This window comes from Nocardiopsis metallicus (assembly GCF_014201115.1).
Lineage (GTDB): Bacteria > Actinomycetota > Actinomycetes > Streptosporangiales > Streptosporangiaceae > Nocardiopsis > Nocardiopsis metallicus.
In genome coordinates this window covers 1381717-1438534 of record NZ_JACHDO010000001.1, presented here as the reverse complement: position 1 = coordinate 1438534, position 56818 = coordinate 1381717, and the positions used below count along the sequence as shown (strand labels likewise).

Annotated in this window: 50 protein-coding genes and 1 pseudogene (2 of these 51 running past the window's edge); 27 read left to right on the top strand and 24 right to left on the bottom strand. The window is 72.1% G+C overall.

Going from position 1 to position 56818, the window contains the following annotated elements:
- The 4 genes from HNR07_RS06010 to HNR07_RS05995 form a co-directional block, all read left to right on the top strand.
- Window positions 1–1396, top strand: partial view of an MFS transporter gene (locus HNR07_RS06010; protein WP_184362968.1) — the 3' portion only. Its footprint begins 2 nt before the window's first position; 1396 of the gene's 1398 nt are visible here — the last part of the coding sequence; the start codon is cut by the window's left edge — 1 of its three bases falls inside, at window position 1; it ends in the stop codon at window positions 1394–1396.
- A 120-nt stretch (window positions 1397–1516) separates the two neighbouring features.
- Window positions 1517–4549, top strand: coding sequence for an SNF2-related protein (locus tag HNR07_RS06005; RefSeq protein WP_184362965.1), 3033 nt, complete (start codon window positions 1517–1519; stop codon window positions 4547–4549).
- Window positions 4546–5295, top strand: coding sequence for a hypothetical protein (locus HNR07_RS06000; RefSeq protein ID WP_184362962.1), 750 nt, complete (start codon window positions 4546–4548; stop codon window positions 5293–5295). Before HNR07_RS06005 ends, HNR07_RS06000 begins: the two co-directional genes overlap by 4 nt.
- A 110-nt stretch (window positions 5296–5405) precedes the next feature.
- Window positions 5406–6242 (top strand): SAM-dependent methyltransferase, encoded by an 837-nt coding sequence (locus HNR07_RS05995; protein WP_184362959.1) that lies wholly within the window; start codon window positions 5406–5408, stop codon window positions 6240–6242.
- 105 nt (window positions 6243–6347) lie between these two features.
- Here HNR07_RS05995 and HNR07_RS05990 read toward each other — a convergent pair whose 3' ends face one another.
- From HNR07_RS05990 to HNR07_RS05955, 8 genes are all read right to left on the bottom strand, one after another.
- On the bottom strand, window positions 6348–7181 hold the full coding sequence (locus tag HNR07_RS05990) for an isocitrate lyase/PEP mutase family protein (protein WP_184362955.1): 834 nt from the start codon (window positions 7179–7181) through the stop codon (window positions 6348–6350).
- 157 nt (window positions 7182–7338) lie between these two features.
- Window positions 7339–8478, bottom strand: a complete 1140-nt coding sequence (pcaDC, locus tag HNR07_RS05985; RefSeq protein ID WP_184362951.1) for a bifunctional 3-oxoadipate enol-lactonase/4-carboxymuconolactone decarboxylase PcaDC — start codon at window positions 8476–8478, stop codon at window positions 7339–7341.
- Entirely contained in the window at window positions 8468–10033 is a 1566-nt protein-coding gene (gene pcaB / locus HNR07_RS05980) for a 3-carboxy-cis,cis-muconate cycloisomerase (RefSeq protein ID WP_184362948.1), read from the bottom strand. The genes pcaDC and pcaB overlap by 11 nt, the downstream gene beginning before the upstream one ends.
- Before the next feature lie 94 nt (window positions 10034–10127).
- Window positions 10128–10709: a protocatechuate 3,4-dioxygenase subunit alpha gene (pcaG, locus tag HNR07_RS05975; RefSeq protein WP_184362945.1), complete on the bottom strand. Its 582-nt coding sequence runs from the start codon at window positions 10707–10709 to the stop codon at window positions 10128–10130.
- Window positions 10706–11449 carry a protocatechuate 3,4-dioxygenase subunit beta gene (pcaH, locus tag HNR07_RS05970; protein ID WP_184362941.1) on the bottom strand — a complete coding sequence of 248 codons (744 nt, stop codon included), beginning with the start codon at window positions 11447–11449 and terminating at the stop codon, window positions 10706–10708. The genes pcaG and pcaH overlap by 4 nt, the downstream gene beginning before the upstream one ends.
- 120 nt (window positions 11450–11569) lie before the next feature.
- A complete protein-coding gene (locus HNR07_RS05965) occupies window positions 11570–12745 on the bottom strand; it encodes a thiolase family protein (protein WP_184362938.1) in 1176 nt (391 codons plus the stop codon).
- A gap of 184 nt (window positions 12746–12929) precedes the next feature.
- The gene (locus HNR07_RS05960) at window positions 12930–13685 is read right to left on the bottom strand and encodes a CoA-transferase subunit beta (protein WP_184362935.1); all 756 of its coding nucleotides are present in this window, start codon (window positions 13683–13685) and stop codon (window positions 12930–12932) included.
- Window positions 13682–14590 (bottom strand): CoA transferase subunit A, encoded by a 909-nt coding sequence (locus HNR07_RS05955; RefSeq protein ID WP_184362932.1) that lies wholly within the window; start codon window positions 14588–14590, stop codon window positions 13682–13684. The genes HNR07_RS05960 and HNR07_RS05955 overlap by 4 nt, the downstream gene beginning before the upstream one ends.
- Window positions 14591–14769: 179 nt before the next feature.
- Between HNR07_RS05955 and HNR07_RS05950 the strand changes: the two genes are divergently transcribed.
- Window positions 14770–15573: an IclR family transcriptional regulator domain-containing protein gene (locus tag HNR07_RS05950; protein ID WP_184362929.1), complete on the top strand. Its 804-nt coding sequence runs from the start codon at window positions 14770–14772 to the stop codon at window positions 15571–15573.
- 472 nt (window positions 15574–16045) lie between these two features.
- Here HNR07_RS05950 and HNR07_RS05945 read toward each other — a convergent pair whose 3' ends face one another.
- Together HNR07_RS05945 and HNR07_RS05940 are read right to left on the bottom strand one after the other, a co-directional pair.
- Complete coding sequence (locus tag HNR07_RS05945) at window positions 16046–16609, bottom strand: CGNR zinc finger domain-containing protein (protein WP_184362927.1); 564 nt, start codon at window positions 16607–16609, stop codon at window positions 16046–16048.
- A 23-nt stretch (window positions 16610–16632) separates the two neighbouring features.
- Window positions 16633–17211: a TetR/AcrR family transcriptional regulator gene (locus HNR07_RS05940; RefSeq protein WP_184362924.1), complete on the bottom strand. Its 579-nt coding sequence runs from the start codon at window positions 17209–17211 to the stop codon at window positions 16633–16635.
- Between the two features lie 113 nt (window positions 17212–17324).
- On the opposite strand from HNR07_RS05940, the gene HNR07_RS05935 reads away from it, so the two are divergent.
- Window positions 17325–18188: an NAD(P)H-binding protein gene (locus tag HNR07_RS05935; protein WP_184362921.1), complete on the top strand. Its 864-nt coding sequence runs from the start codon at window positions 17325–17327 to the stop codon at window positions 18186–18188.
- Window positions 18189–18530: 342 nt separating this feature from the next.
- Entirely contained in the window at window positions 18531–19409 is an 879-nt protein-coding gene (locus HNR07_RS05930; protein WP_184362918.1) for an aldo/keto reductase, read from the top strand.
- Between the two features lie 101 nt (window positions 19410–19510).
- Here the strand turns inward: HNR07_RS05930 and HNR07_RS05925 are convergent, their stop codons facing one another.
- Complete coding sequence (locus tag HNR07_RS05925; protein WP_184362916.1) at window positions 19511–20119, bottom strand: TetR-like C-terminal domain-containing protein; 609 nt, start codon at window positions 20117–20119, stop codon at window positions 19511–19513.
- 88 nt (window positions 20120–20207) lie between these two features.
- On the opposite strand from HNR07_RS05925, the gene HNR07_RS05920 reads away from it, so the two are divergent.
- The gene (locus HNR07_RS05920; RefSeq protein WP_246420138.1) at window positions 20208–20522 is read left to right on the top strand and encodes an aldo-keto reductase family protein; all 315 of its coding nucleotides are present in this window, start codon (window positions 20208–20210) and stop codon (window positions 20520–20522) included.
- A 306-nt stretch (window positions 20523–20828) separates the two neighbouring features.
- On the opposite strand, the gene HNR07_RS05915 is transcribed toward HNR07_RS05920, so the two are convergent.
- The gene (locus tag HNR07_RS05915) at window positions 20829–21350 is read right to left on the bottom strand and encodes a GNAT family N-acetyltransferase (RefSeq protein WP_184362913.1); all 522 of its coding nucleotides are present in this window, start codon (window positions 21348–21350) and stop codon (window positions 20829–20831) included.
- A 229-nt stretch (window positions 21351–21579) separates the two neighbouring features.
- On the opposite strand from HNR07_RS05915, the gene HNR07_RS05910 reads away from it, so the two are divergent.
- Window positions 21580–23403, top strand: coding sequence for a glycoside hydrolase family 13 protein (locus HNR07_RS05910; RefSeq protein ID WP_184362910.1), 1824 nt, complete (start codon window positions 21580–21582; stop codon window positions 23401–23403).
- A gap of 143 nt (window positions 23404–23546) precedes the next feature.
- On the opposite strand, the gene HNR07_RS05905 is transcribed toward HNR07_RS05910, so the two are convergent.
- Window positions 23547–26825: a bifunctional cytochrome P450/NADPH--P450 reductase gene (locus tag HNR07_RS05905; RefSeq protein ID WP_221318731.1), complete on the bottom strand. Its 3279-nt coding sequence runs from the start codon at window positions 26823–26825 to the stop codon at window positions 23547–23549.
- Between the two features lie 68 nt (window positions 26826–26893).
- Between HNR07_RS05905 and HNR07_RS05900 the strand changes: the two genes are divergently transcribed.
- Window positions 26894–27511 carry a TetR/AcrR family transcriptional regulator gene (locus HNR07_RS05900; RefSeq protein ID WP_184362907.1) on the top strand — a complete coding sequence of 206 codons (618 nt, stop codon included), beginning with the start codon at window positions 26894–26896 and terminating at the stop codon, window positions 27509–27511.
- Window positions 27512–27561: 50 nt separating this feature from the next.
- Here the strand turns inward: HNR07_RS05900 and HNR07_RS05895 are convergent, their stop codons facing one another.
- A complete protein-coding gene (locus tag HNR07_RS05895) occupies window positions 27562–28308 on the bottom strand; it encodes a thioesterase II family protein (protein WP_184371576.1) in 747 nt (248 codons plus the stop codon).
- Between the two features lie 233 nt (window positions 28309–28541).
- Here HNR07_RS05895 and HNR07_RS05890 point away from each other — a divergent pair, with 233 nt between their 5' ends.
- The gene (locus tag HNR07_RS05890; protein ID WP_184362904.1) at window positions 28542–29375 is read left to right on the top strand and encodes a WD40 repeat domain-containing protein; all 834 of its coding nucleotides are present in this window, start codon (window positions 28542–28544) and stop codon (window positions 29373–29375) included.
- On the opposite strand, the gene HNR07_RS05885 is transcribed toward HNR07_RS05890, so the two are convergent.
- A complete protein-coding gene (locus HNR07_RS05885) occupies window positions 29356–30351 on the bottom strand; it encodes a helix-turn-helix transcriptional regulator (RefSeq protein ID WP_184362901.1) in 996 nt (331 codons plus the stop codon). The genes HNR07_RS05890 and HNR07_RS05885 overlap by 20 nt on opposite strands.
- A 72-nt stretch (window positions 30352–30423) precedes the next feature.
- On the opposite strand from HNR07_RS05885, the gene HNR07_RS05880 reads away from it, so the two are divergent.
- Window positions 30424–32760 (top strand): ATP-binding cassette domain-containing protein, encoded by a 2337-nt coding sequence (locus HNR07_RS05880; protein WP_221318729.1) that lies wholly within the window; start codon window positions 30424–30426, stop codon window positions 32758–32760.
- A 55-nt stretch (window positions 32761–32815) separates the two neighbouring features.
- On the opposite strand, the gene HNR07_RS05875 is transcribed toward HNR07_RS05880, so the two are convergent.
- Window positions 32816–33661: an SDR family oxidoreductase gene (locus HNR07_RS05875; protein WP_184362898.1), complete on the bottom strand. Its 846-nt coding sequence runs from the start codon at window positions 33659–33661 to the stop codon at window positions 32816–32818.
- 1264 nt (window positions 33662–34925) lie between these two features.
- On the opposite strand from HNR07_RS05875, the gene HNR07_RS05870 reads away from it, so the two are divergent.
- The gene (locus HNR07_RS05870; protein ID WP_184362894.1) at window positions 34926–36119 is read left to right on the top strand and encodes an MFS transporter; all 1194 of its coding nucleotides are present in this window, start codon (window positions 34926–34928) and stop codon (window positions 36117–36119) included.
- Window positions 36120–36320: 201 nt separating this feature from the next.
- A complete protein-coding gene (locus HNR07_RS05865; RefSeq protein ID WP_184371570.1) occupies window positions 36321–37685 on the top strand; it encodes a PepSY-associated TM helix domain-containing protein in 1365 nt (454 codons plus the stop codon).
- Window positions 37686–37777: 92 nt separating this feature from the next.
- Here HNR07_RS05865 and HNR07_RS05860 read toward each other — a convergent pair whose 3' ends face one another.
- From HNR07_RS05860 to HNR07_RS05840, 5 genes are all read right to left on the bottom strand, one after another.
- Window positions 37778–38338, bottom strand: coding sequence for a copper chaperone PCu(A)C (locus tag HNR07_RS05860; protein WP_184371567.1), 561 nt, complete (start codon window positions 38336–38338; stop codon window positions 37778–37780).
- A gap of 26 nt (window positions 38339–38364) precedes the next feature.
- Entirely contained in the window at window positions 38365–39630 is a 1266-nt protein-coding gene (locus HNR07_RS05855) for a Dyp-type peroxidase (RefSeq protein WP_312893626.1), read from the bottom strand.
- Window positions 39627–40247 carry an SCO family protein gene (locus HNR07_RS05850; protein WP_184362892.1) on the bottom strand — a complete coding sequence of 207 codons (621 nt, stop codon included), beginning with the start codon at window positions 40245–40247 and terminating at the stop codon, window positions 39627–39629. Before HNR07_RS05850 ends, HNR07_RS05855 begins: the two co-directional genes overlap by 4 nt.
- Window positions 40248–40357: 110 nt before the next feature.
- Window positions 40358–40945 (bottom strand): RNA polymerase sigma factor, encoded by a 588-nt coding sequence (locus HNR07_RS05845; RefSeq protein ID WP_184362888.1) that lies wholly within the window; start codon window positions 40943–40945, stop codon window positions 40358–40360.
- A gap of 309 nt (window positions 40946–41254) precedes the next feature.
- The gene (locus HNR07_RS05840; protein ID WP_246420133.1) at window positions 41255–41851 is read right to left on the bottom strand and encodes a hypothetical protein; all 597 of its coding nucleotides are present in this window, start codon (window positions 41849–41851) and stop codon (window positions 41255–41257) included.
- Window positions 41852–41979: 128 nt separating this feature from the next.
- Between HNR07_RS05840 and HNR07_RS05835 the strand changes: the two genes are divergently transcribed.
- Window positions 41980–43377, top strand: a complete 1398-nt coding sequence (locus HNR07_RS05835) for a hypothetical protein (protein WP_184362884.1) — start codon at window positions 41980–41982, stop codon at window positions 43375–43377.
- A gap of 88 nt (window positions 43378–43465) precedes the next feature.
- Window positions 43466–44431 carry an SDR family oxidoreductase gene (locus HNR07_RS05830; protein ID WP_184362882.1) on the top strand — a complete coding sequence of 322 codons (966 nt, stop codon included), beginning with the start codon at window positions 43466–43468 and terminating at the stop codon, window positions 44429–44431.
- Between the two features lie 72 nt (window positions 44432–44503).
- On the opposite strand, the gene HNR07_RS05825 is transcribed toward HNR07_RS05830, so the two are convergent.
- Window positions 44504–46150: a DUF2207 domain-containing protein gene (locus HNR07_RS05825; RefSeq protein ID WP_184362880.1), complete on the bottom strand. Its 1647-nt coding sequence runs from the start codon at window positions 46148–46150 to the stop codon at window positions 44504–44506.
- A gap of 44 nt (window positions 46151–46194) precedes the next feature.
- Window positions 46195–46524, bottom strand: coding sequence for a hypothetical protein (locus HNR07_RS05820; protein WP_221318727.1), 330 nt, complete (start codon window positions 46522–46524; stop codon window positions 46195–46197).
- Between the two features lie 33 nt (window positions 46525–46557).
- Here HNR07_RS05820 and HNR07_RS05815 point away from each other — a divergent pair, with 33 nt between their 5' ends.
- From HNR07_RS05815 to HNR07_RS05770, 10 genes and pseudogenes are all read left to right on the top strand, one after another.
- A complete protein-coding gene (locus tag HNR07_RS05815; RefSeq protein ID WP_184371556.1) occupies window positions 46558–47175 on the top strand; it encodes a hypothetical protein in 618 nt (205 codons plus the stop codon).
- Window positions 47176–47415: 240 nt separating this feature from the next.
- On the top strand, window positions 47416–48147 hold the full coding sequence (locus HNR07_RS05810; protein WP_184371554.1) for a GTP cyclohydrolase II: 732 nt from the start codon (window positions 47416–47418) through the stop codon (window positions 48145–48147).
- Window positions 48144–48788, top strand: a complete 645-nt coding sequence (locus HNR07_RS05805; RefSeq protein WP_184362877.1) for a CDP-alcohol phosphatidyltransferase family protein — start codon at window positions 48144–48146, stop codon at window positions 48786–48788. Before HNR07_RS05810 ends, HNR07_RS05805 begins: the two co-directional genes overlap by 4 nt.
- 3 nt (window positions 48789–48791) lie before the next feature.
- Complete coding sequence (locus tag HNR07_RS05800; protein WP_184362874.1) at window positions 48792–49769, top strand: zinc-dependent alcohol dehydrogenase; 978 nt, start codon at window positions 48792–48794, stop codon at window positions 49767–49769.
- A 38-nt stretch (window positions 49770–49807) separates the two neighbouring features.
- Entirely contained in the window at window positions 49808–50218 is a 411-nt protein-coding gene (locus HNR07_RS05795; protein WP_184362870.1) for a 6-pyruvoyl trahydropterin synthase family protein, read from the top strand.
- Window positions 50215–51246, top strand: coding sequence for a glycosyltransferase family 4 protein (locus HNR07_RS05790; protein WP_184362868.1), 1032 nt, complete (start codon window positions 50215–50217; stop codon window positions 51244–51246). The genes HNR07_RS05795 and HNR07_RS05790 overlap by 4 nt, the downstream gene beginning before the upstream one ends.
- 221 nt (window positions 51247–51467) lie before the next feature.
- Window positions 51468–53003 (top strand): MFS transporter, encoded by a 1536-nt coding sequence (locus HNR07_RS05785; protein ID WP_184371551.1) that lies wholly within the window; start codon window positions 51468–51470, stop codon window positions 53001–53003.
- A 180-nt stretch (window positions 53004–53183) separates the two neighbouring features.
- Entirely contained in the window at window positions 53184–53984 is an 801-nt protein-coding gene (locus tag HNR07_RS05780; protein ID WP_184362865.1) for an SAM-dependent methyltransferase, read from the top strand.
- A 184-nt stretch (window positions 53985–54168) separates the two neighbouring features.
- Window positions 54169–55023: a class I SAM-dependent methyltransferase gene (locus HNR07_RS05775; RefSeq protein WP_184362862.1), complete on the top strand. Its 855-nt coding sequence runs from the start codon at window positions 54169–54171 to the stop codon at window positions 55021–55023.
- Window positions 55020–55898 (top strand): annotated as a pseudogene (locus tag HNR07_RS05770) (lysylphosphatidylglycerol synthase transmembrane domain-containing protein); the annotation flags it as partial. The gene HNR07_RS05775 and the pseudogene HNR07_RS05770, both read left to right, overlap by 4 nt.
- A 15-nt stretch (window positions 55899–55913) precedes the next feature.
- Here HNR07_RS05770 and HNR07_RS05765 read toward each other — a convergent pair.
- Complete coding sequence (locus HNR07_RS05765; protein ID WP_184362859.1) at window positions 55914–56693, bottom strand: creatininase family protein; 780 nt, start codon at window positions 56691–56693, stop codon at window positions 55914–55916.
- An 86-nt stretch (window positions 56694–56779) separates the two neighbouring features.
- Here HNR07_RS05765 and HNR07_RS05760 point away from each other — a divergent pair, with 86 nt between their 5' ends.
- On the top strand, window positions 56780–56818 hold the 5' end (the start) of the coding sequence (locus tag HNR07_RS05760; RefSeq protein ID WP_246420132.1) for a cupin. 282 nt of this gene lie beyond the right edge of the window; the window shows 39 of its 321 coding nt (coding positions 1–39); it begins with the start codon at window positions 56780–56782; its stop codon lies beyond the right edge, outside the window.

The following is a 56818-nucleotide window of genomic DNA, read 5'->3' as shown; positions in this document are numbered from 1 at the left end:
GGCCTCCACACCCTCTCCCCCGGTAGCGGACAACTCACCGTCGACCGATCCGCGGCAGCGCAGGCGCGAGCAGCGCGGCTGGTACACCTACGACTGGGCCAACCAGGTGTTCATCACCTCGGTGGTCACCGTGCTCATCGGCCCCTACCTGTCCGGGCTGGCCTGCGCCGAGGCCGGAGCGGGCGGTGACTGCACCCAGCCCGGCCTGGCGCTCTACCCGCTCGGGGTCGAGTGGTTCAGCGTGCACCCGAACTCGCTGCACCCCCTGGTGACCACGGTCGCCGGGCTCATCCTGCTGGTGATGCTGCCCGTCGTGGGGGCGCTGGCCGACCACACCCAGCACAAGAAGAGCTGGCTGCTCGCGCTCGCCACCCTGGGCTCGCTGTGCGTGAGCGCGATGTACTTCACCAGCGACTACCAGCTCGTGGTGCTGCTGTTCATCCTGGGCAACACCTTCTACGGCATGTCACTGGTGGTGTTCAACGCCTTCCTGCCGGAGATCGCCACCGCCGACGAACGCAACCGCGTGTCGGTGACCGGGTGGGCGATGGCCTACCTGGGGGGCGGACTCCTGCTGGCCGCGCACATGGGGCTGCTGGCCTCCACCGACGCCCTGGGCATCGACGAAGGCCACGCCGTACGCATCGCCTTCGCTTCGGTGGGCGTGTGGTGGCTGCTGTTCTCGATCGTCGGCATCCGCGTGCTGCGCAACCGCTACGGCAAACTCGCCGCCGAACCCGGACCGCCCAAGCTGGGCGCCTCGCTGAAGCAGTACTGGCGCACCCTGCGCGAGATGGGCAAGTACCGCAACACCCTGCTGTTCCTGATCGCGTTCGTGCTGTTCAACAACGGCATCCAGGCCGTCATCTACTTCGCGGGCAGCTTCGCCAGCCAGGACCTGGGCCTGTCCCTGGCGGTCCTGAGCGCCACCATCCTGCTCATCCAGTTCGTCGCCTTCGCGGGCGCGCTGCTGATGGGCTGGATCGGCCGCCGCTTCGGCACCAAGAACACCGTGCTCGCCAGCCTGGTCGTCTGGTGCGGGCTGGTCACCTGCGGCTACTACCTTCCGCCGGGCGACCCGGTGCTGTTCCTACTGCTGGGCGCGGGCATCGGCATGGTCCTGGGCGGCACCCAGTCGCTGGCCCGGGCACTGTACTCGCTGCTCATCCCGCGCGGCCGCGAAGCGGAGTACTTCAGCCTCTTCCAGCTGGCCGACCGGGGCTCGGTGCTGCTGGGCGCCGCCTCGATCACCCTGGTGGTCAACCTGACCGGCGGGTTCCGCACCGCGATCTTCTCCCTGGTGGTGTTCTTCGTCATCGGCGGGATCCTGCTGTGGCGCACCAACCTCAAGGAGGGGATCGAGGCGGTCGGCAACAAGGTGCCCGCCAACCTCTGATCCGCGCTCCGGTCCGGGATCCCCGCGCTCTCGCGCTCCCGACCCGCACGTGCGAAAACGTCGTCGGCCCCCGCGATACTTGGGGCCGACGACGTTCGCTTTTTCTCCACGGGAGGTGTGGTGCGGGTTCTGCACGGGGTGTGGTCCAGGGACACACTGGTGCTCTGGGGCGAGGGCGAACACGACGGTGAAGCCCTGGCGGGGGCGCACCCCTTCGCCGCAAGCCTTGCGGAGCTGCGCGGGGTAGCCGCCAAGGCCGGGATCGTGCCCGGATCCCCCGACGGCGCCGCGTCGGTGCTCGTCCTGCCCGGCACCGCGGCCTCCCCCGCGCCCTCCGACTCCACCGACACGGCGCCCGCCGTGCTCCGGCCCTGGCGGGTGCCGTCTCTGGCGCTGTCCGCGGCCCAGGCCGACACCCTGCTCACCGTGCTCGACGGCCTCCCCGTCACAGCGGGCCCCGCCCTGACCCACCTGCGGGCGGTACACGCCTTCGCCGAACGGCTCGTCCTGGCCGGGGGCGTCCTGCCCGACCTGGTCGGACAGCCGCCCCACGCCCGCTGGCGGCCCGCCCCGCTGGACACCGCCGAGTCCCACCTGGCGGCGCTCACCGAAACCCTGCCCGCCGCGGCCACCGCCCACCTGGATCCGCGCGAACGGGGCGATGCCGCCCGCGTCTGCGTGCTGGCCCCGCTGGAGCTGCTCACCGACGCCGCCGCCCGCCGTCTGGCCACCGCCCCGAAGCGGCACTCCCCCAGCGCCGGTGCCGACGCGGGCGACCCGGGCACGGCCCACGACCCCGAAACCACACCCGCCGCACGGCTGGCGGACGCGCTCACCGGGCAGCGCACCCGGGTGGACGACGGCACCGCCCAGGCGCTGCGCGGCCCCCTGCGCCAATGGCGCTCCCGGGTGCGCGGCGGCGGCCGGGCCCAGCTGCTGTTCGTACTGCGCGAGCCCGAACCCGAGAGTTCCCGGGGCGGCCCCCGTCCCTGGACCGTGGAGTTCTGGGTACGCTCCACCACCGACCCCGGTCTGCGCCTCCCCCTGGAACGGGTCTGGCTCGGCGAGGGCGCCGCCTGGCTGCCCGAGGACGTGGGCACCACCGCCCTGGCCGACCTGCGCCGCGCCGTACGCCACCTGCCCGCCCTCCGGCGGGCCCTGGGAGACCTGGCACCGGCCCGGCTCACCCTGGACACCGCGGGGGCACAAGCCTTCGTGGGCGGTGCCGCGGCCCGGCTGACCTCGGCGGGGTTCGGGGTGGTCCTGCCCGAGTGGAGCGGGCGCGGCGCCCTCGAACTGCGGATGACGGTGAAGGAGGAGCCGAAGAAGCGCGGGCGCGGCGGTGTCGGCCCCACCGACCTCGTGGACGTCTCCTTCGAAGCGCTGCTGCGCGGTCCCGGCTCCGGCGAGCCCCTGGCCGCCGAAGAGCTGGACGAGCTCGCCGAGCTGGCCCGGCTCAAGCGCTCCCTGGTGCGGGTGCGCGGCCGGTGGATGGAGATGGACCCCGAACGGGTCGAGGCCGCCCTGGAACTGATGCGCCGCAGCGGCGGCGGACGCGGGCGGATGCGCCGCGAGGAGGCGCTGCGCGCGGCGATCGGGGCCGCGCAGACCCCGCTGCCGGTGGCGGACGTGGTGGCGGACGGCCCGCTGGGCGCCCTGCTCGACGGCGGGGCCAAGGCCGGACCCCGCCCCATGGGCACCCCGCCCGGTTTCGAGGGGAAGCTGCGCCCCTACCAGGACCGGGGTTCGGCCTGGCTGCGGTTCCTGGGCGAGCTGGGGCTGGGCGCGGTGCTCGCCGACGACATGGGGCTCGGCAAGACCGTGCAGCTGCTGGCCCTGCTCACCGACGAACGCGCGCAGGCCCCCGCTCCCGGGCCCACCCTGCTGGTGTGCCCGGTCTCCCTGGTGGGCAACTGGCGGCGCGAGGCGGAGAAGTTCGCTCCGGGGCTGCGGGTGCACGTCCAGCACGGCCCGGACCGGCCGAGCGGCAACGACCTGGCCCGGATCGTGGGCGCCTGCGACCTGGTGGTCACCACCTACGGGGTGGTGGCCCGGGATGCGGACGAGCTCTCGGGGATGCCCTGGCACCGAGTGGTCTGCGACGAGGCCCAGGCGCTGAAGAACCACTCCACCCGGCAGGCACGGGCGGTGCGCTCGCTGCCCGCGGCGACCAGGATCGCGCTCACCGGCACCCCGGTGGAGAACAACCTGGGCGAGCTGTGGTCGGTGATGGAGTTCGCCAACCCCGGGCTGCTGGGCACGGCGGCCGACTTCCAGCGCGCGGTGGCCGACCGGGCCGAGGCCGAGGAGGGCGCGGGAGAGGGCACCGACCTGGTGCGTCGGCTGACCGGTCCGTTCGTGCTGCGCCGCCTCAAGACCGATCGCTCGATCATCGCGGACCTGCCGGAGAAGCAGGAGATGCGCACCTGGTGCACGCTCACCCCCGAGCAGGCCTCGCTGTACAAGGCGGTGGTGGACGACATGGCCGAGCGCATGGCCGAGGCGGACGAGAAGGAGCGCAAGGGGCTGGTGCTGGCGACCATGTCGCGGCTCAAGCAGATCTGCAACCATCCGGCCCAGTTCCTGGGAGACGGCTCGGTGCTGTCGGGCAGGTCCGGCAAGCTCGACCGGCTGGAGTCGATCCTGGGCGAGGCCGTGGCCGAGGGCGACAAGGCGCTGTGCTTCACGCAGTACGCGCGCTGGGGCGAGAGGCTGGCGCCCTACCTGCGTTCCAGGCTGGGAGTTCCGGTGCTGTGGCTGCACGGCGGCACGTCCCGGGCCGACCGCGAGCGGATGACCGATCACTTCCAGGCGGTGTCGGGTCCGGTGGTGTTCCTGCTGTCGTTGAAGGCGGCCGGGACCGGGCTGAACCTGACCGCGGCCAACCACGTCGTGCACGTGGACCGGTGGTGGAACCCGGCGGTGGAGAACCAGGCCACCGACCGCGCCTTCCGGATCGGACAGCGCCGGGACGTGCAGGTGCGCAAGCTGGTGTGTGTGGGCACGGTGGAGGAACGGGTCGACGAGATGATCGAACGCAAGAGCGCGCTGGCCGACGGCGCGGTGGCCACCGGGGAACAGTGGCTCGGCGCACTGTCGGTGGAGGATCTGCGCGAGGTGGTGCGGTTGGCGCCGGAGGCGGTGTCGGGATGAGCTGGTCGGAGCTGGTCGGCGAGGCCTTGGGCGGTCCCGGTGAGCGCCCGGGCGCCGCCGCCGTGGAACGGTTCTCGGTGCGGCCCGGCGAGGTGCTCGCCCGGGTGCGGGGGCACGAGGTGAGCCTGATCCGCGCGGTGTGGGCCGACGAGGAGTGGGTCCGGGTATGCGCGGCGCTGGCCTCGCAGCCGCTGTTCCGGGCACGGCTGCTCTCCGGTGAACTGCCCGACGCCGCGGCCCGGGTGTTCGGGCTGCTCGGCCTGGACCTGGTGCCGCGCGGCTGGGGCGCACTGGTGGCGACCTGCTCCTGTGACCACTGGCGGGGGCGGTGCGCGCACCTGTTGGCGACCGCCGCCGCGCTGGGCGCCGAGGCCGACCGCGACCCCTTCGTCCTGACCCGCTGGGCGGGCCGTGAACGGCGGACGCTGGTGGAACTGGTCAGGGACCTCCCCTCCGGAACAAAGGGACCTTCGGCTCGAGAAGCGGCTTTGGCCGACGATCACCCCACACGTCTTTCCGAAGAACACCCCGGAGCTGGCGATGGCGTTTTAGCCGCCCAGGCACAAACAGCGGATCCCCTTTCCCCGGCGGCCTTCTGGTCAACCCCCGAACCTCCCCCTCCACCGCTCCTGCCCGCGGACACCGCGGACCGCGTCAGGGCCGCAGCGCCAGGCCATGTCGCCGATCACCTGCCCGGTTTCGACCGTTCCGAGAAGCCCTTTTCGACACGCGAAGAGGACCCGTGAAGTATCCGCTTGGTTTTCTTGTGGAAAACGCCGGTAAGCGCACCGAAACATGGTTACGATTCGACTGGATACGACCCCGCACGATCTAGTCCTGATTGGTACCTCTCCTTATGGCCGATCGCTTCCCCCCCCACATCGACATGGACACTCCGAGCATCGCTCGGATGTACGACTACCTACTGGGAGGAAAGGACAACTTCGCGGCGGACCGGAATGCCTGCGAGGTACTCGCCGCGGGGATCCCCGAGCTGGTCTCCTTCGCCAGGGACAACCGGGCCTTCCTCGGACGCGCGGTCGAGTACGTGAGCGGCCGGGGGGTGGAGCAGTTCCTCGACCTCGGTGCGGGACTGCCCACCGGGGAGAACACCCACCAGGTGGCGCAGAGGGCCAACCCCGGGGCACGGGTGCTCTACGTGGACCACGACCCCATCGTGCTGGCCCACGGCAGGGCACTGGTCGCCGACAGCTCCGGGACCGCCTTCCTGATGGCCGATATGCGCGACACCGACCTCATCCTCGGCTCCCCCGAGGCGCAGGGGCTGATCGACCCCGATCTGCCGGTCTGCGTCATGCTGGTCTCCCTGCTGCACTGTCTGCCCGACGAGTCCGACCCCTTCGGCCTGGTGCGCGACCTGATGGGTCGGCTGGCCCCCGGGTCCTGCGTGATCTTCTCCCACATCGTCTCGGACGACACCGCGGCGGCCGCCTGGATGACCGACAAGATCCTGTCCTTCGGCACCCCGTGGGGTCGGGTGCGCAGCCCGGAGGAGGCCTCCCAGGTCTTCGCCGGACTGGAGCTGGTCAGCCCCTGGACCGACGGCCGCGACCAGGGCCCCCGTGCCGTGGACTGCAGCACCTGGCGCCACCCCGACCGGGATCCGGTGGCCCGTCCCAAGGAAGCGGACGTCAAACGCTGGGAACTGGCCGGAGTGGCCTTCAAACCCTGACGCACCCAGAGCAAGAGGGCCCGCACGGCCAGCAGGCAGCGGCCGGGCCAGGCGCAGGGCTGGTAGCGGCCGGGGCGAAAGAGGTCGCGGCAGTCGGTGCCGGGCTTACAGCAGTCGGTGGATCTCGGGGTTGGAGTCGGCCTCGGCCATCCGGGCGAAGGTTCCGTGCTCGGCGACCTCGCGGGCGGCCGCCAGGGCCGCGGTCAGCGCCGAGCGCGACAGCCCCGACCCCAGGCTGACCCGCCGCGCGCCCAGGTCACCCAGCTCCGCCACCGACATCTGTGCCGCGGCCCCCGCCGCCAGGACGTTGACCGGCCGCTCCACTGAGGCGCACACGGTTCGGACGGCATCGGCGTCCGGCAGCCCGGGCGCGAACAGCACGTCCGCTCCGGCCTCCTCGAAGGCGCGCAGGCGGCGGACCGTGTCCTCGAGGTCCGGGCGGCCGTACAGGAAGTTCTCCGCCCGGGCGGTGAGCGTGAACGGGAAGGGCAGTGCCCGCGCCGCCTCCGCGGCGGCGCGGACCCGCTCCACCGCGAGCCCGAACTCGTGGATCGGGGCGTCGGGGTCGGCGGTGGTGTCCTCGATCGAACCACCGACGACCCCCGTCCCGGCCGCCTCCCGCACAGTCCGAGCCACCTCCTCGGGGCTGTCGGCGAACCCGTTCTCCAGGTCCGCCGAGACCGGCAGGTCCGTGGCGGCCGCGATCGCCGCGGCGTTGCCCAGGGTCTGCTCCCGGCTGACCAGCCCGGCGCCGTCCCGGTGTCCCAGGGAGTGCGCGAGCCCGGCGCTGGTGGTGGCCAGGGCGGTGAACCCGAGCCCCGCCAGCAACCGGGCCGTCCCGGCGTCCCAGGCGTTGGCCACCACGAAGGCGCCCGGCCCCCGGTGCAGCTCCCGGAAACGCTCCCCGCGCTCACGCAGAGCCTGTTCGGTGTTGTCCATGGGTTCCTTCCAACGCCGCGTGCTCCGCGGCCGAACATCGACGGCATTCGTTCAGGTGTTCGAGAACCACGTTACCGGGCAGGGCGGTCCCTGTCCGGCGAATCGGCAGACTCCCCGGTCCTCCTCGGGCCCGAACCGCCTCCCGCCGTCTCCAGGGTCAGGCGGGGGTGTCCTCGTCGAAGACCGCCTGGGCGATGGCGAAGGCCTTGTTCGCGGCCGGGACACCGCAGTAGACGGCGGCCTGGAGGAAGACCTCGCCGACCTCGTCGGGGGTCAGGCCGTTGCGCAGGGCCGCGCGCACGTGCATGGCCAGCTCGCCCCAGTGGCCGTGGGCGACCAGAGCGGTGAGCACCATGCAGCTGCGGGTGCGCCGGTCCAGGCCGGGGCGGGTCCAGACCTCACCCCAGGCGTAGCGGGTGATGAGGTCCTGGAAGGGTTCGGTAAAGGCGGTCTTGCGGGCTTCGGCGCGGTCCACGTGGGCGTCGCCGAGCACATCGCGGCGTACCCGCATCCCGGCTTCGTGGCGGTCGGCGGCGGCGAGGTGCTGGGTGATGAGCGTGTTGACCCGCGCGGCCTGTTCCCAGGACAGCAGGTGGGCGGCGCCCTGGAGTACCGCGAGCCGGGCTCCGGGAACGCGTTCGGCGATCAGCGCACCGTGGGGGTCGGGCGGGGTGGAGGGGTCCTCGGCCCCGGCGACGACCAGGGTGGGCGCGGTGATCCTGTGCAGGTCATCGCGGGTGTCGTGGTGCTCGATGGCGCCGCAGCAACCGGCGTAGCCCTCATCCGGGGTGTCCACGATCTGGTCGCGCAGGCGGGTGACCTCGTGGGGATGCGCGGCGGCGTAGTCGGGGGTGAACCAGCGTTCCACCACGGCGTCGGCCAGGGCCGCGGTGCCCTTGTCACGGGCCAGGGCGGCCCGGTCGCGCCAGTTCTGGGCGGGGCCCATGTACGGCGAGGTGGCCAGCAGGACGAGGTGGTCCAGGCGTTCGGGGGCGTTGATCGCCAGCCACTGGCCGACCATGCCGCCGATGGACAGGCCCGCGTAGTGGGCGCGCTCGATGCCGAGCCGGTCGAGCAGAGCCAGGACGTCCCCGCCCAGGTCGACCATGCTGTAGGGGCCCTCGGGGGCAGGCGAGCGGCCGTGGCCGCGCAGGTCCACGCGGATCACCCGGAAGACGGTGGACAGCGCCTCGACCTGGGGTTCCCACATCCCGACGGTCGAGCCGAGGGACCCGGCGAGCACCAGGGGCGGCGCGTCCGCGGGTCCGCTCACGACGTGGTGGAGGTCAACGCTCATCGGTTCCTTCTTCTGTGTCGTTGGGGCCGGTTGCTGTGTCGGCGGGGCCGGTTTCCGTACCGGTGGGACCGGCAAACGTTCCAGCGCGGCTGGCCGCTGTACCGGTGGGACCTGCCTGGCCGGTTCTACCCGTGACCCGGTCAGTGAACACCGGAGCGGCGCCGAGGTAGTCGGCGGGGTCGAGCAGGGCGCTGATGCGCTCGCGGGTGCGCAGGACCCGCAGGTGCTCGGCCAGTACCTCGACGGGGTCGCGCCCCTGGTCCACGGCTTCCCGGCAGGCGTCGGTGACCCTGCGGTGGGCTTCCAGCCGACCGAGCTCGGGGGCCAGGTCGGTGGTGAGGCGTTCGCTCAGGGCCAGTCCGCGGGTCAGGTCCAGGTTGGCGCGCATGCGGTCGGGGTGCACGCGCAGGCGCTGGACGCTCACGCGCAGCCAGGAGACCGCTGAGCCGGTGCGCCGCAGCAGGTCGGTGAGGGGGAGCCACTCGGCGTGCCAGGCCCCGGCGGCGCGCTGGTGTTCCTGGATCTGCGCGGCGAACAGGGTGGCGACCAGTCCGGGGGCCTGGCGGGCGGCGGCCAGGGCGCTGACGGCGGCGACCGGATTGCGTTTGTGCGGCATGGTGGAGGACCCGCCGACCCCGCCGCCGCCTTCCTCGGTGAGTTCGCCGACCTCGGTCTGGGTGAGCAGGACGACGTCCTGGGCGGTGGTTCCGACCGCTCCGCAGACCCGGCCCAGAGCGGCGGCGATCTCGGTGACACGGCCGCGCTCGGTGTGCCAGGGCAGCAGGGGTTCGGGGAGTCCGAGGCGTTCGGCGAAGGCGGCGGCCACGGCCAGGGCGGGTGATCCCGGAGAAGCACGCGTTCTCGGGGGAGGTGGGGCTCCGTGGGTAGCCGGGGACTCCTGGGGAGCGAGAGCTTCAGAGGATGAGTGGGGTTCGGGAGGTGCCTGGGACTCCAGGGAGGCGAGGGTCCCCACGGCGCCGCCGAGTTGGGCGGCCAGGTGGTGGGTGAGCACGTCCTCGAGCCGCTCCGCCGCCCCGGTGAGCCCTGCGGCCCAGCCCGCGGCGACGGCACCGAAGGTGGTGGGCAGGGCCTGCTGGAGCAGGGTACGACCGGGCATGGGTGTGGTGCGGTGGTGGTCGGCCAGGCCGTGCAGGTCGGTGGTGAGCGCGCACATTTCGGTGTGCAGGGCTCGACCGGCCCGGCGGACCAGGAGCATGGCGGCGGTGTCCATGATGTCCTGGCTGGTGGCCCCGCGGTGGACGTGGCGGGCGGCCTCGGGATCGGTCTCGTGCACGTGTGCGGTGAGCTGTTTGACCAGGGGGATCACGGGATTGCCGCCGTCCTCGGCCGCCCGGCCCAGGGCGGCCGGGTCGAAGCGGTCGACCTGGCAGGCGGCGGCGATGGTCTCGGCCTGCCGGTCCGTGACGTGACCGCTCACCACCAGCGCCCGGGCGAGGGCGGCCTCGGCGTCGAGCAGGGCCTGGAGCCAGGCGCTGTCGTCGGTGAGCGGTCCCAGGGGACCGTGGTTGAGAACACCGTCGAACAGGCCGGTCATAGATGGTTCCTTGTCTTGCTCAGGGGCGGGCTCGCTCGGCCGCGGGCAGCCGACGGCGCGACGGGCACCCGCGGTCGGGGCGGACGTCGGGGATTCAGACGTCGAAGAAGACGGTCTCCTGCTCTCCCTGGAGGCGGATGTCGAAGCGATAGCCGTCCTCCTCCCGGCCGGCGACGAGGGTGGCGCGGGCGGCCGGGTCCTCGATGGAGCTCAGGACGGGGTCGGCCGCGTTGGCCGCCTCCTCCTCGGGAAAGTACAGGCGGGTGACGACCCGGTGCATCATGCCGCGCGCGAAGACGGAGATGTCGACGTGCGGTGCCTGGTCGCCGGTGGGCCCGGGGAGCGGGCCGGGTTTGAGGGTGAGGATCGCGTAGGAGCCCGAGGCGTCCGTGGGACAGCGTCCGAAGCCGCGAAAGCCCGGCAGTTCGCGAGCACCCCGGGGGTCGTCGGGGTGGTCGAAGCGACCGTCGGGGTCGGCCTGCCACGTCTCGACGAGGGCGTCGGTGACGGGGGCGCCCGCGCCGTCGTAGACGGTGCCGCGCAGCCAGAGCGCGCCGGGTGTGTCCTCGGCGACGGCGAAGGGGCCGTCCGGCCAGGGCAGGCCGATGTGCAGGTAGGGGCCCACCGTCTGGGACGGGGTGGTGGGGACCGCGGTCTGGTTGCCGTGAGCGCTCACTCGTCCTCCTCCAGGACCTCTTCCTCGGACTCGAACGGGGTCTGTTCGCGTCCGCGCAACACGATGTCCCACTTGTAGGCCAGGGCCCACTCGGGTTCGGTGGACTCGTAGTCGAAGCGGGCCAGCATGCGTTCGCGGGCCCTGTCGTCGGGGACCGACTGCCACATGGGGTCCTGGAAGAACAACGGGTCGTCGGGGAAGTACATCTGGGTGACCAGGCGCTGGGTGAAGGCCCGCCCGAACAACGAGAAGTGGATGTGGGCGGGGCGCCAGGCGTTCTGGTGGTTCTTCCAGGGGTAGGCGCCCGGCCGGACGGTGACGAACCGGTAGCGCCCCCGGTCATCGGTGAGGACCCGTCCGACCCCGGTGAAGTTGGGGTCCAGCGGGGCGGGCCAGTTGTCGCCGGTATGGCGGTAGCGGCCGGCGGCGTTGGCCTGCCAGACCTCCACCAGGCTGTGCGGGACCGGGCGGCCGTCGCTGTCGCGGACCTGGCCGTGCACGAGGATGCGCTGGCCCTGGGGTTCGCCCTCGTGCTGGCGGGTGAGGTCGTGGTCGTCGGGGCCGAGGCGGTCCTGTCCCAGTACGGGTGAGGTGATCTCGGTGAGCATGTGCGGCAGGAGGGTGAGCGGGCGCTTGGGGTGGCGCAGCGCGGTGCTCCTGTACCCGGGGTAGTCCAGCGGCGGGTGGGTGCTGTGGTCGCGGACGTAGCCGGGGACGTGGAGCCCGGAGGTGGTGGACATGCGGTGCTTCCTTTCGGAGCGTCGGAGCGGGCCCCGGGACGGTCGGGGCCCGCGGCTGGGGACATCGGTCACGCGTTGTCAGGCGTGTGCCTTCGGGCGTGCGGCCTCAGGCATGCGGCATCAGGCGTGCAGGACGACGGCCAGGCCCTGGCCTACCCCGATGCACAGGGCGGCCAGCCCCCATCCTCCGCCCCGGCGGCGCAGCTCGTGGGCGAGCGACCCCAGTACACGCGCCCCGGAGGCGCCGAGCGGATGACCGATGGCGATGGCTCCGCCGTTGGGGTTGACGATGTCGGGGTCCAGCCCCTTCCATGCGCGCACGCACGCCAGGGACTGGGCGGCGAAGGCCTCGTTGAGTTCGACGGCGCTCAGGTCGCCCCAGCCGATCCCGGCGCGTTCGAGGGCGATTTCCGCGGCGCGGACCGGGCCGATGCCGAACACGTCGGGATCCACCCCGGCCACGCCCCGGCTGACCACGCGGGCCAGGGGTTCCAGGCCGGTGGCCTTGGCCGCCGCCGCGTCGCCGAGCAGCAGGGCCGCGGCGCCGTCGTTGAGGGGTGAGGCGTTGCCCGCGGTGATGGTGCCGTCGTCGCGGAAGGCCGGCTTGAGCCCGGCGAGCTTGTCGGGTGAGGTCTCGCGGATGCTCTCGTCGCGGTCCAGGCGGGCGCCCTCGACCTGGACGATCTCGGCGTCGAAGGTGCCTTCGGCCCAGGCCCGTGCGGCTTTGGTGTGGCTGGCCAGGGCGAAGGCGTCCTGGTCCGCCCGGCTGACGCCGTGTTGACCGGCCAGGCCCTCGGTGCTCTCGCCGAGGGAGAGGGTCCACTTCTGGGGCATGCGCGGGTTGACCATGCGCCAGCCCAGGGTGGTGGAGTGCAGGGTGGCGTTGACGGCGGGGAAACCCTTGGCGGGTTTGGGCAGCACCCAGGGGGCCCGGCTCATGGACTCCGCTCCCCCGGCGATGACCAGGGAGGCGTCGCCGGTCTGGATGGCGCGAGCGCCCTGGATGGCGGCTTCCATGCCGGAGCCGCAGAGCCGGTTGACCGTGGTGCCGGGGACGGTGGTCGGCAACCCGGCCAGGAGGGTGGCCATGCGGGCGACGTTGCGGTTCTCCTCGCCCGCGCCGTTGGCGTTACCGAGGACGACTTCGTCGACGGCGGCCGGGTCGAGGCGGGGCGCGCGCTCGGCGAGGGCGCTGATGACGTGCGCGGCGAGGTCGTCGGGGCGGGTTCCGGAGAGGGCGCCGCCGTACTTGCCGAAGGGGGTGCGGACGGCGTCGAGGACGTGGACGTCGGTCACCGTGGGCCTCCTGGGTTCGAGGGGTGTGGATCCGTAACGCGGGCCCGTCGGGCGGGCTCCGGGGCGACCCCGGCACCATTACCTAACAGTGTTAGGTACTGTATCGGGCCAGGCGCCCGACCCCGGTCCGCCTCGGCTCGGATCCGTGCCGTGACCCCGACGGCTCCCGCGTAGGGCGCATCGCTCAGGCCGCCCCGGTGAGGGAGCGGAGCACGGAGAGCTCGGCGCCGGTGGGGTCCGGGGTCCGCGCGAGGTCGTCGCTGATCCGCAGGTCCCAGCCGGTGGCCTCGCGTACCGCCGCCACCTCCACGCCCGGGTGCACGCCCACCAGCGTGAGTTCGCGGGTCCGCGGATCGGGTTCGAGCACGCCGAGGTCGGTGATGACCCGGACCGGACCGGATCCGGTCAGCCCGAGCCGTTCGCGGTCACCGGAGCCGGACCCGTGACCCACCGAGGTCACGAAGTCCACCTTGTCCACGAACGCACGGCGGCTGTGCCGCATGATCACGACCACCTCACGGCAGGAGGCGGCGATCTCGGGGGCGCCGCCCGCTCCGGGCAGGCGCACCTTGGGGTCGTCGTAGTCACCGATGACGGTGGTGTTGATGTTGGCGTACCGGTCGATCTGGGCGGCGCCCAGGAACCCGACGTCGATGCGTCCGGCCTGGAGCCAGTAGTTGAAGACCTCCGGGACGGAGACCACGGCGTCGGCGGTGTCGGCGAGGATCCCGTCTCCGATGGAGAGCGGCAGGTGGTCGGGGGTCGCGCCCAGGGTGCCGGATTCGTAGATCATCCACAGGTCGGGAGCGTGGGTGCGGCTGGCCACGTTGGCGGCGGTGCTGGGCAGGCCGATGCCGACGAAGCAGGCCATCCCGTCGCGTAGCGAGCGCGCCGCGGTGACGGTCATGATCTCGTCGGACGTCCAGGTCACGGTGGTCACGTGCCTCTCCCAGCGGGTTCGGGGTCACCGGCGTCCGGGGCGGCGGACGCCGTGGGGGTCGAGGTGGTCGGAGCGGCCCCGGAGAGCACGGCGGCCGTGGAACCGGACTCGGTCGAGGTGAGTTCGGCGAGCCAGGCGGTGAAGGCCTCGCGGTTCCGGCCGATCGTGTCCCAGGCCTTGTAGGCGGCGTTGTCGCGCTCGTAGTAGCCGTGCGCGTAGGAGGGAGCGGCGCCACCGGGGACCACACTCACCGCGTCCACGACCCGGCTGGGCAGGATCACCTGTCCGGGAACGGGGTCCAGGGCGTCCACGACCTCCTCCACGGTGACCAGGACCCGGTCGGCGGCCAGGGCGGCCTCCTTCTGAATGCCGACGATGCCCCACAGCTGCACGTTGCCCGCGGTGTCCGCGCGCTGGGCGTGGATCACGGTGACATCGGGGTTGAGCGCGGGGACGGCGGCCAGCTCCTGACCGGTGAAGGGGCAGGAGACCGTCTTGATGTTGGGGTTGTGCTCGACCAGGTCGGTGCCTCTGTAGCCGCGCAGGACCGCGAAGGGCAGCCCGGAGGCGCCCGCGACGTAGCGGTTGGCCATCCCGGCGTGGCTGTGCTCCTCGATCTCCAGCGGGCCGGGCCAGGAGGCGGCGACCGCGTCGCGGAAGCGGTGCAGCGAGCCCACGCCGGGGTTGCCGCCCCAGGAGAACACCAGTCTGCGCGCGCATCCGGCGCCGATGAGCTGGTCGTAGACGATGTCGGGCGTCATCCGGACCAGCGTGAGGCCGCGCAGGCCCTGCCGGATGATCTCGTGCCCGGCCGCCACGGGGATGAGGTGGGTGAACCCTTCCAGGGCGACGGTGTCCCCGTCGTGGATGAGCTGCCGAACCGCCTCGTCCAGGGGCACGGCCATGGTGACCCTCCCGTTCGTATAGCGAATGAATGTTCACAGTGCGAACAACTGGATATGACGGTAGCGCCGATCACAGGAAGGGTCAAGGCATGCCCCGACTGTTCGGTATGAGAACATCTCGATGACCAAGCCACGCCGCGACACGGCCCCACCTTCTGCCCCCGAATCTGGAAGGCATCATGACCACCGAAGACGCCCCCGACCGCGGAGCCCACTTCGTTCAGTCCCTGGAAAGGGGACTCATGGTCGTCCGCGCCTTCTCGGCCGATCACCCGTCGATGACGCTCAGCGAGGTCGCGCGCGCCACCGACCTCACCCGGGCCGCAGCCCGGCGCTTCCTGCTGACCCTGGTGGACCTGGGATACGTGCGCACCGACGGCCGCATGTTCTCCCTGACCCCGCGCGTCCTGGAGCTCGGCTACGCCTACGTGGCCTCCGCCGGGCTGCCCGACGTCGCCCAGCCGCACCTGGAGGACCTGTCCGCCCGGGTGCGCGAGTCCGCCTCGGTTTCGGTCATGGAGGGCGACGACGTCCTCTACGTCGCCCGCGTGGCCACCTCGCGGATCATGGCCGTGTCCATCGCCGTGGGAACCCGCTTCCCCGCCTCGACCACCTCGATGGGCCGGGTCCTGATCGCGGGATACGACGACACCGAGCTCACCGCCTACCTGGACCGGGTGGAGCTCAAGCCACTGACCCGGTTCACCATCACCGACACCGCCGACCTGCGCGCGGAGATCCTGCGCGTGCGCGAACAGGGCTACGCGATCGTCGACCAGGAACTGGAGGAGGGCCTGCGCTCGCTGGCCGCGCCCATCCGCGACGACAGTGGCCGGGTGATCGCCGCGGCCAACGTGTCCGCGCACGCCAACCGCTCCTCCATCGATGACGTGCGCCGCGACCTGCTCCCCGCGCTCCTGGAGACCACGGCCCGCATCGAGGCCGATCTCGCCTCCGTCGCCCGCCGCGACCCCTCCCGCTGACCGGGGAGGGCCGGCCGGACCTCGGGCCCGGTTTCGGCCCCCTTTTTCGAAGATGATCTTGCTACCAGGGGCAAGTTCGGCGCCGAACTTGCCCCTGGTAGCAAGATCATCGGGGGTGAGGGGGGGTTGGAAGCAGCGGACACCCCCCAGGTGCGGGTGACGGACACCCCGGCTGGCCCGGGGCCAAGGGCCCCAGCGCTGAACTCCACCCTCGCCACCGGGGGTCCGATGGCACGCGTGACCGGCCGCGACACGCAACCCGGTCCCCGCGCAGGTGAGGAGCCCGCTGCCGTCGCTGCCGCTTTCCCGTCCGGGGTAGTGAGCGGCCGCGACACGGCCAGCCGCTGGGCTCCGGGCTGGGGAGGGCTCCGGCCGAAGTCCGGGGCAGTTACCGTTGCCGTTGGTAGTTACCGTTGGGCCGTTGGGCCCCTTTGGGGCCCGTCTACCACCCCGGACCGGAGAACGAGCCGGATCAGGTTCCGGGCAGAGCCCTCCCGCTCTCGCGTCCCCCGTTCTCCCGCGCGGCGCGGACCCGGTGGCGGCGGACGGCGTCGCGGTTTCCGCAGACCGACGAGCAGTACCGCTGGCGGCCGTTGCGGGAGAAGTCGGCGTACACGTGCGTACAGTCCCGGGCGGCGCAGCGGCCCAGGCGGCTCATACCCCGACCGGTCAGGTGCAGGGCGGTGCCGACCGCGACCAGCGCGGCGATCTGCCGGTGGGCGGGTAGATCGTCGGGCCGGTAGTGCAGGTGCCAGCCGGTGCCCGCGTGGTCGGTCAGCCTCGGCGGCCCGGAGTACTCCGCGAGGAGGGCGTTGAGCCGCGCGGCGCGAGTGGGCTCGTCCGGGCTGTCGATGACCTCGGCCCAGCCGATCAGGAAATCGCGGACGGCGGCCAGGTCCGCCTCCCCCACCGCGCGCTCCAGGAGGAACCCGGCCCCGGCGCAACGCTGTTCCAGGTCGGCGGTGTCCGCGCACGGGCGGTTCACCAGGTCCACCGCGAGGGCCAGGGGATCCTGTCCGTAAGGGTTCAGGTGCATGAATCCATTACACCAGGCAGGACTCACCCCCGGACGCCGATCCCCCGCTCCAGGGTGCGCACCACCGTGGGGGCCACGGAGTGCCGGGGCATGTGCCCGCGTTCGGCCCGCTCCAGCCCGGTGAACACCAGGGCCCACAGGACCTGGACCACCCAGTTGGGGTCGGCGTCGGGGTCGAACGCCCCTTCCCGCTGCCCGCGCTTGACCAGGTCGGTGAGGATAGCGGGCTCAGGGTCGGTACCGGACGGGGCGTCGTCGAAGGCCTCGTTGGCGGTGTCACCGAAGGCGAAGGTCACCCAGTCACCCGCCTCCACGTGCGCGGCGACCACCCGCCGCATGGCCTCCAGCGCCGGCCCCTCCTCCACCGCGGCCTCGTCCATCGCCCGGCCGATCTCCGAGAGCGCCTCCTGGTAGGTGGCGGCCAGCAGTTCCTCGCGCTCGGGGAAGTAGCGGTGCAGGGTACTGCGACCCACCGCGGCCGCCTCGGCGACCATCGAAAGCGGGGCGTTGCGGTCATGGGCCAGGACGGTGGCGGCCGCGCGCAGGATCGCACTGCGGGTCCTGGCGCGCACCCCCACCCTCGGGTTCTCGGTGCTCGTCATGGCGCCAACCTATCGTCCGCACCAAAACGGGGGAGTTCAGACTCTTTATGAGACATGCATGTCCCATTATGATTTAATGAAACCCCATCAACTCGACGAGAGGACCCCGAACCATGCGCATCCTGGTGACCGGAGCGAGCGGAACCGTCGGCTCCGAAGTGGTCCCGCGCCTTCTGGAGCGCGGAGCCGCCGTCCGCGCGCTCAGCCGCGACCCGGCCAACCGGGTCTTCCCCGAGGGCGTGGAAGCCGTCGCGGGCGACCTCGACCGACCCGAGAGCCTCGAAGGCGCCTTCGACGGCGTGGAGGCGGTCATGCTCTACCCGCACCCCGAGACGGCCGAGGAGGTCGTGGCGCGGATCAGGGCGGCCGGGACCCGGCGTATCGTGCTGATGTCCTCGGCCTCCGTGGAGACCGACCCCGAGGCCGACACCTCCGACAACTTCGGCCATCAGCACCACCGCCCGGTGGAGGAGGCCGTGGAGCGCTCGGGACTGGAGTGGACACACCTGCGCGGAGGCGAGTTCATGGTCAACGACCTGGACTCCTACCCGGACTCCGTCCGCGCCGAGGGCGTGATCCGCGCGCCCTACGGCGACAACCCCGGGGTCCCCGTGCATGAGGCCGACATGGCCGACATGGCGGTGGCCGCCCTGGTGGAGGACGGCCACCACGGCCGGGCCTACGAGGTGACCGGCCCCGAGCACATCACCCCGGCTGAGCGAGCCGCGGTGATCTCACGGGCCCTGGGCCGCGAGATCACCTTCGAGCACCTGACCACGGCCCAGGCCCGTGAGATGTGGATCTCCCAAGGTGTGCCGCTCGAGATCTGCGACTGGCTGCTGTGGGAGCCCGATCCCGAGGACAGCACCGGGTGGGCCGCGGACGAGTTCGTGTCCAAGGACTACGAGCGGGTGATCGGCCGCCCCGGGCGCACCTACGCCCAGTGGGTCGCCGACCACCTGGACGCCTTCCGGTAATACCCGGCGAGCACTCGGGCAGGACGGTGCCGAAGGCCTCCCGGCGGCCGATGGCGCCGCGGACGCCCCGCACGAACTCGCGGTCGGCCGGCACCGGTGAGTCCGGGTTCGGGTGGCCCTGAACGGGATACCGGGGTCGGGCCGGGCCGCGACGCCGAATCGGCCGCCCTCAAGGCGCCCCTCGCCCCAGGGCGCGAACCGGGCACCTTGCGCGCCCCGGCGGTGCCTGGAATCCTGCCGTCCCGGCCGGAGGGGCGACACGGAGCGGCGGACACCGGCCGCCCCGGTCGAGCTGGCACCATGGCACAGACCCGGCCGCCGTGCCGCAGTGGAAGGAAAACAGTGACCGACGCACACAGCACACCCCACATCGCCGAGCAGGCGGGAACCCTCCTCCTCGGAGGCGACCTACCCGTCCACCGCCTGGGGTTCGGAGCCATGCGGATCGTCGGTGAAGGGGTGTGGGGCCCGCCCCGCGACCGGGACGAGGCCCTGGCCGTACTGCGCCGGACCGTCGAGCTCGGAATCAACTTCATCGACACCGCCGACTCCTACGGCCCGCAGATCAGCGAACAGCTCATCCGCGAGGCGCTGTACCCCTACGCCGACGACCTGGTCATCGGCACCAAGGCCGGGTTCGTGCGAACCGGTCCCGCGCAGTGGCACCGGCTGGGCCGCCCCGAGTACCTCAGGCAGCAGGTGGAGGTGAGCCTGCGCAACCTCGGTGTGGAGCGGATCGACCTGATGCAGCTCCACCGCATCGACCCCGAGGTGCCGCTGGCCGACCAGCTCGGCGCCCTCGTGGAGCTCCAGGGCGAGGGCAAGGTCGGTCACATCGGACTGAGCGAGGTGAGCGTGGACGAACTGTCGGCGGCCCGCGCCATCACCCCGATCGCCTCGGTACAGAACCAGTACGCGCCGTCCTTCCGCCAGTCCGAGGACGTCTTGGAACAGTGCGAGAAGGACGGGATCGCCTTCCTGCCCTGGGCCCCGGTGGGCCGGGGCGAGATGGCCGCGGCTGACTCCCCGCTGGCCGCGATCGCCGCCGAGCACGGGGTGAGCCCGGTTCAGCTCGCACTGTCCTGGCTGCTGCACCGCTCCCCCGTGATGCTGCCGATCCCGGGCACCTCACGGGTGGCCCACCTGGAGGAGAACACGGCGGCCGCCGCGGTACGCCTTTCCCCCGAAGAGGTCGAGCGGATCAGTCAGCTGCTGTCCTGAGCGAGCGCGAACCGTGCGTCCGGATCCGGGGCCGGATCCGGCCCCGGGCGCACGCCGCCGCGGCACGGGCAACCCCGGCCCCCGGGAACCGGGGCCCTCGCTCAACGCATATAGACACCCGCGCGGGCGGCCACGGCGGCCGCCCGCGCACAGCGTTCGGCGGTGGCCTCGTCCAGGGGGTGGCCGCTGGCGAGCAGCCGGTAGTACAGGGGCGCGGAGACCGCGCGGATGACCTCGCGGGCGTCGGTTCCCTCGGGCAGGTCGCCCCGCTCCACCGCCTGCTCCACGCAGGGCGCCCACTCGCTGATGCGCACCTCGTAGAAGCGGTGCAGGGCCCGGGCGGTGCGTTCGTCGCAGGTGGCGGCGGCGATGATCGCTTTGAACAGGCGCCCCTGGCGGGGGTGGGCCAGGGTCTCGCGGACCAGCCGGGCGTTGGCGAGCAGGTCCTTGAGCAGCGACCCGGTCTCGACCCTGGGCTGTGACTGCTCGGCCATGTCCTGGAGCAGGTCGGCCACCAGGGCGGGAACCGTTCCCCAGCGGCGGTAGACGGTGGTCCGGCCGACCCCGGCCCTGCGGGCGACATCGGTCAGGTCCAGGCCGTCCATGCCGCTCTCGGCGAGCGCGTCGCCCGCGGCGGCCAGTACGGCGGCGCGCACCCGGGCGGTCCGGCCGCCCGGACGCGTACTCCCGGGTTCCCCTGCCTGCACCATGAAGGGACTCCCATTCCGTTAACGGTTCTCTTCTGCTAGCCTACGCGCCGTAATAACGGGATTTTCGTGCTATTAGCTCTGGCGTGCCATGCGCTACCGACATCTGGGCGCCAGCGGCCTGCGCGTCCCCGAACTCAGCCCGAACACCGGCACCTTCGGAGGCAGCGGCCCCCTGTTCGGGGAGTGGGGCACCACCGGCCCCGAACAGGCCCGACAGCCGGTGGACCGATGCCTGGACGCCGGAGTGCCCCCGTTCGACAGCGCCGACGCCTCCTCCGACGGCGCGGCCGAGGAAGTCCTGGTCCAGGCCCTAAGGGGTCGCCCCTGCCCGAGCGCAACCGTCCGCACCGCACCCGCGGCCCGGACCGCCGGTGGTCGAGGAGCTGCTCCCCGACGTGGTTGACGTGCTCTCGAAGGTGACCGCCGAGAACGTGCGGACCGTGCCACAGGTGTGGATCCACTGGCTGTCGCGACGGCCCGCGGGGGCTTCGGTGAACACACGACCGGCCATACACCCGGCCACGCGGACGCGACCCGCCGGAGGAGCCCTCCGAGGGGTCGCGTCCGCGCGGCCGTCAAGCTGTGTGCCAGCACCCTTGGTCGCGTGGCCGCGTCCTCAGTGCGGCCATGCCGCCCGGTGCGGCCGTGTTCCCCGCGCGGCTTTGCCCCCTACGCGACGCGGCTGTCGTGGCAGCCGCGGCCCCCGGGTTCAGCTGGGACGCAGACGGAACACCTGCAAGCGCATGTCGTAGTACTTCTCGGTTTCGCCGACCCACTCCATACCGAGTCTGCGCGCGACGGCGATCGCCCGCTCGTTGCGCGGCCGTGCGACCGCGAACACCTCCTCGATCCCCTGTTTGAACGCCCAGCTGATGATGGCCTGGCTCGCCTCGGTGGCGTAGCCCTGACCCCACACGTCCGGGCGCAGCGCCCAGGTCAGCTCGAAGTCCTCCTCGAAGGGCGGAAGCAGCTTCAACGACAGCCCTCCCACCAGTTGTCCGTCTTCCTTACGGACGATCGCCCAGCGCCCGGCGGGCGGGATCAGGTTCGGTCCCGCCTCGATCCAGGCGTGGAGCACCGAGCGCATCGCGCTGATGTCGGTTACCGGTTGCCACTCCGGCGTCAGCCAGTGCGCGACCTCCTCGGCCCCGTAGATCTGCAGGGCCGCATCGGCATCGCCCAGCTCCCACTCCCTGATCAGGAGTCGTTCGGTTGGCAGCTCAAGGCTCATACCACAACGGTAACCCGAGAGAAACCACCAGGACAGGGGGGTACCTCATGAGTCTGGGCTCGCGTGCGCCGGGGCCTTTCAGCCTCCGGGGCCACCGGAATCCCTGACGGGGCTGGGCTGCGCAGATTCCGTCGAACGCAAGATCAATACGTAAAAACTTTCGCGATCACGCCTGATTCTTGCCATTATGTGACTTGCTCTTTCCTCTTGGCACTTACGGAGTCCCCACATGCTGTTCAGCCACGACCCCCACCACGACGGCTCACCCGACTACGTGACCCTCGACGGGAACCGGGCGCGCCTGCGGGTGCGGGTCCCCGGCGGCGCGGACGCGGTGTACGCGAACGTGGTGGAGGACGGCGAGTCGGGCCTGGTCGAGGGCGAACTGGAGCACACCGCGGACGGGGTGAGCTGGTTCGCGGTCCACATCCCCGTGCAGGAGGTGGTGACCTCCTACCGTTTCGCGATCGTGCGCGAGCGCCGTTACACCTGGCTCAACCAGGCGGGCGCACACGACCACGAGGTCACCGACGACGGAAACTTCCGGCTGGTCAACGCGCCGAACCCGCCCTCCTGGGTGCCCGGGACCACCGTCTACCAGATCTTCCCGGACCGGTTCGCCCGCGACGACGACTCCCTCGGTCCGCTGGCCGACCACCCGGACTGGGCGGTGCCCCGGGCCTGGGACGACGAACCCGCGGGGTTCGGCCCGGCAGCGCCCGGAGAGTACTACGGCGGCACTCTGGAGGGGGTGCGCCGCCACTTGGACCACCTGGCCGAGCTCGGCGCTCAGGTCGTGTACCTCACCCCCTTCTTCCCGGCCCGTTCCACGCACCGCTACGACGCCTCCAGCTTCACCGAGGTGGACCCGCTGCTCGGCGGTGACGAGGCGCTGAACGCCCTGACCCGGGAGGCGCACGCACGCGGGATGAAGGTGATGGGCGACCTCACCACCAACCACACCGGAGACGAACACGAGTGGTTCCTGGCCGCCAAGGCCGACCCGGACTCGGAGGAGGCGGGCTACTACTACTTCGACGAGCACCCCGACGACTACGTCAGCTGGCTGAACGTGCGTTCGCTGCCCAAGCTCGACTACTCCTCCGCGGCGCTGCGCGAACGCGTGTACGGCGCTGACGACTCGGTGCTGGTGGACCGGTTGGGCGGCGAGGAGGGGCTGGACGGCTGGCGGATCGACGTGGCCAACATGACCGGCCGCCTGGGCGCCCAGGACGTCAACCACGAGGTCTCCGGGGAGATCGCCGCCCGGATGCGCGAGGCGGCCCCGCAGGCGTGGCTGCTGGCCGAGCACTTCTACGACGCCGGGCCCGACACCCGCCACGACGGCTGGCACGGGGTGATGAACTACGCCGGGTTCACCCGACCGGTGTGGGCCTGGCTGAACACCGGCCCCGAAGGGGTGCGGTACGCGGCCACGCACACGTCGGCGCCGCTGCCCAGCAGCGGTGCGGCCGAGGCCGTGCGGGCGATGCGGGCCACCAACGCCGGACTGCCCTGGCGGGTGCGCACGCACAGCGTCAACGCGCTGAGCACCCACGACTCCGCGCGTTTTCGCACCGTGGTGGGCGACCCGGTGCGTCAGGCGGTGGGTGTGGCCGCCCAGGCCACGCTGCCGGGGGTGCCGTTCGTGTTCGCCGGTGACGAGATCGGGCTGGAGGGGCGCGACGGGGAGAACTCGCGGCGCACGATGCCCTGGCACCGGCCCCAGGACTGGGACCGCCAGGTGCTGGCATCCCACCGCCGCCTGCTGGCCCTGCACCGGGAGCTGCCCGCGCTGCAGAGCGGTGGGCTGCGCTGGCTGGACGCTGGCGAGCACCACATGACGTTCCTGCGCACCCTGGGCGAGCAGGTGGTCCTGGTGCACCTGACCGACGGCCCGCACGGGGACCGGATCGCCGCTCCGGAGGAGCTGGACGCGGCGGGGTTCGAGGTCGTGGCGAGCGAGGGTCAGGCACGGGTGCGGCCGGGCGAGAAGGTGGAACTGTCCGCCGAGGGCCCGGGCTACGCGGTGGCGGTCGGCACCCGGGCCTGACGAGGCGGACGCGGGCACGCTGAAGCGGGCGGATCCCCGGATCCTCCCCTGAGGTCCGGACAACAGCACGGGCCGCCCCGGGGCCGGTCGGCCCGGGGGCGGCCCGTGGATCAGCGGTCAGCGGGACAACGCGCGTGGCCGGATCAGCCCGCCCAGACGTCTTCCACGTACCTTCCCTGTTCCCGCAGGTCTTCCAGCCAGGCGTGCGCACCGGCGGAATCGGATCCGGTGAAGCGGGTGTGCAGGCCGTGCAGGGCGGCGCGGACACCGGGGGCCATGGCGCGGCCGTCACCGCACACGTACACTCGGGCGCCGCGTTCGAGCAGGTCCCAGACCTCCTCACCCTCACGGGTGATGCGGTCCTGGACGTAGCGGTCCCCGTTCTGGGGCGCTTGGCTGAAGACGGGGCGCAACTGGACCGCTCCGGCCCGTTCGGCCGCCTCCAGTTCCTCGCGGTGCAGGTAGTCCACGTCCTCGTGGTCGCAGCCGAAGTAGCACAGGGCCGGGCCGCCGGTCCCCTCGTGTACGCGGTCGGCGATGAACCCCCGGAAGGGCGCCAGTCCGGTTCCGGCACTGATCATGATGACCGGGACGGCCGGGTCCGCGGGCGGACGGAAGGCTTCGGCGCAGGGCAGGACCCGGGCCAGGAGGGTGTCCCCGGCACCGACCCGGTGCAGGTACTCGGAGGCCACACCCCGGAAGGTTCCCCCGGTCGCGCGGTGCGGCTGTTCCAGCAGGGCCACCATGAGGTCGGCCTCGCCGGGAGCGGCCGCGGCCGAGGAGGAGATCGAGTAGTGCCGGGGCCGCAGGACCGGGAGGAACTCCAGGTAGCGCTCGAAGGGCAGAGCGCAGGCGGGGTGGGCTTCCAGCAGGTCCAGGACGCTGTGGGCCGAAGGGACCTCCTCGTTCTCCACCGATTCGGCCAGGGCCGCCAGTGGTCGCTGTTCGGGCGGGCAGGGCGTGTGTTCGGCGAGGAGGCGGATCTGTTCGCGGGTGGCGGGCGCCTGCAGCTCCACGAACTCGGTGAGCAGTCGGCACACGGTGAGCGGGCGGTCCACCGGCAGGACCGAGCGCGAGCGGCGGCGGGGCCGGAGCTCGACGGTCTGTTCGGGGTCCAGGCCGAAGCGGGCCAGGGCCCGGTTGACCAGCCGGTCGGGGTTGCGGGGCAGTACGGCGAGGTGGTCGCCGGTCCGGTAGGTGAGGCCTTCGGGCAGTGCGACGCGCAGGAAGCGCTTGGGCCGGGCGAGCGGGTGGCCGGTGTCGACGAGGTCGCGGCTCTCCAGCACGGTCATGGGGCTCAGCCCGTGCTGTTCGGTGAGGCCGCCGGTGACGGTGGACGCGACCGGGACGAGCGAGTAGAGGGGCTCCCCAGAGGTACCCGTGCCTTGCGCCGGGGCTGGTTCGGTGGTGGCCTCGGTGGGGTTTGCGTACTCCCCGAGCAGGTGGGCCCAGGCGTGTGCGGTCCAGGTGTCGACGGTGCCCGCGTAGTCACCGGAGGTGTCGGCGGCCGCCCGGTCGAGCATGCGGGTCGCGCCCGCCGCGTGCATGAGTTCGTCGATACGGGTGGGGACGTGCTGGTAGGTGGCGGCCCAGTTGCGGTCTCCCACGCCCAGGACGGCGTAGGGGACCCCGGTGAGGTCGTCGGGGCCGAGGGTGGCGAGCCAGTCCAGGAAACGGGCGGCGTCGTCGGTGGGGCGGCCGTTGTAGGAGGCGGCGGTGATGAGCACCGGCCCGCTGTCGGGGCTGAGCGCCGCGACGGCCTCGTCCAGAGGAGCGGCAGTGGTGGTGAAACCGTGTCCGCTGCCCTCCTCGGCGAGGTGGCGGGCCAGGGCCGCGCAGGTGCCCAGGTTGGAGCCGTACAGGACGGTGAGGGCGGTTCCGGGTGCCCGGAGCACGGTGGCGGCGCCCCGCGGGGGCGCGGCCTCGGCCACCGGGGCGGAGAGCGGGCTCGCGTTCGCCTGGACGGAGCGTCGGTCGGCCGAGCTGCGGCGAACGGGAGTCAGGGTGAACCCGTCCGGTTTGACGGTGAGGGTCTCCTTCACCCGGAGCCGGTAGCCGGCGTGGTCGATGAGGCGGAAGCGGTGGATGAGCAGGCCGAGGACGAGAGTTGCTTCGTGCAGGGCGAACTGGCGGCCGATGCAGGCGCGCTCGCCGCTGCCGAAGGGCTTGTAGGCGTGGACGGGTCGGTCCTGCTCACGCTCGGGTGAGAAGCGTTCGGGGTCGAAGAGTTCCACGTTGTCGCCCCAGGCCGCGTCCCGGTGCAGAAGCGGGGTGAACACCAGCAGCGGGGTTCCGGCGGCGACGGCGTGGCGGCCACCGATCACGTTGTCCGCCAGGGGTTCGACCACGTAGGCGGGGGCGGTGGGCCACAGGCGCAGACCCTCGTTGAGGACCTGGCGGACGTAGCGGAGCTTGCCGACGTCGCCGTAGGAGGGATCGGGGCTGTCGGTGTCCCCCCACAGGGCGTCGACCTCGGCCTGCGCCCGGGCCAGGACCGCGGGGTGTTGGGTGAGGTAGTGCAGGGCGAAGGAGAGCGCACCGCTGGTGGTCTCGTGCCCGGCGATGAGGAACGTGATCACCTGGTGGCGGATGTTGAGGTCGTCCAGGGTCTGTCCGGTGACCGGGTCGGTCGTGTGCAGCATCCGCCCGAGGAGATCGTGGGTCGAGGTGTCACCCGAGGCGCGGCGTTCACGGATGACGGTGTCGACGACCTCGCCCATGTAGGCGACGTCGCGGTCGAAGGCGGCACGGGCTCCCATGTGCAGGGGTTCTGTGCCGGGAAGGTAGCCGGAGCGTTTCTGCGCGTGGGCGAGGGCCCGGGACATGGCGTCGACGAAGGGGTGCTGGTCGTCGCGGCCGAAGGAGCCGAAGTCGTAGTCGAACCCGCACCGGCCGATGGTGTCGAAGGTCAGGCGGGTCATGTCCTCGGTGACGTCCACCGGGCTGCCCGCCAGACGGTCCCACTTGCCGACGAGCTCGCGGGCGACGTCGAGCATCGTGGCGTGGTAGTCGCGCATGGCGCCCAGGGAGAAGGCGGGCAGCAGGATGTCATGGGCCTTGCGCCAGTTGGGTTCGTGCCCGAAGGCGGTGAACAGGCCGTCCCCTGCCAGGCCGCGCAGGAAGCGCAGGTCCTCGTGGACGTGCTTGCGGAAGCGGGTGTCGTCGCTGAGTTCGGCGACCAGGTCGGGCCCGGTGACGCAGACGAACTCCTGCCCCATCGGACGCACCCGGAAGATCGGCCCGGCGCCGCGGGCCAGAGCACTCAGCTGGGCGATGAACCCCTCCGAGCCGAGGAAGTCCAGGGTGTGGCCGATCAGTGGCAGGCCGGGCGGCTCCGGGATCGGGGTGAGTCCTGTGTCGGTGGCTGCGGTCATGGTGCGGTCCCCCTCGGTGGTGGGTCGGTCGCCTTCCCACGGGCTCATGCAACCGACTTTGTCGAGTGACAATGTTACACGACCATGTCGGTTGTTCAAGCGGGTATGCTGGGGGCATGGCACACGTCCCCACCGCCGAACGGCGCTCCCAGCTCATCGATGCCGCGATCACCCTGATGACGAGGGAAGGCGCGGCGGCGGGAAGCACGCGCGCGGTGGCCGCGGAGATCGGCGTGGCCCAGATGACCGTGCACTACGTGTTCGGGTCCAAGGCCGAGTTCACGCGGGAGATCCTGCGGGAGCTGAGCAGGCGCGTAGTGGAACAGGTGCGCCCGACCGCCGAGGCGGCGCGGGGCAGCGGGTTCGAGGAGAGCCTGAACCTGGCGGCGCGGGCCCTGTGGCAGACCGTTCAGGCGGATCCGGGCGGCCAGCTGCTCTGGACCGAGCTGGCACTCCAGACCTTGCGGGACGAGGAGATGAGGAAGCTCACGGCCGAACACGACGCCGACATGCGCGCGGTGACCGCGGAGGTGCTGGAGACCATCGCCATGAGGCACGGGCAGGATCTGGCCGTACCCGCGGCGGCACTGGCGCGTTTCTTCCTGGCCGGGTTCGACGGCCTGAGCGGCCAGAGCCTGACCGCACCGGACCCGGAGGCCGAGGAGCTCTGCCTACGGCAGCTGATCAGCGCAACCGCTGCCCTGGCCACGGGCGAGCCGATGCGGATCCGCTAGCCGGCCCGGGCGGAGCTCGACCGACGGGCCGGAATCAGGCCGGCGGCGGATCAGGCGAGGAGCGGTTCGACGTCCTTGACGATGCGGGAGACCACGTCAGCGGTGCGGCCGGTGAAGTAGAAGTGGTCGCCGGGCAGGGTGTGGTGGGCGAAGCCGCCCTCGACGTGGTCGGCCCAGCCCGCGAGGCGTTCGGGGGTCATGCCCCGGTCCTCGGTGCCGCCGAAGACGGACAGCGGAACCCGCAGCGGTTCGGCCTGCGGGTCGGGACTCCAGGTGTCGACCAGTTCCAGGTCGGCGCGCATCAGCGGCTCGACGTAGGACCACAGGTCGGGGTCCTCCAGGGCGTGCCGCGGGGTTCCGCCCATGGTGGCGATGGCCTCGCGCAGACGGTCGGCGGAGACCAGGTGGCGGGGCTCGGCGTGTTCGGGGCCGGGCTCGGGGCTCCAGGCGGAGGCGCCGAGCCAGACCGGCGGGTTCGCGCCGTCGGTCAGGCGGCGGGTGAGTTCGTAGGCGACCAGTGCACCCATGCTGTGACCGAAGAGGCCGAAGGGGCGGTCGAGTTCGGGACGGATCACCCGGTGCATGTGTTCGGCCAGGGCGGCGGCGTCGCGGACCGGCTCCTCGTCGGCCCGGCGGGCCCGGCCCGGCGCGTCCAGCAGGCAGATCTCCCAGTCGGCGGGAAAGTGCCGGACCCAGCCCCGGTACCCGAGGTGGGAGCCGCCCGCGTGGTGCAGGACGAAGAGCCGGAAACGGCTGTGGGGAACGGGTCTGAGCCGGGTCAGGGCGCCCTCGTGCACGGGTCTCCTCATCTTTCTACCGTCGGGTAACTACGCGAACCTACCAGTCAGTAATACGCCCCGGGTAACCCGGAGGACTCACCCCGTTCCTCCGCGTGAGCACGACCACACACCCCCGTTCGCCCCGTACGGCGCCCTGACCGGAAACGGCCTCCCCTCCACGGTGACAAGGGCCGACGATGGGTACATAGCGCCCGGATCACCCGCAACACCACGGAAAGGCAGGAACCCCCGTGCAGCCCCCGACCACCCCCGGGCGCCAGGCGTGGACCCCGCCGGGGTCGTCCTCACCGCACGCCGCCATCACCTGCGCCCGCGTGGTCGCCCTGCCCGACGGCGGCCGGATCCTCGCGGGCGGCTACTCCGACGGGTCCCTACGCCTGTGGGACCCCGACCAGCGCCAGCCCCTGGGCTGGATAGACACCGGACACGGAACCGGTATCGACTGCCTGGCCACGGCCCTGACCCCCGACGGGGTTCCGATCGCCGTGACCGGCGGAGGCTGGGGGTCGACCGCCCGAGCCTGGGACCTGGCCGCGCAGACGCCCGTCGACGACCTCCTGGCGGACTCCTCGGACTGGTTGGTGGTACTGGACGCCGCGACCCTGCCCGACGGAACGGTCGCCGTACTCGCCCACGACCGGGAGACCGCCCTGGGCGTGTGGGACCTGGCCGGACGCAGTCTGGTGGTGCGGCTGGACACCGCGATGCCCTCCCCACCGGAGACCGCCGCGCTGCTGGCCCCGGCCCGGGGCGGGCTCACCATCGCCACCGGCCACGACGACGAACGGGTGCGGCTGTGGGACGTGGGCACCGGTGAGCGGGTCGGCGAGTACGCGACCGCCCCCGGCGAGGAGGTGTACGCGGTGTACGCACCCGGATCGGACGGCCACACCGTGTCGGCGGCCAGCCGCGGGGGGACGGTCCGGACCTGGGACACCCGGAGCCGAACCACGACGGACGTATCGCGGGTGCCCGGACACCTGACCGTCCTGGCCGGGGACTCGCGACACCTGGTCTGCGCCCGCGCAGGCGACCCGGTGGTCCTCACCCGGACGGAGGAATGAACGCCCCGACCGCGCGGCCGAGCCTGGCCGAGAGCCGGGTCGCGTAGTCCCTGAACCCTTCCGGGCCCTCCACCGTGAAGTCCAGACCGGTCATGGCCAGCACGATCGCGATCCACTCGTAGGAGTCCACTCGGGCGGTGTAGCGGGACTTGTGCGCGCCCACGGCCTCCAGGGAACCGTCCACCCGGACAATGCGCGCGGCCACCTCCGCGGCCGAAGCGTGGAAGAGCACCCTGACGGTGAGCCGCTGCTCGCCCCGCCCCCTCCCGCCGGTCCCGAAGCCCTGCTCCAGGTACGCGGCCAGGTCCTCGGCCGGAAGCTCCCTGGGGGTGAAAGCGGCGCGGGTCGGGGTCAGCCCGGTGATCCGGTCCAGACGGAAGGAACGCCAGTCCGCACGGTCCCGGTCCCAGGCGAACAGGTACCAGCGCCGCCCCAGCAGGAGCAGCCGGTAGGGGTCCACCCGGCGGTGCCGCTCCTGGCCGTCGCGCCCCCGGTGGGTCATCCGCACCCACTGCCCGGCGGCGACCGCCTCACCCAGTCCGGTGAGCACCTCCGACGAGGCGCCCGGCCAGACCCGCCGACCGGGGTCCACCGCCGAGGCCAGGGTGCTGGCGCGCCGCGAGAGGTGGGAGGGCAGGACCCGTTCGATCTTGCCCAGGGCCCGTTCGGCGCCGTCCTCCGCGCCCTGGACACCGCTGAGTCCGCCCGCGACCATCCGCAGCCCCAGGGCCACGGTGACCACCTCGTCGTCCTCGAACATCAGCGGCGGCAGGGCCTTACCCGCCACCAACCGGTAGTGGCCGCCGGGGCCGCGCAGGCTCTCGACCGGGTAGCCGAGCTCGCGCAGGCGGTCGATGTCGCGGCGCATGGACCGCGGGCTGGTGCCCAGCGCCTCGGTCAACTCCGCACCGGACCAGGCCCGGCCGTTCTGGAGCAGGGAGAGCAGGCGCAGCATCCGCTGACTGGTATCGGCCATGCCTGCCATTCTTCCCTGATTCTGCTCAGTTGTGGCCGGATTCTGGCCACAACTCTTCGTAGCGTGACCGCCATGAGCACCACGACCCCGACACCGCCCGCCCTCACCGCCCCGGAAGCCGCCCGAGCCCCGGTCCCCGGGATCACCGTGGTCGGCGCACGGGAGAACAACCTGCGCGGAGTGGACCTGACCCTGCCCAGGGAAAGGCTCACCGTGTTCACCGGGGTGTCCGGTTCAGGCAAGTCCTCCCTCGTGTACGGCACCATCGCCGCCGAGTCCCAACGCCAGCTCAACGAGGCGCACGACAGCTTCACCCGCAACCGGATGGCCCACCTGGGCGTGCCCGACGCCGACCGGCTGGCCAACCTGACCGTGACCCTCGCCGTGGACCAGCGCAGGTTCAGCGCCAACACCCGCTCGACCGTGGGCACCGCCACGGACCTGGCCCCGCTGCTGCGGCTGCTGTTCTCCCGGATCGGAAAGCCCCGGGCCGGATACTCCCCCGCCTTCTCGTTCAACGATCCCAGCGGCATGTGCCCCGGCTGCGAGGGACTGGGCACCGTGCGGCGCGTCGACGCCGACGCGCTACTGGACCCGGCCCTGTCCCTGGACGAGGGCGCGATCAGGCTGCGCACCTTCGCCCCGGGTTCATGGCGCTGGAAGAGGTATGTGCACGCCGGGCTGTTCGACCGCACCGTGCCGGTGGGCAGCTACACCCCTGAGGAACGCCGTCTGCTGCTGCACGGCGAAGGGGTGCGGCTGAAGAACCCCGACCCGGAGTACCCGGACGCCGGGGTGTTCGAGGGGGTGGTCCCCCGTATCACCCGCAGCCTGCTGGACGCGGCCAAGCTCAACCCGCGCGACCGCGAGGAGCTCGAACGCTTCATCCGGCGCGGCCCCTGCTCCGAATGCGCGGGCAAGCGGCTCAACCCGGCGGCCCTGGCCTGCCGGATCGGCCCGCACAACATCGCCGACCTGTGCGCGCTCACCGTGTCCGAACTCGGCCCGGTGGTGGCCGCGATCGACGACCCCCGGGTGGCCCCGGTGACCACGGCGCTGCTGGAGCGCCTGCGCGGACTGGAGGAGGTGGGGCTGGGCTACCTCAGCCTGGACCGGGCCTCGGGCACGCTGTCCGGCGGCGAGGCGCAGCGGGTGCGCCTGGTGCGGCACCTGGGCGGAGCGCTGACCGGGCTGACCTACGTGCTCGACGAACCCAGCGCCGGGCTGCACCCCGCGGACGTGCACCGGCTCACCGGGTTGCTGCGACGGCTGCGCGACAAGGGCAACACCGTGCTGGTGGTGGAGCACGACCCAAACGTGATCGCGGTCGCCGACCACGTGGTGGACCTGGGCCCGGGCGCCGGACCCGAGGGCGGCCGGGTGGTGTACGAGGGCCCGGTGGCGGGGCTCCGGGAGGCCGACACCCCCACCGGCCGCTACCTGCGCCTCCCCCGCGCGGTCAAGTCCCGCCCGCGCACTCCGGACGGGGCGGTGGAGATCCGAAACGCCCGTCTGCACAACCTGCGCGGGATCGACGTGAACGTTCCCACCGGGGTGCTGACAGCGGTCACCGGGGTGGCGGGTTCGGGCAAGAGTTCACTCGCGCACGGGGAACTCCCCCGGGTCCGGCCGGACGCGGTGGTACTCGACCAGGGCGCACTGCAGGGCGGCCCCCGGTCCACTCCGGTGACCTACCTGGGGATCCAGGACGCGCTGCGGGGGCTGTTCGCCCGGGCGCACGGCCTCGCGCCCGGCTGGTTCAGCGCCAACTCGAAGGGGGCCTGCCCCACCTGCCGGGGGCGCGGGGTGATCGTCACCGACCTGGCCTTCCTCGACGACGTCCGGACCGAGTGCGAGGACTGCCGGGGGCTGCGCTTCAACGCCGAGGCACTGTCGTACACCCTGGCGGGTCTGAACATCGCCGAGGTGCTGGCGATGACGGCGGCGCGGGCGCGCGGCTTCTTCGAGAGCGGGTTGGAGAACGCGCAGGCCGGGGACCGAACGATCGCCGGGGCGCTGGAGCGCCTGGGGCGGGTCGGGTTGGGCTACCTCGGGCTGGGGCGGTCCCTGGACACGCTGTCGGGCGGGGAGCGCCAGCGGCTACGGCTGGCCCGGGAGCTGGCCGCCTCGGCGCGGCTGTACGTGCTGGACGAGCCCACGAGCGGCCTGCACGGAGGTGACGTGGCCGCGCTGATCGCCCTGTTCGAGCGAATGGTGGACGAGGGGGCGACGGTGGTGGTGGTCGAGCACCGGATGGACGTGGTGGCCGTCGCCGACCACGTGGTGGACCTGGGCCCGGGCGCCGGACCCGAGGGCGGCCGGGTGGTCTACGAGGGGACCCCCGCCGAGCTGGCCGGTTCGGGGCGGGGCGCGACCGCTGACGCCCTACGCGCCCATCTGGCTGGGTAGCCCGGGCCGGGACGGGACCGTAAAGCGCGCTCGCGCCGCTCAGATCAGGTCGGGATCAGCGGAAGGAGTCCTCGTAGTCGCGTACCCACCGGGTCAGGTTCCGCGGGGTCCGCCCGGTGATCCGTTCCACCGTGTCCCAGACCGGTGGTTCGGTCTCGGACATCGCGGCGTAGGCGGTGAGCATGCCCTCGATGTCGGCCTCGGCCCAGCCCTCCTCACGCATGTGAGCCCGCATGTCATCCAGCGGGACCTCCTCGAACCGCACCGGAGTTCCCAGAGCTTCGCCGATGATCCGAACCTGCTCGACCTGGGTGAGTGGTTCCGGGCCGCTCAGGAACAGGCGCTCACCCCGGTGTGTACCGTCGAGCAGCACCCGAACCGCCACGTCGGCGATGTCGCGCTCGTGCAACAGGGGACGGCTGGCCTGCCCGAAGGCCTCGCGCACCACCCCTTCGCGGATCTGGTCGCCCCATTCCAGCAGCGAGGCGGCGAAACTGGTGCAACGCAGGAAGGTGCAGTCCGTGCTGCCACCCTCCAGCGCCTGTTCGACGTCGGCGTGCATCTGGTTGATGGGGTCGGCCTGGGTGGGTCGGCTGTCGTCGATCCCGGCCGAGGACAGGTACACCACGCGCCGTGAAGCAAGGAGTTTCGCAACCGCCGAGGCGTGTTGGGTGTCCGCCCCGGGCCAGACCAGGAAGACGGCGTCCGCACCGGTCAGGGCGTTGTCGAGGCTCGCGGGGTCGGTGAGGTCTCCGCGCACCAACTCGGCCCCTGAGGGTAGGTCAGCGGCCTCGGGTGTGCGGCTCAGCGCCCGTACGGGTCGGCCCTCCTCCAGCAGGCGGCGCACCACCTGGGAACCGACGTTCCCGGTCGCCCCGACCACCAGGGTCGTGTCCGACATGTGTTCTCCTTTCGCTCACGGCCCTCCCGGTGTTGGGAGGGCCGGAGCCAGTTTCACGACGCTAGGGAGGGCGGGGCAAGAGGTTTCCGGGGCCCGGCGTATCAGGATGCTGTTGGCGAATCCGGGTGGGAGTCCGGTCTGTAGTCACCGTTTCCCACCGCTCGATGGCTGCCGTCTCCTCTGCGGGCGTCAAGGTCATCGCCGTCGCGGCTTCGCCGAGTCATCAGGCGCTCCGGCTTGCCCCGTTTCGCTGCGACGGCGGTGGGCGGCTATAGGGAAACGGGCAGGAGTGGTCGGGTAGCAGACGGGCCCCAAGAGGCCCAAAAGCCAACGGCAACTGCCAACTGCGCGGCCTTCGGCCGGAGCCCTCCACCGGCCTGCGGGCAACGCCTGGACGTGTCGCGGCTGATCAAGGTGAGCGACGGAAAAGCGGCAGCGAAGGAAGGAGCGCCCCCAGCTCGGCGGGGATCGGTGCTCGTGCCACGGCCGGTCACGCGCCCCGACGAACAGCGGCAGCGCAGCAGACACTGGTCCCTCGGCCCAGCGGGGACCCCCTACCCGGCCCGGTGAACAGACCGATCGAAGCGCCACCCCGGCCGGTTTCGGCCCCTCCTTTCAGCGTGATCTTGCTACCAGGAGCAAGTTCGGCGCCCTCGACTTTCGTGGTTTTCGAAGTTTTGTCAGGTTGTGTTGCCTAATGACCGTTATGTCTGGTGGCTCTCGATGAAGTGCCCTGGCTCCGTGGGGCTCACGGACCAGGGGGCGCGCAGGCTCTAGACACGGCATCCGTCCAGGCCAGTTGGGCTGCTATGCCCACGTTTGCCAGTGGTCGAACGCTCATGTCGCCTTCGGATACATCAATACCGGCGAAATAGGCAGAGCGGCAGATAAAGGACATAAGTTCCCATAGTTCCAGAAAGCGCGAAAGTCGAGGGCGCCGAACTTGCTCCTGGTAGCAAGATCACCGGGGACCTGACGGTTACGGAAGCAACGGACACGTGCCAGCCCGGGTTTCGGACACCTCCACCCACCCCCAAGCCCTCGAACCCGCTGCCGGAAACCACCCCAGGCCCCCACCCGGATTCGCCAACAGCATCCCGTGGGGCCGGTCCCCGAACACGGTGCCGAGAGGCACCGAAAATCCTTCGCGCGGGCACCGGCACCTGCGCGACACTGCTGGAGGCTACGCCACCCCCGCTGTCTGTCTGACTCACCACCTGTTTGACTCAACCAAGGCCCCGTTTTGTCCCGTCTGGCTTCTTTTGTGCCCCGAACCCTGGGCAACCGGGGTTTTCGCCTGCTCCTGGGCGGCCGGAGCGCGGGCGATCTGGGTTCGGAGATGCTTCCGGTAGCCATGGTCGGCCTGGTCCTGGTCGAACACGGCCCCCTGATGCTCGGTCTGGTCCTGGGCGTGCGCGGGGCCGCCGGTTCGCTGTTCGCGCTGCTCACCGGGGCCCTGCTGACCAGGGTGCGCAAGTCCACGGCGCTGGTGGCCAACGACTCCGTGCAGCTGCTGGTGATGCTGGGGTTCGCCCTGGGCCCCGACGCCGGGCCGTGGCTGCTCGCGCTGGCCGCGCTGAGCGGGGTCTCGGGGTCGGTGGTGGAACCGGCCAGCGGTTCCCTGATGCCGGTGATCGTGCCGCGCGATCAACTCCAGCAGGCCAACGCCCTGCGCAACATCGTGGGACGCGCCGCCGGGATCACCGGGCCCGCCACCGCCGGGGTGCTGCTGGCCATGGTGGACGTGCGGACGGTGTTCCTGATCATCGCGGCGCTCTTCGCGGTCTGTGTGGGCACCCTGGTGTGGATCCGGGAAGCCCCTCCCGCACCCGAGCGGGCCACCGAGTCCATGGGTACGAGCCTGCGGGAGGGGTGGCGCGAGGTGGCGCGCAGGCCCTGGGTGCTTGCGGTCATCGCGGTGGCCACCGTGCAGGCGCCCGCCACCCTGGCTCCCGGGTTCGTGCTGCTGCCCATCGTGGTCGCCGACTCCTACCCCGAACCCGTCTACGGGCTGGCGCTGTCCTGCATGGCGGCGGGCCAGCTGGTGGGCGGGGTCGTGGCGGCCCGCTGGACCCCGGCCCGCCCCGGTCTGGTGTCCCTGCTGGGCGTGCTCTGCTTCCCGCTCACGCTGCTGGGTCTGGCGCTGACCGTCACCGTGCCGGTGCTGCTGGTCGGCTACGTAGCCACCGGTGTGGGCTTCATGATGTTCGGCGTGTACTGGTACACCGCGTTGCAGAAGGCGATCCCGCAGGACCGGTTGAGCGTGGTGATCAGTATCGACCAGGTCGGCAGCTTCGGCCTGGAACCGGTGGGGTACGCGGTGGCCGGGGCCCTGGCCGAGACGGTGGGCGCCCGCACGGTGCTGTTCTGGGCGGCCGCCGTGGGACTGCTCACCAGCCTGCTTCCACTGCTGGTGCCCGGGGTGAGCCGACTGGCCGACAAGGGCTCCCCCGGCTGACCCCATCCCCCTGCTGAAAAATCCTCCCTCTCCGGGAACTCTCGGGGCCTACCGGACGACGTCAGTGGCGACCACGATGCCCCCGGCATGAGGAGACCCATGGATCCGGTACCCGCTTCCCCAGATCCGACAGCGACGACCACCCCCGCACCCGAGCCCGCGGCCGGGGCGGAACCAGAGCGCACCCGACGGCGTCCAGGGGTGTGGGCCCAGCTCAGACCACTGATCCTGCGCCTGCACTTCTACGCGGGGGTGCTGGTGGGCCCCTTCATCCTGGTGGCTGCCGTCTCCGGGCTGCTGTACGTGTGGACCCCGCAGGTGGAACAGGCCCTGTACGAGGACCTGCTGCGCGTCCCGGCCGCCGAGCAGTCCCTGCCCCTGACCGAACAGGTGCGGATCGCCGAGGCGGAGATCCCCGGCGCCGAGGCGGACTCGGTACGTCCGGCCACCACCCCCGAGGACTCCACCTGGGTGCACCTGAGCCTGCCCGGCGCCGACGCGGACCCGCATTCGAGCACGCAGACGACGGTGTTCGTCGACCCCCACCGGGGCGAGGTGCTGGGGGTGTCCGAGAGCTACGGGACCAGCGGCGCCCTGCCGATGCGGACCTGGATCGACCTGCTCCACCGGGAGCTGCACCTGGGCGACTTCGGGCGCCTGTACAGCGAACTCGCGGCCAGCTGGCTGGGTGTGGTGGCCCTGGGCGGCTTCGCCCTGTGGATGGCCCGGGCCAGGTCCCGGCGGGCGCGCGGACTGCTCCTGCCCGGCTCCGGAAGCTCGCCGGGGCGGGGGCGCACCGTGTCACTGCACGCCGCCACCGGAGTGTGGCTCCTGCTGGGGCTGCTGTTCCTGTCCGCCACCGGCCTGACCTGGTCCACGTACGCCGGGGCCAACATCACCGACCTGCGCCAGCAGATGTCCTGGACCACCCCGGCGGTCTCCACCGAAACCCCCTCCGCCAGCCCGGGAGTGGACGCGGGGATCGACGCCGCCCTGGCCAGCGCCCGTGCGGCCGGGCTGGACGGCCGGGTCATCGTCAACCTGCCCGCGGACCACTCCTCCCCCTACGTCGTCTCCCAGCTGGAGCGTTCCTGGCCCACCCAGGCGGATTCGGCCGCCATCGCCCAGGACACCGCCGAGGTCACCGAGGTGATCCGGTTCGAGGACCACCCCCTGATGGCCAAACTGAGCCGCTGGGGCGTGGACGGCCACATGGGTCTGCTGTTCGGCGTGCCCAACCAGATCCTGCTCACCGTGCTCTGCGGCGGGCTGATCTGGGTGATCGTCCTCGGCTACCGGATGTGGTGGCAGCGCAGGCCCACCCGCGCCGAGGCCTGGGGCGTGGGGCGCCCCTACCCCAGGGGTTCCTTCCCGGCCCTGTCCTGGCCGCTGAAGGCGGCGGTGGTCGCGACCGGTGCCGCCCTGGCCTGGGCGCTGCCTGTTCTGGGTGTCTCGCTGCTCGCCTTCCTACTGATCGACGCCCTGATCGGCTGGCGGTCCCGCAGGTCCGCCACGCGGTCGGCGCAACCGGCTGAAAGCCCCGAACCGGACCCCGCCCACCGCTGACCACCACACGAGGCCTCTCACCTGTAGACCCCGGGGCTCCCCGCACCGCGTCACTGACGTGCGGGGAGCCCCGGTTCGTTTCCTCCGATGCGTCAGTGGTGGGCGTCGTGGTCGTCGTGTCCGCTGTGGTCGGGGGCGGGGCCGGTCATCTCCTGGACGGGGACCTCCACGTCCGCCTCACTCCCGCTGGCGAAGGTCAGGGTCACCGTGACGGTGTCTCCGACTTCGAGCGGTTCGGGGATGTCGTTGACCATCACGTGGTAGCCGCCGTCGACGAAGGTCGTAGTTCCCCCGGCCGGGACCGGGATCTCGTCGACGACGCGCATCATCCCGGCCCCGGAGTCGGTGGTCTCGGTGTTGCACAGGTCGGCGTCGGGTGAGGCACTGGTACGCACCCCGGTGACGGCGTCGGCGGTGGCGGCGGTGTTGGTGACCGCCAGGTAGACCACCCCCACCTCGGGGTTGGCGGGTTCGGGCATCCAGGCGTCCTCGATGAGCAGTTCCTCGGACTGGGCGCTGCCCCGCTCAACCGCTGCCGCCACGGGTTCGGGCGCCTCGGGCTCCGAGGCGCAGGAGGTGGCGAGCAGTGCCAGGGCCAGCGCCGCCGCCAGGGGCAGGCGCGGCGCGAACGGGTTAGCGGTCCGGGTTCTCATGGTCATGGTCGTGTCCTTCACGTCGGTCACCAGAGGTCGTGGGCGGGGTGTGGTTGGTTCTCGCGTACCGGCGGCACCGCGAACACGGCGCTGCCCTCGTGGCGGATGTAGGTGTTGAGCGCGTCGCCGCCCTCGTCGAGTTCGCGCTGGACGGCGGTGAAACCGGTGCGCGGGTCGGCCTGCCAGGCCGTGAACAGCAGCCCGGCCTCCCGGCGCCCGCCCGACCAGCCCAGGTCGTAGCTGAATCCCCGCCGGAGCATGCGCGCGCCCAGGGTGCGTTCCGGGCTGGCCAACCGGATGTGCGCGTTCGCCGCGATGACCGGTTCCCCGTCGTCGCCCCGGGCGGCCAGGTCCGGCAGGGCGTCCTCGCGGTCGCCGCCCAGCGGCGCGCCGTCGGACAACCGGCGTCCCACCACCCGCTCGCGCTGGTGGGGTTCGAGGTCGAACCAGTCGTCGAGGAGCATGCGGATGCGGCGCACCACCACGTAGGTTCCGCCGTCCATCCAGGACGCGGCGCCGTCGGGGTGCGCGGCCAGGACCTGCGGGCCGAACTGCGCCTGATCGGGGTGGGGGTTCACCGTCCCGTCGACCTGCCCCATGAGGTTGCGCGGGGTGGCCGAGGGGTCGGCGGCCGTGGCCGCCGCCCGCTGGAACCCGGGCAGCGACCAGCGCACGAGGGCTTGCTCGCGGGCAATGCCCAGCAGGTGTTCCACCACGGCGCTGACCACGAGCGGGTCCTCCGCGCCCACGTGCAGCATCAGGTCTCCCCCGCACAGGGCGGGGTCGAGGTGGTCGGAGGCGAACTCGGGCAGGTCCGCCAGCGGTTCGGGACGGCGCTCGGCCAGCCCGGCGCGCTCCAGCAGCGACGCGCCCAGCCCGAGGGTGATCCCCAGCGAGGCGGGGCGCAGCCCTTGGGTGGGCGCGCCCTCGACGATCTCTGCCAGCCCGTGTTCGTGCAGTCCACGTGCTTGTTCGCCCCACAGCCGCAGCACCGTGCGGGCCTGCTGTGAAACCTGCTCGGGCCGCTCGGCGCGCAGGTCCACCGCCACCACGTGGACATGAGCGGGGGTCGGGGTCAGCAGCGCGGGCGGTCGCCCCTCCTCGGGGGCGGACCTGCCCAGGCTCAGCTCCCGTGCGGTGTCCCCCTGTGCCGTGGTTTCGCGTTCGATCAGACCGCCCGTGGCCAGGCCCGCCGCTCCTGCGGCCCCGGCGATCCCGGCCGCGCCCAGTCCGGTGAGCAGTCCGCGGCGGGAGACCCCCGCCCGGCCCTGCCCCGCACGCCCGCCGTTCACAACAGCTCCGTGAGCAGCACCGGCAGCAGCGGCGCGATCTGGTCGGCCTCGACGCCTTCGGCGAACATGCCCGCCGCCTCACCCCCGGGTGTCAGGACCAGGATCCGTCCGCCGTGGGTGACCAGGTACTCGCCTTCGGTCTCCTCGGGTGCGTCGATCGGGACGCCGTAGTCCAGGGCGGCCCGCACGGTGTCGTCGACGTCCCCGCGTACCCCCTGGAAGCCGGGGTCGAACCGGTCCAGCCAGGAGCGCAGCTGTTCGTCGGTGTCACGGACGGGGTCGCTGCTGACCATGACCACGTCGAACCGGTCCGCGTCGTCCCCGGCCTGGTCCAGGGCCAGGTTGATCTCGGCCATGGTCATCGGGCACACGTCCGGGCAGCTGGTGTAGCCGAAGAACAGCAGGGTGAGGCGGTCATCGGCGACGTCGGTGAAGCCCCAGGGCTCACCCTCGACGGTGGCCAGTTCGATGCCGGAGGCGGCCATGGGCTGGTCGGACAGATCGGTGTAGTGCTCGGCCCCGGCCAGATCCGCTCCGCCGCACGCTGTGAGCGCGAACAAGGCGGCAGCGGACGCGACGGTCAGGGAGCGGAGCGGGGTCAGACGGCGGGTTCTCACTGCGTGGGTCCTTACAGGGCGAGGTCTCATCGGGCGGAAACGGGTTCTCGTGGGGCAGGGGTGGGGGCCGGGTGTGTGGCGGGCGAGTACGAGAGCGCGGTGGTGGATACTCACGCCGCCTCCCGGAGCAGGCGTGCCAGTTCCCGGCGACTTCGGGCCACCCTGGAGCGGACGGTGCCGATCGGCACACCGGTGATCCGCGCGGCCTCGGCGTAGGGCACCCGCTGGACCTGGGTCAGGACGAAGGCGGTGCGCCGTTCCTCTGGCAGGTTCTCCAGCAGGGAGACCAGGGCGAGGTACTCGTCGAACCGCCCGGGATCGGCGGCCCCGGGGCCCAGCGCACGCTCCCAGTCCTCGACCGGTTCGGTGCGCGGTGCGCGCTCCCGGCTGCGGTAGCGGTCGGCGACCGTGTGGCGGGCCACCCCGAGCAGCCAGGCCCGGACGGGGGCCCGCCCGGCGTAGCGGGGTAGCCCGCGCATGGCCCGTTGGAAGGTCTCCTGGGTGAGGTCCTCGACCCAGGCCGGGTCGACCCGGCGCGCGATGTAACGGGCCACGTCGGCCCGGGTGAGCGCGAACAGGGTGTCCATCGCCCCGGGTACACCGGCTCGCGCGCGCAGCGCGAGCCCGGCCAGGTCGGGGTGGCGGGTGGGGGTGGCGGTGTGGGCAGGGGCGGATACACGCCCCTCACTACGGGTCATGTCATTGGTGCTTTCTGTCACCGCCCGCGCGGTCGCCCGACCGACTCGGGTCAGCTGAGCCCGGGAATTAGCGCGCGCCGGGTCCGGCCCGGGCAGGACCACGCGGCGCAGCGCAGCACGCGCCCGGACAGGAGATCAGGCAAGAAGGCGAAGGGCTGAGGGTCGGGGACCACGGGGTGTTCTGGGCAGGCGGCGCCACGTAGAAGGACGCCGCGGGAACGCCGAGGGGCGGCCTGACAGCGGGGACCGGGCGGACAGGGCGGCGGCGACTTGTGCGCCCCGCACCGCACGGCCTCGGAGGAACCCCGCTCAGGCGGCCAGAACGAAGGGCGGCCCGCGCAGGACCCGGGAGTGGCGCAGATAGGGCGGACGCGAGCGGGAGTGCTCGTCGGTGGCGGAGAACCTGGGGGCCGTGGTCTCCCGCGCGGTCGGGATCGCCCCGACCACGAGCAGGATCGGAATCAGCGCGAGCGCCATGAACCGCAGGAACTCGAAGAGGGCGTTCTCACCCAGGTGCAGCCACCAGGCGCTGACCAGGGCCATCACCAGGTGCATAGCGATCATCGCCCACGCCGGCATGGGTTCCTGGGCCAGCACCGCCTCGGCCTGGCCCGTGTGCGCCGGATCCGTGTGCCCCGAACCCGCCCCCTGGGTGTAGGCGAAGGTCACGTGCAGGGCGAGCTGCCCCCACAGCATCCAGGCGGTGAGCATCCAGGGGCTCTGCCTGCGGCTGGAGGCCGCCCACGCCATGGCGAAGACGACGAGCACGCCCAGTAGGAGACCGGCGACGGGGACGTCGTGCCCCGAGCTCACCGCGTGACCGATCGCGGACAGGCTCGCGCACACCAGGGTGAAGACCCCGGCGCGCAACGGTCGGCACTGCTCGCTCTCGCTCATCGTCCCCATATCGTCGCACCTGTGGCCGCGCACCCGCCACAGGGGCCGGTTACCGACCGAAACGGACCCGACCGGTCTTGACGCGGCGGCCTCGACTATGCTCGTGAACGTCCCCAGCGTGAGAACAGAGGTCGCCTGTGTCCGTCTCCCCGCTCGCCCTGTTGCACGAGTGGACCTCCCGTACAGACGGGGCCCCGCTCAGCGAGTTCCTCCTGGTCGGAACGGAGATCGACCTGCCCGTCCTGGAAGCGGACGTGGTCCCCGCCGCCCGGGAGCTGGGTGCGTGGGCCACGGTACTGGGCGCCGCCGCCGAGGGGGCCGAACCCGCCGCCGTGCAGCGGCCGGACCACACCTATGCCCTGATCGAGCGCGTCGTCCCCGACCCGCTGCCCGAGCTGGCCCTGCTGGTGGGTGAGGAGCACGTCGCGGCCGCCTTCGGTGCCGGGGCGCCCGGTACCGCCAACCGTTCCTGGACGGTGCTGCGCGGTGGCCCCGACGGGGTGCCCTGGGCCCTCGCCGAGCTAGGGGTGTGGCTGCGGCGATGTCCGGAGGCGATCACCCTGCCCCGTGCTCTGGCCGATCGACTCACCGAACTGGCCGAACGGCTGGAGGACCTGCTGCTGACCTCCCCGGTGGAGACCGAGGCACGCGTGGTGCACAACCTGGACGCCCCGCTCCTGTCCCAGCTCCCCGAGGGCCCGGTCGCCGAACTCACCCTGCACGCCCCGCTGCGCGGCTACGACCCCCGGGCGCTGAGCGCCCTCACCGACCGCCTGGCCCCTGCCCGGGTGACCCTGGGCGTACCCGGCTCGTGGCCCGAGGAAGACCGCGAGGAAGCCGTACGCGCCCTGGCCGAAGCCGGTGTCGAGGCCACCGCCCGACCCGTCGCCGAGGGCTTCCCCGCGCACGGCGGACTCCTGGAGTGGACCTCAAACGACCAGAACACAGCCCTGACCTGCGGCGCCAACCTGACCGCGCTCACCCGTACCGCCACAACACGAACGAACTTGGAGCTGGGCCTGATCCTCCCCACCACCGTTTCACCCGAACCCGCGGACCTCGCGTCCTCCCCTGCCGCCGAGGATGAGGGCTACCTGTCCCAGATCGCCGGCGAACTGGAGGCCTCCGGCTGGCGCCTGGAGTACGACGGGGGCATCCACCGCGTCCACGGCACCTTCACCAACCCGGTTCCGGTCGCCGCCCAGGTCGCCGAACTCCTGGAGAAGCACGTGGGCACCGTCTACGTGCACGCCGAGGGCCCCAAGGGCTGGGCGCTCATCGTGTGGAGCCGACCGATGCTGCTCCTGGCATCCGCCCCCAGGGGCAGTGCCTGGCGCCTGTACCGCGTCGACCCGCCCGCCACCCCGTCCTCGCGTCTGGGCGGCGGCGAGGGACTGTCCCGCGTGGGCCTGCTGCGCACCAGCGCCCCACTACACCGGGTCCCGCACCGCGACGTCCTGGCCCACCTGGAAACCCTGGGCACCGACCACATCTCCCTCCTGGAACAGGCAGGCCACCTCAACAGGCCCCTGTGATCCCGCGATCGGACGCGGCCCCCGCCGTACCCGTCAAAGCGGCGCTGGTGATCGCTGATGTCCAGGTGGAACGCTAAAGTCAGTCCCTATGCGGATTCTCGTGCTGGGTGGGACCTCGTTCGTTGGTCGGGCGATCGTTGAGGACGCGTTGCAGGCGGGACACGAGGTCACGCTCTTCAACCGGGGCCGCAGCGCTCCCGACCTCTTTCCCCGGACGAAACGGCTCCTGGGCGACCGGGACGAGGGCGACTACGCCTCCCTCGCCGAAGGCACCTGGGACGCGGTGGTGGATGTCAGCGGGTTCGTGCCCCGGCATGTGCGCCAAGCCACTGGCGCCCTCGATGACCGGGTGGGACGGTACCTGTTCGTCTCCAGTAACGCCGTCTACGCTCCCGGACCCGGGCCCGGGGCGGACGAGTCCGCCCCGGTACGAGCGCCCGAGTGGAACACCGAGGAGATCGGGCGCCACACCTACGGTCCGCTCAAGGCCGCCTGCGAGCAGGAGTTGGGCTCCCGCTACGGGAGCCGCGCCACGGTGGTGCGGCCCGGGGTGCTCGCCGGGCCGCACGACAACGGCGACCACCTGACCTACTGGGTGCGCCGGGCCGCGAAGGGCGGCAAGGTGGTCCTGCCGGGCGATCCCGGGCAGCCGGTTCAGCTCCTGGACGCCCGTGACCTGGCCCGGTTGGTGGTCCGTCTGTTGGAGGACGACCGCGGCGGCGTGTTCAACGCGACGGGACCCGCCGAACCCCTCACCTTGGTGGAGATGCTGCGTACCTGCGCCGAGGCGGCCGGAAGCGAGATCGACATCGTCCTGGTTCCCCAGGAGACGATCATGGCCTCCTTCCCCCTGGTGCGCCCCGACCGGGTGTGGGAGCAGACCTTCCAGCGCGACTTCAGCCGGGCCCGGGAGGCCGGACTGCCGCTGCGGCCGCTGGTCACCACCGCCGCCGACGTCCTGGCCTGGGACCGCGAGCGCGGCGAGCCCCCGTTGGCGGTCGGCCCCTCCGCGGAGATAGAGCGCACCCTGCTCTCCTTCGTTCAGAGGCACTGAGCCGCTCCGGACCGGTAGCCCGATCGTGCCCGCTCCGGCGGCCGGCCCCTCGTCCGGTACGCCCGGCCCAGGTCAACGGCGGCCTCCGCCGCCACCGCCGCCGCCCCGGCCCGAGACCCGGCCGCCGCCACTGCCGCTGCCGCTGCTGGTCCTCCTGGAACTGCGGATGCGGTCGTTGACCGTACGGTTCCAACCCCGCCGGTACCCGTGGTCACGCAGATAGGGGCTCAGGTTGGGCACCTTGGCGTTGAGGGCCCGCACCGTCTCGTCCGGCAGCCCCAGGGCGATGGCCATGACCGGCTCCAGCTCGCGGGGGTTCTTGCGCCCTTCGGCGAGCAGGTCGCGGACGTGGTCCCCGTAGGGGGTGCGCTGGTTGGGCAGGAACAGGGCGATGAGCGCCGTCGGCAGTACCGCCGCGCTGAACATCTCCAGACCGGCCAGGTCGAGCGGGGTGAGCGCGTTGACGATCACACCGGTACAGATCGCGGCGATCAGTACGAGCCCGCACCCGAGCACGGCCGGGTACCAGAGCCAGGGTCTGACGACCAGCCCGTGCTGTCCCGCTTCGCGCAGCAGGGCGTACTCGATCCACTTGATCCGGGTCTTGCTCATGGACCGGCCCAGCCAGGTCAGGTCGATCTCGCTGTTGAGCCCGAACATCCCCCGCCGCAGGGACCGTTCGGCCGGGGTGAGCGCGACGTTGGAGTCCTGCTTGACGAACAACCAGTCCCCGCCCTTGCCGTTCTCCTTGGGCACCGAGGCCAGGTGCCCCTTCTCCTCCAGGCTGACCAGCAGGGCCAGGGCGTGTTCGGCGCGCAGCCGCTTCTTGTGGAAGAGGAATCCCGCGACGGCTGGCGGCAGGTCGGGCAGTTCCTCACCGAACCCCTGCCGGATCCGGAACCGGCGCTTCTCCCGCCACCTGGTGACGTGCCTGTCCAGGAAGAAGGCAGCGACCAGGACCACGGGCAGGGAGAGCGCACCGGCCAGGGTGATCCAGCGCGGCAGAGGAGCCAGGGCGTGTTCGGGTTCGGTGAACTCGACCGTCCCCTCCTCCAGGTACACCACTCCGCTCAGGGGCGCGCCCGAGTCCAGCCGCGGGTGGCCGAAGCCGGCCGCGGCACCGTCGTGCCCGCTCTGGTCGCACTCCTCGTCCCAGTACTCGGTGTCGCCGTCCTGGTCGCGGTAGCTCTCCTCGTAGAAGCACTCGGCCCCGACCACCGAGGGGGCCTCCACCCGGACGGTCACGCCGTTGACCGGCACCCCCCACTCGTCACCGACGAAGTCCCAGTGCAGCTGGGGGCCGTCACCCTCGTCGTTGAGGGCGCCGTGGACGGTGTAGGAGATCTCGTAGGTCTGCGCCCCGGTGACGGGGGCGCCGGTGTCGCCGATCTCCAGGGTGAGGACGCGGCGCCACTCGTCCTGTTTCTCGATGCCGGCCGGAGCGCCGGAGGGGCTGGTGACCTCGACGTCGCTGATCTCCCAGACGCGGTGGCGCATGAGGCCGACGCGCTGGCTCAGCGGGATCTCACGCAGCAGGCCGGGGCTGGGGTCGCGGCCGAAGTCGTAGGTGATGGTCTCGGTGACGTCCACGGTGCCGTCGGCGTGTACCACGGCACGGGTGTCGTACTCGGTGATGCGGTCCCTGGCGCCCGGGAAGGTGCAGGAGGTGAGCAGCAGGGCGAGCACGACCAGTAGGAGGACGCGGGGCAAGTGGGACAAGGAGGGACCTCGGGGGAAGCGGGGATGCGCACGAAGCGCACATGTTAGCGATCCCCGGCCCGGTCCCCGCGAGCCCGGCGCAGCACGCGGCCGATTGTGGCCACCGGCGGCAGCGCCCTGACCTTGGCCGCTCCCGCGCGCACCCGGCGCGCCATCGCTCGCGCGGCACCGCCCCCCAGGTCTTGGACCTCCGGTTCCCCGGCCGCAGCCGACTCGTCCCCGGCCTGGCCGACCTCGGCGACCCTGGCGTGCAACCGGTCCCTGACCTGCTCGGGGGTGTAGGCGCGGCGTTGTCGTTCGGCCCGCGCGAGGGCCACTCCGGTGGCCGCCACACCCACGAAAGCGGCCACTCCCACGGCTTTCCACCACTTCATGCATTTAGGCTAACGCCTGTGGCAGAGACGAGCATGTCCCTAGACGAAGCGGTGAACCTGACCAGAACCGGTGACGTGTGGGTGTTCCGCGGCACGAGCGTGCCCGACCGGGCCATCCAGCTCACCACCAACAGCCCGGTCAACCACGTGGGCATGTCCATCGTGGTCGACGACCTGCCTCCACTGATGTGGCACGCCGAGCTGGGCAGGTCCCTGGTGGACATGTGGACCGGCACCCACCAGCGCGGGGTCCAGCTGCACGACCTGCGCGACGCCGTCCTGGTGTGGGGCCGCCGCTACGGCCAGAAGGGCTGGCTGCGCCAGCTGGACCCGTTGGCCACCCGCCAGATGGAGGACGACGCGCTGCGGATGGTGGCCCGGCTGAACGGCACCCCCTTCCCCTCCACCGCCCAACTCGCTGGCCGCTGGGCGCTGGGCCGCATGCCCTTCCACCGCAAGGCGCGCGAACGCCAGCTGGAGACCGCCTACTGCGCGGAGGTGATAGCGCTGACCTACGAGGAGATGGGGTTGCTGGCCCGCGGGAGGCGCCCCGGCTACTACGACCCGGGCCGGTTCTGGAGCGGGGACTCCCTGAAGTTGGAGGGCGGCTTCGCCCTGGGCGGAGAGATCCAGGTGGACCTGCCCGACTGAACACACGAGCGCGGTGCGCCCACACGACCCGTGTACTCGGGCGGTGTACGGGGCAGGCACCTGTACGTGCCGCCAACGGCGGTGGAGGAGTGGCAGATGTCAGAGCATTCTCCGGAGGGCTCCGGACCGAACGGCAGCGGGCCGGCGGGCCCCGAACCGGACGGCAGCGGGCCGGCGGGCCCCGAACCGGACGGCATCGACCTGGACGGTGCCGGACCGAGCGACGCGAACGGCACCGGGCTGAAGCACACCGGCGTAGCCGAGTCCGATCTCGTGCTGCGCCGTGCGACGTTTCGCTGTGTGGCCTTCCGGGACCCGGTCGACGGCCACGAGCACCTGGCCCTGGTCCTGGGCGAGATCGGGGACGGCGAGGACGTCCTGGTGCGGGTGCACTCGGAGTGCGTGACCGGGGACGTCTTCGGAGCACTGCGCTGTGAATGCGGCGACCAGCTCCGCGCCGCCCTGGACGCGATCCTGGCCGAGGGCCGCGGGATGCTGGTCTACCTGCGCGGCCACGAGGGGCGCGGCATCGGGCTCGTGAACAAGGTGCGCACCCAGCTGCTCCAGGACGAGCGGGGGCTGGACACCGTGGACTCGGCCACCGCGCTGGGGCTACCGGTGGACGTGCGCGACTACGGCCCGGCCGCGCGGGTGCTGCGCCACCGGGGGGTGCGTTCGGTGCGGCTGCTGTCCAACAACCCGGCCAAGGTGCGGGCCCTGGAGGAGCACGGGATCAAGGTCGCCGCCCGGGTGCCGCTGCTGGTGGCCGCGCACGCGGACAACACCCGCTACCTGACCGCCAAGCGCGACCGCCTGGGCCACGACCTGCCACACCTGAACGGCGGCGGGCCGTCCGCCGAGGCACCCGGCGCCACGCGGGCTCCCCAGCCCCGGAGCGGTTCCGGAGCACACGGGGGTTCCGGGACAGGGAACCGTCTGCCCGACCCCGGCAGCGCTGAGGCGGGCGAGTGAGTGACCCGGGTCCCTGGTTGGGCCCCCCGGGGTGGGCCGCCGGGCTGTTGTACGTCCTGCTCGTGGCGGTGCTGCTGACAGTGGCCGTGCGCCGCTACGATCGCTGGCCGCTGGGTCCGGCGGACCTGGTGACCCTGGTCCGGGTCGGCCTGATCGGCGTGGTGACGGCGCTGGTCGCCGACGGAGCACCGCCCCTGCCTGTGGTGTCGGTGACCGCGGTGGCCCTGGTCCTGGACTGGGTGGACGGACTGGTGGCCCGCGGCACCCGCACCGAGTCGGACTTCGGGGCGCGCTTCGACATGGAGGCGGACGCCTTCCTGATCCTGGTGCTGAGCGTGTACGTGTCCGGGGCCCTGGGGCCTTGGGTGCTGCTGATCGGGGCGATGCGGTACCTGTTCGGAGCCGCCGCATGGCTGACACCGTGGTTGCGGGGGCCCCTGCCGCCGAGCCTGGCCCGCAAGGCCGTGGCCGCCGCGCAGGGGATCGTGTTGACGGTGGTCGCCTCGGGGGTGCTTCCGGAGCCGGTGAGCACGGCCGCGGTGGCGCTGGCGCTGGCCGCCCTGGTGTGGTCGTTCGGACGTGACGTGATGGGACTGTGGCGGGCGCGCTCCCCTCGGACCAGCGCCGCCGAGGAGAGGTGAGGGATGACGCGGACGGCACGGGCGTTCTGGGTGAGCTCCCCCGGAGTGGGCGAGGTGCGCGAGGTCGAACTCCCCTCCCCGGGCCCCGGCGAGGTGATGGTGCGCACCCTGTACTCGGGGATCAGCCGGGGCACCGAGACGCTGGTCTTCGGCGGCGGGGTGCCGCCCAACCAGTACGGCGTGATGCGGGCGCCCTTCCAGGAAGGGGACTTCCCCGGCCCGCTCAAGTACGGCTACCTGAACGTGGGGGTAGTGGAGGAGGGGCCCGAGCAGCTGCTGGGGCGGACGGTGTTCACGCTCTACCCGCACCAGACCCGGTTCGCGGTGCCCGCCACCGCGGTCTCCGTGGTGCCCGACACCGTCCCCGCGGCCCGGGCGGTCCTGGCCGGAACCGTGGAGACGGCCGTGAACGCCCTGTGGGACGCGGCCCCGCTGGTGGGCGACCGCGTGGCGGTGGTCGGCGCGGGCATGGTGGGCTGCTGCGTGGCGCGCCTGCTCGCCCAGGTCCCGGGCTCCCGGGTCCAGCTGGTGGACGTCGACCCGAGCCGGGCCGGGGTCGCCGGGCGTCTGGGCGTGGACTTCGCCCTGCCGGAGGAGGCCGAGGGCGACCGCGACCTGGTCTTCCACACCAGCGCGACCGAAGCGGGGCTGGTGCGTTCGCTGCGACTGCTGCACACCGAGGGCGAGGTGGTGGAACTGAGCTGGTACGGGGACCGGCAGGTCATCCTGCCGCTGGGCGAGGACTTCCACTCCCACCGGCTGGCCGTGCGCGCCAGCCAGGTCGGCATGATCTCACCGGCAAGGCGCTCCCGGTACGACCACTCCGAACGCCTCCAGCTCGCGCTGCGGCTGCTCGGCGACGCGGCCTTCGACGCGCTGCTCACCGGTGAGAGCGGCTTCGAGGACCTGCCCTGGGTACTGCCCAGGCTGGCCAGCGGCGAACTACCAGCCCTGTGTCACCGGATCACCTACGACAGCTGACCCGCTGTCCTGACCGCCTCCGACACCCTGGAGCCCCGTTGTTCAGTGTCACCGTCCGAGACCACCTGATGGTCGCGCACAGCTTCCGGGGCGAGGTCTTCGGCCCCGCCCAGGCCCTGCACGGGGCGACGTTCGTGGTGGACGCGACCCTGCGCCGCCCCGAGCTGGACCCCGACAACATCGTGGTGGACATCGGCGCGGCCACCCGGGAGCTGGGTGCGGTGGTGGCCGAGCTCAACTACCGCAACCTGGACGAGGTGCCCGAGTTCGCGGGGGTGAACACCTCGACCGAGTTCCTGGCCAAGGTCGTCGCCGACCGTCTGGCCGAACGGATCGCGTCGGGCGCGCTGGGCCCGCACGCCGACGGACTGGCCTCGATCACGGTGACCCTGCACGAGTCCCACGTGGCCTGGGCCTCCTACGAACGCGAACTGCAACCCGGGTTGTGAGCGCTCTCCTCTTCGTCGTCCCCGAGGCGACGGCGCCCAGTGGCGGCCACACCTACGACCAGCGGGTCGCGGCCGCGCTGGGGGAACTGGGCCGGCCGGTCCGGACGGTGGCGCTGGGCGGGGCCTGGCCCCGCCCGGGCCGCGGGGCGGTCGCCGAACTCTCCGCCGTGCTGGCCGAGGCGCCCGACGGTTCTCGCGTGCTGGTGGACGGGCTGGTGGCCTGCGGGGTACCCGAGGCGGTGCTCCCGCACGCGCGGCGGCTGCGCATCGCGGTACTGGTGCACCTGCCGCTGGCCGACGAGACCGGGCTGGCAGCGGGTACCGCACGCGACCTGAATGCCCGGGAGCGGGCGCTACTGCGCGGTGGGGTGACAGTGGTGGCCACCAGTGCGTGGGCGGCACGGCGGCTGGCCGAGCAGCACGGCCTGGAACGGGTGGCGGTGGTGCGCCCCGGGGTGGATCCGGCACCGCTGGCCCGCGGGAGCGGCTTCGAGGAGCGCGCGGACAGCGTCCCCCGGTTGGTGTGTGTGGCCTCGTTGACCCCTCGCAAAGGCCACGACCTGCTGTTCCAAGCCCTGTCCGGGCTGCGGGACCTGTCATGGACGTGCGTGTGCGCGGGGCCGGGCACCCCTCCCCCGCACTCGGGACTCGAGGACCGGGTGCGGTTCACCGGAGCGGTGGTCGGCGGTGCGCTGGCGGAGGTCCACGACTGCGCCGACCTCCTGGTGCTGGCCTCACGCGCCGAGACCTACGGCATGGTCGTGACCGAGGCGCTGGCCCGGGGCGTGCCGGTGGTGGCCGCCCGGGTGGGCGGGGTCCCCGAGGCCTTGGGGCGAACCTCGGACGGTCGGGTCCCCGGGTTGTTGGCGCTTCCCGAGGACGCGGCGGCGCTGGAGCACGCCCTGCGGGACTGGCTGACCGACCGGGGGCTGCGCGAACGGCTGCGTGAGGCGGCCCGGCTGCGGCGTTCGGAGCTGGCCGGGTGGCCGGAGGCGGCCCGAACGATGGCTCAGGTGCTCGGCTTGTAGGCCCCGCTCATTCCCGGGCCCGGATGTGGGCGCTCTCATCCCCCGGGCGCCTGGTTCGCGTCTCACCCCGGGTGATACTCTGCATGGAGTGCAAAAATTCTTATCCTGCACTTTTGCCGACCCAGCAGGCCTCCTCCACCTGCACCCACTCTCCAGAATCACTTTTCCAGAGGCCAGCCTTGAGCACTGCGCAGTCCCAGGGCACCGCACGTACACCGATCATGCGCTCCCTGAGCGGACTGATGATCGTCCTCGGCGTGACGATGCTCAGCGGCACGATCGTCTCGGTCGCGCTGCCCCAGATCCTCGGGTCCCTCCAGGGCACCCAGTCCCAGTACACCTGGGTCGTCACCGCGACGCTGCTGGCGTCCACGGCCTCCACCCCCATCTGGGGCAAGCTCGCCGACCTGTTCCCCAAGAAACGCCTGCTCCAGATCTCGATCGTCCTGTTCATCGTCGCCTCCCTGCTCAGCGGGTTCGCGCAGAGCACCGAACAGCTCATCGCCTTCCGAGTCCTGCAAGGGCTGGGCATGGGCGCCTCCCAGGTCCTGGTCCAGGCCACCATCGCCGCCCTGGTCAGCCCCAAGGAACGCGGCCGCTTCAACGGGATCATCGGCGCCATCATGGCCGTGGCCACCGTGGGCGGCCCCCTGATCGGCGGCGCCCTGACCGACATCTCCTGGCTCGGCTGGCGCTGGTGCTTCTTCATCGGCGTACCGTTCATGCTCGTCGCCCTGGTCGTACTCACGCGCACCCTGCACCTGACCGAGGAACACCGCACCGACGTGCGCGTGGACTACCTCGGCGCCACCCTCATCGCCGCCGGGGTCAGCACCCTGCTGCTGTGGGTGACCTTCGTCGGCGGCAGCTTCGCGTGGATCTCCTGGCAGTCCGGCGCCATGGTCGCAGGCGGCCTCCTCCTGCTCGCCCTGGCCGTACGGGTGGAGAACCGGGTCGCCGAGCCGGTCATCCCGCTGCACCTGGTGGTCCGCCGCGAGCCGATGATCGCCATCGTGGCCAGCGTCGCGGTGGGCATGGCCATGTTCGGCGGCGCCGTCTTCCTCGGCCAGTACTTCCAGCTGGCCCGCGGCTACTCCCCCACCGCCGCGGGACTGCTCACCACCCCGCTGATGCTCGGCATGATGGCCGCCTCGACCGTCTCTGGCTGGATGATCTCGCGCTCGGGCCGGGTCAAGTCCTACGTCGTCACCGGCCTGGTGTTCCTGACCCTGGGATTCGGGCTGCTGTCCACCATCGACGAGACCACCTCACTGCTCGTGGTCTCCCTGGGCATGCTCGGGGTCGGTGTGGGCGTGGGTCTGTCCATGCAGAACCTGGTACTGGTCGTGCAGAACTCGGTACCGCTGCGCGAACTCGGCGCGGCCAGCGGAGCGATCACGTTCTTCCGCTCCCTGGGCGGCACCATCGGGGTCTCGGTGCTCGGCGCGATCCTGGCCAGCCGGGTGAGCACCAGCATCACCGAGGGAGTGGCCGCCTCGGGCGTGGACATCCCCGCCGGCGGGGCCGACGGCGGCACCCTGGACCTGGCCGGTATGCCCGCCTTCCTGCGCCAGATCGTCGAGAGCGCCTACGGCGCCTCCACCGGTGACATCTTCCTGGTGGCCACCGGTATCGCCCTGGTCGGCCTGGTGGTGGTGCTCTTCCTGCCCCGGGTCCAGCTACGCGACACCGTGGACACGGTCGAGGAGACCCCCGAACCGGAGCCACGGCACGACAGGAGCACCCTCTCCGCCTGATCAGCGTGCCCCACTCGATCCCACCCGGTCCCGACCGGTGGGGCCGGTGGGGCCGGTGTCGTGTCCGAAAGCCCTGTGGCAGAAGGGTTTCGGGTTGCGCGCACGGGCACGACACAGCAGACTTCGGATGCAGAAAACCCCCGGATCACCCCAGATCCCCTCCGCTGGTGAGAGGCCCCCATGACGGACACGCAGATCGATACGAACGTCGCGCACACCGCCCGGGTCTGGAACTACTGGCTCGGCGGCAAGGACAACTATCCCGTCGACCGCGAGGTGGGCGACCGGGTCAAGGAGCTGTTCCCCCTGGTGGCGGAGATCGCCCAGGGTGACCGGCTGTTCCTGCGCCGCGCGGTCAGCCACCTTGTCCGGGAAGAGGGCCTCACCCAGTTCCTCGACATCGGCACCGGCCTGCCCACCGCCGACAACACCCACGAGGTCGCCCAGGCGCTCGATCCCGAGGCCCGCGTGGTCTACGTCGACAACGACCCCCTGGTCCTGACCCACGCGCGTGCTCTGCTCATGGGCACGGACACAGGGAAGACCCAGTTCGTGGACGCGGACCTGCGCGATATCGAAAAGGTCATCGAAGCCGCCAAGGAAACCCTGGACTTCGACAAGCCGATCGGCCTGACCCTGCTGGGCACGATGGGGCACTTCGAGTTCGAGGAAGCCCTCCGCCTGGTCCGCGCCTACGCGGACCGTCTGGCCCCGGGCAGTTTCTTCGCCGTGTGCGACGGTGTGATGGCCCACATGGAGGCCGAGGACGCCGAGCGCGCCGCCGAGGGCATGCGGATCTGGGAGGAGCAGGTCGCCCAGACCTACTACATGCGCAGCGTGGCGGAGTTCGGCCGGTTCTTCGACGGCTACGAACTGGTCGAGCCCGGCGCCGTCTCGGTCTTGCGCTGGCGCCCCGAACCCGCCGATGTCGGCACCGTCCGCGACATCCCCCAGTACGCGGGCCTGGCCAAGAAGGCCTGAGTTCCCACCACCCGGGTCAGCACCACCGGGCCCGGACCAAGTAGGGGCGGACGGGAACGGGTAGGACCTCACAGACAGACCCGGGCAAAAGCTTCCCTGTTCGGGCCGCCCGACCGCGGCCGAGCTGGCACTCTGGGGGAGGCGACCGTCCGCTGGCGGCCGTACTCCACCGGAAGGAGTCGCGTTGAGCCCTGTTTCCGACAACCCGCTTCCGGCTTTCGAGCCGGACTGGCTGGCCCTGCGCGAGGAGACCGACGCCGACGCCCGTGCGACCGCGCCGCTGGACCCGTTGCGGGTGTACCTGGCCGGTCGCGGCGCGGGGGCGCCCGCACGGCCGATCAGGGTCGCGGACCTGGGCTGCGGTACCGGCTCCCAGGGGCGCTGGTTGGCGCCCGAACTTTCCGGGGCGCAGAAGTGGGTCCTGTACGACATCGACCCCGGGCTGTTGTCGCTGGCGGGGGTCCGGATGCCCGCGCGGGCCGCGGACGGTTCCCCGGTGAGCGCGCGGATGTGCCTGCGGGACCTGGGTTCGATCACCGCACCGGACCTGGCCGGGTTCGACCTGGTCACCGCTTCCGCGCTGTTGGACCTGCTCACCCGCAAGGAGTTGGAGGCCGTCGCCGGGGCAGTGGCCGAAGCGGGCTGCGCTGCTCTGTTCACGCTGTCGGTGGTGGGCCGGGTGGAACTCTTCCCCAGCGATCCGGACGATCCCGCGCTCGCGAAGGCCTTCAACGAACACCAGCGGCGCGCCGGCCGGCTGGGGCCGGACGCGGTCGGGGCGGCCGGTGAGGTCTTCGCGGAGCTGGGTTACCGGACCTCGACCTTCCCGAGCCCCTGGCGGCTGGGGCCCGAGCGCGTCCCGCTGACCACGGCCTGGTTGCGGGGCTGGGTCGGGGCCGCCCTGGAACAGGAACCGGAGGCCGCCGCGGGCGGCTACCTGGAGCGTCGGCTCGGTGAGTGCGAACGGGGCGAACTGGGCGTGGTAGTGCACCACACCGACCTGCTGGTGATACCCGGGGAGAGCGCGGAGCGCCCATGACGGGCACGGGGTCATCGCGTTGGGAGGGACCTTCCGGAGCGGAGGACTCCCGCCCCGGGTGGCGGCGTTCGGGTCTGCTGCGTCCGCTGGTCGGGGTGGCGTTCCTGGTCTGGTTGCTGTGGTGGTACCCGTTGGAGGCCTTCACCGACGCGTTCGGCGCGGTCGACGGTCGTTCCGTGGCTGCCGCGCTGGGGATCGGGCTGGCCACGACCGTGCTGTGCGCGGCGCGTTGGGTGCTGGTGGCACGGGGGGTGGGGCTGTGTCTGCCCTGGCTCCGCGCCGTGGGCGACTACTACCGTGCCGTCTTCCTGAACGCCGTGCTGCCCGTCGGGGTGCTCGGTGACGCGCACCGGGCGGTGAGCCACGGCCGTTACGCCGGTGACCTGGCCCGGGGTGTGCGAGCCGTGGTGCTGGAGCGGATGGCCGGGCAGTTGGTGCTGGCCGGGGTCTGCGCGGCGGGGCTGTTCACTCTGCCCGCCGCTCTGCTGGGCCCGGGGCTGCTCGCGGTGGCCGCCTCCGTCGCGGTGTTCGCGGTGGTGGCGTTGGTGGTCGCCATCGGCTGGGTGGTCGGGCGGCGACGAGGTTCGCGCTGGTGGCGGGCGCTGTCGGCGACGGTGGCCGACACCCGGGCCGGTTTGTTCACGCTCACCACCGGTCCGGGCGTGGTACTGCTGTCGTTGGCCGCGCTGGCCGGGCACCTGGCCCTGTTCCTGGTGGCGGCCCGGGCCGCGGGCACCACCGCGGCCACCCTGGCGTTGCTGCCGTTGCTGGTGTTGGCGCTGGTGGCGATGGGCGTCCCGGCCAACGTGGGCGGTTGGGGGCCGCGTGAGGCGGTGACGGCGCTGGCCTTCGGCGCGGCCGGGCTGGGTGCGGAACAGGGCCTGACGGTGTCAGTGGCGTACGGGCTTCTTGCCCTGGTCGCCGCTCTTCCCGGCGGGCTGGTGCTGGTGTGGCGCCTGCTGCGGGTCGAGCACGTTCAGGTACCCGGCGAAGACCTCGACCAGGTGCGCCAGCAGGTCCCGGCCCTCGGCCGCGGCGGCTCGTGAGGGCTGGCCCACGACCCCGGATCGGGTGTAGCGGGACAGTCCGGCGGTGAGCAGGTGGTCGCGACGGTCGGCGATGTGGTCGGCCTCCTCGTAACCGGGCCGGACCAGGTCGGGGCGCACGTGCAGCAGCACCGAGGTCTCCAGTTCCCCGGCGTGCATGTCGCGGTCGTTGTCGGTGCTCATCCTCGCCGCGGTGCGGGCGGCCTCCCAGTCGTGGGGGCCGGGGAAGAGCGCCATGTCGCCGCGGGAGGCCTGGACGAGGTTGGCCAGGACGTGGTTGCCGCCGTGCCCGTTGACCAGGACCAGCTTCGGTGTGCCCGCCCGGTGCAGGGATTCGGCGATGTCGGCGGCCATCGCGTGCAGGGTGGGCGCCGAGACGCTGACCGTACCGGGCCAGGCCTCGTGTTCGTGGGAGCAGCCGAAGGTGATCGGGGGCAGGAGCCGCAGGCCGGGGTAGGCGTCGGCCAGGCTCTGGGCCAGGGCCGAGGCGACGACGGTGTCCGTGGTCAATGGCAGGTGGGGGCCGTGCTGTTCGAGGCTGCCCACCGGAAGCAGCGCGATCCGGGCCGCCCTGGCGCCCTCGTCCTCGCTTGTGGTGTTCGGTAGGAGATCGGAGAAGTCCATGGGGACATTCTCCCCTGCCGTCCCCTCAAGGGACCAGAGCACTCTCGGCTTCGGGACGCCGGAAAACTCGAGGACGCCCCGAAGCCTTGACCTCAGCCCTGGTTGAGGTGCTGCACTGTTCGGGG

Excerpts from the sequence above, each read along its gene's own strand:
- HNR07_RS06000 (WP_184362962.1), top strand. The coding sequence starts at position 4,546 with ATGAGCTGGTCGGAGCTGGTCGGCGAGGCCTTGGGCGGTCCCGGTGAG.
- HNR07_RS05995 (WP_184362959.1), top strand. The coding sequence starts at position 5,406 with ATGGCCGATCGCTTCCCCCCCCACATCGACATGGACACTCCGAGCATC.
- HNR07_RS05990 (WP_184362955.1), bottom strand. The coding sequence starts at position 7,181 with ATGGACAACACCGAACAGGCTCTGCGTGAGCGCGGGGAGCGTTTCCGG.
- pcaDC (WP_184362951.1), bottom strand. The coding sequence starts at position 8,478 with ATGAGCGTTGACCTCCACCACGTCGTGAGCGGACCCGCGGACGCGCCG.
- pcaB (WP_184362948.1), bottom strand. The coding sequence starts at position 10,033 with ATGACCGGCCTGTTCGACGGTGTTCTCAACCACGGTCCCCTGGGACCG.
- pcaH (WP_184362941.1), bottom strand. The coding sequence starts at position 11,449 with ATGTCCACCACCTCCGGGCTCCACGTCCCCGGCTACGTCCGCGACCAC.
- HNR07_RS05955 (WP_184362932.1), bottom strand. The coding sequence starts at position 14,590 with ATGGCCGTGCCCCTGGACGAGGCGGTTCGGCAGCTCATCCACGACGGG.
- HNR07_RS05950 (WP_184362929.1), top strand. The coding sequence starts at position 14,770 with ATGACCACCGAAGACGCCCCCGACCGCGGAGCCCACTTCGTTCAGTCC.
- HNR07_RS05945 (WP_184362927.1), bottom strand. The coding sequence starts at position 16,609 with ATGCACCTGAACCCTTACGGACAGGATCCCCTGGCCCTCGCGGTGGAC.
- HNR07_RS05940 (WP_184362924.1), bottom strand. The coding sequence starts at position 17,211 with ATGACGAGCACCGAGAACCCGAGGGTGGGGGTGCGCGCCAGGACCCGC.
- HNR07_RS05935 (WP_184362921.1), top strand. The coding sequence starts at position 17,325 with ATGCGCATCCTGGTGACCGGAGCGAGCGGAACCGTCGGCTCCGAAGTG.
- HNR07_RS05925 (WP_184362916.1), bottom strand. The coding sequence starts at position 20,119 with ATGGTGCAGGCAGGGGAACCCGGGAGTACGCGTCCGGGCGGCCGGACC.
- HNR07_RS05920 (WP_246420138.1), top strand. The coding sequence starts at position 20,208 with ATGCGCTACCGACATCTGGGCGCCAGCGGCCTGCGCGTCCCCGAACTC.
- HNR07_RS05915 (WP_184362913.1), bottom strand. The coding sequence starts at position 21,350 with ATGAGCCTTGAGCTGCCAACCGAACGACTCCTGATCAGGGAGTGGGAG.
- HNR07_RS05910 (WP_184362910.1), top strand. The coding sequence starts at position 21,580 with ATGCTGTTCAGCCACGACCCCCACCACGACGGCTCACCCGACTACGTG.
- HNR07_RS05905 (WP_221318731.1), bottom strand. The coding sequence starts at position 26,825 with ATGAGCCCGTGGGAAGGCGACCGACCCACCACCGAGGGGGACCGCACC.
- HNR07_RS05900 (WP_184362907.1), top strand. The coding sequence starts at position 26,894 with ATGGCACACGTCCCCACCGCCGAACGGCGCTCCCAGCTCATCGATGCC.
- HNR07_RS05885 (WP_184362901.1), bottom strand. The coding sequence starts at position 30,351 with ATGGCCGATACCAGTCAGCGGATGCTGCGCCTGCTCTCCCTGCTCCAG.
- HNR07_RS05880 (WP_221318729.1), top strand. The coding sequence starts at position 30,424 with ATGAGCACCACGACCCCGACACCGCCCGCCCTCACCGCCCCGGAAGCC.
- HNR07_RS05875 (WP_184362898.1), bottom strand. The coding sequence starts at position 33,661 with ATGTCGGACACGACCCTGGTGGTCGGGGCGACCGGGAACGTCGGTTCC.
- HNR07_RS05860 (WP_184371567.1), bottom strand. The coding sequence starts at position 38,338 with ATGAGAACCCGGACCGCTAACCCGTTCGCGCCGCGCCTGCCCCTGGCG.
- HNR07_RS05845 (WP_184362888.1), bottom strand. The coding sequence starts at position 40,945 with ATGACCCGTAGTGAGGGGCGTGTATCCGCCCCTGCCCACACCGCCACC.
- HNR07_RS05840 (WP_246420133.1), bottom strand. The coding sequence starts at position 41,851 with ATGGGGACGATGAGCGAGAGCGAGCAGTGCCGACCGTTGCGCGCCGGG.
- HNR07_RS05830 (WP_184362882.1), top strand. The coding sequence starts at position 43,466 with ATGCGGATTCTCGTGCTGGGTGGGACCTCGTTCGTTGGTCGGGCGATC.
- HNR07_RS05820 (WP_221318727.1), bottom strand. The coding sequence starts at position 46,524 with ATGAAGTGGTGGAAAGCCGTGGGAGTGGCCGCTTTCGTGGGTGTGGCG.
- HNR07_RS05815 (WP_184371556.1), top strand. The coding sequence starts at position 46,558 with ATGTCCCTAGACGAAGCGGTGAACCTGACCAGAACCGGTGACGTGTGG.
- HNR07_RS05800 (WP_184362874.1), top strand. The coding sequence starts at position 48,792 with ATGACGCGGACGGCACGGGCGTTCTGGGTGAGCTCCCCCGGAGTGGGC.
- HNR07_RS05785 (WP_184371551.1), top strand. The coding sequence starts at position 51,468 with ATGCGCTCCCTGAGCGGACTGATGATCGTCCTCGGCGTGACGATGCTC.
- HNR07_RS05780 (WP_184362865.1), top strand. The coding sequence starts at position 53,184 with ATGACGGACACGCAGATCGATACGAACGTCGCGCACACCGCCCGGGTC.
- HNR07_RS05765 (WP_184362859.1), bottom strand. The coding sequence starts at position 56,693 with ATGGACTTCTCCGATCTCCTACCGAACACCACAAGCGAGGACGAGGGC.